This is a genomic window from Exiguobacterium sp. s150 (genome assembly GCF_018618435.1).
GTDB lineage: Bacteria > Bacillota > Bacilli > Exiguobacteriales > Exiguobacteriaceae > Exiguobacterium > Exiguobacterium alkaliphilum.
Map to the genome: position 1 here is coordinate 170655 of NZ_JACSMC010000002.1, position 57527 is coordinate 228181.

The 57527-nt window shown below is 52.6% G+C and carries 57 protein-coding genes, 1 pseudogene and 2 riboswitches (2 of these 60 cut by a window edge); of the genes and pseudogenes, 42 read left to right on the forward strand and 16 right to left on the reverse strand.

All coding sequences use genetic code 11. The annotated features are described in order from the left end of the window. From brnQ to KNP76_RS02485, 8 genes are all read left to right on the forward strand, one after another. On the forward strand, positions 1-604 hold the final stretch of the coding sequence (brnQ, locus tag KNP76_RS02450; protein WP_214842465.1) for a branched-chain amino acid transport system II carrier protein. Its footprint begins 716 nt before the window's first position; the window shows 604 of its 1320 coding nt (coding positions 717-1320); its start codon lies beyond the left edge, outside the window; it ends in the stop codon at positions 602-604. Between the two features lie 108 nt (positions 605-712). Beyond that, entirely contained in the window at positions 713-1894 is a 1182-nt protein-coding gene (locus KNP76_RS02455) for an MFS transporter (protein ID WP_214842467.1), read from the forward strand. An 18-nt stretch (positions 1895-1912) separates the two neighbouring features. Next, positions 1913-2758 (forward strand): DUF72 domain-containing protein, encoded by an 846-nt coding sequence (locus KNP76_RS02460; protein ID WP_214842469.1) that lies wholly within the window; start codon positions 1913-1915, stop codon positions 2756-2758. 15 nt (positions 2759-2773) lie between these two features. Then, positions 2774-4111: a bifunctional metallophosphatase/5'-nucleotidase gene (locus tag KNP76_RS02465; RefSeq protein ID WP_214842471.1), complete on the forward strand. Its 1338-nt coding sequence runs from the start codon at positions 2774-2776 to the stop codon at positions 4109-4111. A 49-nt stretch (positions 4112-4160) separates the two neighbouring features. Continuing rightward, positions 4161-4535, forward strand: coding sequence for a YutD family protein (locus KNP76_RS02470; protein ID WP_214842473.1), 375 nt, complete (start codon positions 4161-4163; stop codon positions 4533-4535). Positions 4536-4691: 156 nt separating this feature from the next. Continuing rightward, the gene (locus KNP76_RS02475) at positions 4692-4997 is read left to right on the forward strand and encodes a hypothetical protein (protein ID WP_214842475.1); all 306 of its coding nucleotides are present in this window, start codon (positions 4692-4694) and stop codon (positions 4995-4997) included. Positions 4998-5099: 102 nt separating this feature from the next. Further along, positions 5100-5777 (forward strand): DUF975 family protein, encoded by a 678-nt coding sequence (locus KNP76_RS02480; protein WP_214842483.1) that lies wholly within the window; start codon positions 5100-5102, stop codon positions 5775-5777. A gap of 229 nt (positions 5778-6006) precedes the next feature. After that, entirely contained in the window at positions 6007-7212 is a 1206-nt protein-coding gene (locus KNP76_RS02485; RefSeq protein WP_214842485.1) for a YibE/F family protein, read from the forward strand. A 169-nt stretch (positions 7213-7381) separates the two neighbouring features. Here the strand turns inward: KNP76_RS02485 and glpX are convergent, their stop codons facing one another. Then, positions 7382-8362, reverse strand: coding sequence for a class II fructose-bisphosphatase (gene glpX, locus KNP76_RS02490; protein WP_034817260.1), 981 nt, complete (start codon positions 8360-8362; stop codon positions 7382-7384). Positions 8363-8520: 158 nt separating this feature from the next. On the opposite strand from glpX, the gene KNP76_RS02495 reads away from it, so the two are divergent. Next, positions 8521-8964: a DUF86 domain-containing protein gene (locus tag KNP76_RS02495; RefSeq protein ID WP_034817262.1), complete on the forward strand. Its 444-nt coding sequence runs from the start codon at positions 8521-8523 to the stop codon at positions 8962-8964. A gap of 4 nt (positions 8965-8968) precedes the next feature. Further along, the gene (locus tag KNP76_RS02500) at positions 8969-9748 is read left to right on the forward strand and encodes a TIGR01457 family HAD-type hydrolase (RefSeq protein WP_214842493.1); all 780 of its coding nucleotides are present in this window, start codon (positions 8969-8971) and stop codon (positions 9746-9748) included. Positions 9749-9767: 19 nt separating this feature from the next. On the opposite strand, the gene KNP76_RS02505 is transcribed toward KNP76_RS02500, so the two are convergent. Beyond that, positions 9768-10025, reverse strand: coding sequence for a NifU family protein (locus KNP76_RS02505; protein ID WP_232819607.1), 258 nt, complete (start codon positions 10023-10025; stop codon positions 9768-9770). A gap of 102 nt (positions 10026-10127) precedes the next feature. Here KNP76_RS02505 and KNP76_RS02510 point away from each other — a divergent pair, with 102 nt between their 5' ends. After that, positions 10128-10409 (forward strand): DUF1462 family protein, encoded by a 282-nt coding sequence (locus tag KNP76_RS02510; protein WP_034817266.1) that lies wholly within the window; start codon positions 10128-10130, stop codon positions 10407-10409. Between the two features lie 256 nt (positions 10410-10665). Further along, positions 10666-11802, forward strand: a complete 1137-nt coding sequence (locus KNP76_RS02515) for an RNA-guided endonuclease TnpB family protein (RefSeq protein WP_211780801.1) — start codon at positions 10666-10668, stop codon at positions 11800-11802. Positions 11803-11876: 74 nt separating this feature from the next. On the opposite strand, the gene KNP76_RS02520 is transcribed toward KNP76_RS02515, so the two are convergent. Both KNP76_RS02520 and KNP76_RS02525 read right to left on the reverse strand, forming a co-directional pair. Further along, on the reverse strand, positions 11877-13313 hold the full coding sequence (locus KNP76_RS02520; protein ID WP_211780802.1) for a S8 family serine peptidase: 1437 nt from the start codon (positions 13311-13313) through the stop codon (positions 11877-11879). 271 nt (positions 13314-13584) lie between these two features. Continuing rightward, positions 13585-14640, reverse strand: a complete 1056-nt coding sequence (locus KNP76_RS02525) for an NAD(P)/FAD-dependent oxidoreductase (protein ID WP_214842495.1) — start codon at positions 14638-14640, stop codon at positions 13585-13587. A gap of 98 nt (positions 14641-14738) precedes the next feature. Between KNP76_RS02525 and KNP76_RS02530 the strand changes: the two genes are divergently transcribed. From KNP76_RS02530 to KNP76_RS02540, 3 genes are all read left to right on the forward strand, one after another. Next, positions 14739-14975 (forward strand): YuzB family protein, encoded by a 237-nt coding sequence (locus KNP76_RS02530; RefSeq protein WP_214842546.1) that lies wholly within the window; start codon positions 14739-14741, stop codon positions 14973-14975. Positions 14976-15177: 202 nt separating this feature from the next. Further along, positions 15178-16389 (forward strand): NupC/NupG family nucleoside CNT transporter, encoded by a 1212-nt coding sequence (locus KNP76_RS02535; protein ID WP_214842496.1) that lies wholly within the window; start codon positions 15178-15180, stop codon positions 16387-16389. A gap of 63 nt (positions 16390-16452) precedes the next feature. After that, positions 16453-16998 (forward strand): 2'-5' RNA ligase family protein, encoded by a 546-nt coding sequence (locus tag KNP76_RS02540; protein ID WP_214842498.1) that lies wholly within the window; start codon positions 16453-16455, stop codon positions 16996-16998. A gap of 211 nt (positions 16999-17209) precedes the next feature. On the opposite strand, the pseudogene KNP76_RS16015 reads toward KNP76_RS02540, so the two are convergent. Next, positions 17210-17320 (reverse strand): annotated as a pseudogene (locus KNP76_RS16015) (nucleotidyltransferase family protein); the annotation flags it as partial. Positions 17321-17449: 129 nt separating this feature from the next. Then, entirely contained in the window at positions 17450-18037 is a 588-nt protein-coding gene (locus tag KNP76_RS02550) for an ECF transporter S component (protein ID WP_211780804.1), read from the reverse strand. A gap of 161 nt (positions 18038-18198) precedes the next feature. Continuing rightward, positions 18199-18340, reverse strand: a riboswitch (FMN riboswitch). Between the two features lie 97 nt (positions 18341-18437). On the opposite strand from KNP76_RS02550, the gene KNP76_RS02555 reads away from it, so the two are divergent. Both KNP76_RS02555 and KNP76_RS02560 read left to right on the forward strand, forming a co-directional pair. Continuing rightward, positions 18438-18794 carry a HesB/IscA family protein gene (locus tag KNP76_RS02555; RefSeq protein WP_034804156.1) on the forward strand — a complete coding sequence of 119 codons (357 nt, stop codon included), beginning with the start codon at positions 18438-18440 and terminating at the stop codon, positions 18792-18794. Positions 18795-18902: 108 nt separating this feature from the next. After that, positions 18903-19757 (forward strand): NAD-dependent epimerase/dehydratase family protein, encoded by an 855-nt coding sequence (locus KNP76_RS02560; protein ID WP_034804158.1) that lies wholly within the window; start codon positions 18903-18905, stop codon positions 19755-19757. Between the two features lie 39 nt (positions 19758-19796). On the opposite strand, the gene KNP76_RS02565 is transcribed toward KNP76_RS02560, so the two are convergent. Next, positions 19797-20774 (reverse strand): NAD(P)/FAD-dependent oxidoreductase, encoded by a 978-nt coding sequence (locus KNP76_RS02565; RefSeq protein ID WP_211780806.1) that lies wholly within the window; start codon positions 20772-20774, stop codon positions 19797-19799. 267 nt (positions 20775-21041) lie between these two features. Between KNP76_RS02565 and KNP76_RS02570 the strand changes: the two genes are divergently transcribed. From KNP76_RS02570 to ptsG (KNP76_RS02590), 5 genes are all read left to right on the forward strand, one after another. After that, the gene (locus KNP76_RS02570) at positions 21042-22253 is read left to right on the forward strand and encodes an NAD(P)/FAD-dependent oxidoreductase (RefSeq protein WP_034817278.1); all 1212 of its coding nucleotides are present in this window, start codon (positions 21042-21044) and stop codon (positions 22251-22253) included. A gap of 118 nt (positions 22254-22371) precedes the next feature. Continuing rightward, a complete protein-coding gene (locus KNP76_RS02575) occupies positions 22372-22689 on the forward strand; it encodes a YuiB family protein (protein ID WP_034805322.1) in 318 nt (105 codons plus the stop codon). A gap of 105 nt (positions 22690-22794) precedes the next feature. Next, positions 22795-23640 (forward strand): glucose PTS transporter transcription antiterminator GlcT, encoded by an 846-nt coding sequence (gene glcT / locus KNP76_RS02580; protein WP_214842500.1) that lies wholly within the window; start codon positions 22795-22797, stop codon positions 23638-23640. A gap of 215 nt (positions 23641-23855) precedes the next feature. After that, the gene (ptsG, locus tag KNP76_RS02585) at positions 23856-25382 is read left to right on the forward strand and encodes a glucose-specific PTS transporter subunit IIBC (RefSeq protein ID WP_214842502.1); all 1527 of its coding nucleotides are present in this window, start codon (positions 23856-23858) and stop codon (positions 25380-25382) included. A 112-nt stretch (positions 25383-25494) separates the two neighbouring features. Continuing rightward, positions 25495-27525, forward strand: coding sequence for a glucose-specific PTS transporter subunit IIBC (gene ptsG, locus KNP76_RS02590; RefSeq protein ID WP_214842504.1), 2031 nt, complete (start codon positions 25495-25497; stop codon positions 27523-27525). A 46-nt stretch (positions 27526-27571) separates the two neighbouring features. Here ptsG (KNP76_RS02590) and ptsP read toward each other — a convergent pair whose 3' ends face one another. Beyond that, entirely contained in the window at positions 27572-29290 is a 1719-nt protein-coding gene (gene ptsP, locus KNP76_RS02595) for a phosphoenolpyruvate--protein phosphotransferase (RefSeq protein ID WP_034814656.1), read from the reverse strand. Positions 29291-29620: 330 nt separating this feature from the next. Here ptsP and KNP76_RS02600 point away from each other — a divergent pair, with 330 nt between their 5' ends. Together KNP76_RS02600 and KNP76_RS02605 are read left to right on the forward strand one after the other, a co-directional pair. Next, positions 29621-31060 carry a leucyl aminopeptidase gene (locus KNP76_RS02600; RefSeq protein WP_034814658.1) on the forward strand — a complete coding sequence of 480 codons (1440 nt, stop codon included), beginning with the start codon at positions 29621-29623 and terminating at the stop codon, positions 31058-31060. 135 nt (positions 31061-31195) lie between these two features. Continuing rightward, complete coding sequence (locus KNP76_RS02605) at positions 31196-31855, forward strand: DUF429 domain-containing protein (RefSeq protein WP_034809149.1); 660 nt, start codon at positions 31196-31198, stop codon at positions 31853-31855. Positions 31856-31859: 4 nt separating this feature from the next. On the opposite strand, the gene ytvI is transcribed toward KNP76_RS02605, so the two are convergent. Then, entirely contained in the window at positions 31860-32990 is a 1131-nt protein-coding gene (ytvI, locus tag KNP76_RS02610) for a sporulation integral membrane protein YtvI (protein WP_034814659.1), read from the reverse strand. 84 nt (positions 32991-33074) lie between these two features. Between ytvI and KNP76_RS02615 the strand changes: the two genes are divergently transcribed. Together KNP76_RS02615 and KNP76_RS02620 are read left to right on the forward strand one after the other, a co-directional pair. After that, on the forward strand, positions 33075-33851 hold the full coding sequence (locus tag KNP76_RS02615) for a MazG nucleotide pyrophosphohydrolase domain-containing protein (RefSeq protein WP_034809153.1): 777 nt from the start codon (positions 33075-33077) through the stop codon (positions 33849-33851). 133 nt (positions 33852-33984) lie between these two features. Further along, positions 33985-35892 carry an N-acetylmuramoyl-L-alanine amidase family protein gene (locus tag KNP76_RS02620; RefSeq protein WP_251137303.1) on the forward strand — a complete coding sequence of 636 codons (1908 nt, stop codon included), beginning with the start codon at positions 33985-33987 and terminating at the stop codon, positions 35890-35892. A 102-nt stretch (positions 35893-35994) separates the two neighbouring features. Here KNP76_RS02620 and KNP76_RS02625 read toward each other — a convergent pair whose 3' ends face one another. Genes KNP76_RS02625 through KNP76_RS02635 form a run of 3 tightly spaced genes read right to left on the reverse strand, consistent with a single transcriptional unit; the run spans position 35995 to position 39798 of the window. Next, a complete protein-coding gene (locus KNP76_RS02625) occupies positions 35995-37035 on the reverse strand; it encodes a ribonucleotide-diphosphate reductase subunit beta (RefSeq protein WP_214842508.1) in 1041 nt (346 codons plus the stop codon). Beyond that, complete coding sequence (locus tag KNP76_RS02630) at positions 36992-37498, reverse strand: flavodoxin domain-containing protein (RefSeq protein ID WP_214842510.1); 507 nt, start codon at positions 37496-37498, stop codon at positions 36992-36994. Before KNP76_RS02630 ends, KNP76_RS02625 begins: the two co-directional genes overlap by 44 nt. A gap of 23 nt (positions 37499-37521) precedes the next feature. Beyond that, a complete protein-coding gene (locus KNP76_RS02635) occupies positions 37522-39798 on the reverse strand; it encodes a ribonucleoside-diphosphate reductase subunit alpha (RefSeq protein WP_214842512.1) in 2277 nt (758 codons plus the stop codon). A gap of 500 nt (positions 39799-40298) precedes the next feature. Here KNP76_RS02635 and KNP76_RS02640 point away from each other — a divergent pair, with 500 nt between their 5' ends. The 12 genes from KNP76_RS02640 to KNP76_RS02695 all read left to right on the forward strand — a co-directional run bounded on the left by KNP76_RS02640 (position 40299) and on the right by KNP76_RS02695 (position 50257). Continuing rightward, positions 40299-40532 (forward strand): DUF1871 family protein, encoded by a 234-nt coding sequence (locus tag KNP76_RS02640; RefSeq protein ID WP_034814667.1) that lies wholly within the window; start codon positions 40299-40301, stop codon positions 40530-40532. Positions 40533-40544: 12 nt separating this feature from the next. After that, complete coding sequence (locus KNP76_RS02645; protein WP_034809163.1) at positions 40545-40793, forward strand: NifU N-terminal domain-containing protein; 249 nt, start codon at positions 40545-40547, stop codon at positions 40791-40793. Continuing rightward, positions 40790-41590, forward strand: a complete 801-nt coding sequence (locus KNP76_RS02650) for a glycosyltransferase family 2 protein (RefSeq protein WP_214842514.1) — start codon at positions 40790-40792, stop codon at positions 41588-41590. Before KNP76_RS02645 ends, KNP76_RS02650 begins: the two co-directional genes overlap by 4 nt. Before the next feature lie 4 nt (positions 41591-41594). After that, positions 41595-42089, forward strand: coding sequence for an Lrp/AsnC family transcriptional regulator (locus KNP76_RS02655; RefSeq protein ID WP_034809167.1), 495 nt, complete (start codon positions 41595-41597; stop codon positions 42087-42089). Then, complete coding sequence (locus tag KNP76_RS02660; protein ID WP_214842516.1) at positions 42086-43270, forward strand: aminotransferase; 1185 nt, start codon at positions 42086-42088, stop codon at positions 43268-43270. The genes KNP76_RS02655 and KNP76_RS02660 overlap by 4 nt, the downstream gene beginning before the upstream one ends. Before the next feature lie 58 nt (positions 43271-43328). Next, the gene (locus KNP76_RS02665; protein WP_214842518.1) at positions 43329-44579 is read left to right on the forward strand and encodes a lysine N(6)-hydroxylase/L-ornithine N(5)-oxygenase family protein; all 1251 of its coding nucleotides are present in this window, start codon (positions 43329-43331) and stop codon (positions 44577-44579) included. Positions 44580-44773: 194 nt separating this feature from the next. Further along, the gene (gene yugI / locus KNP76_RS02670; protein ID WP_024371302.1) at positions 44774-45166 is read left to right on the forward strand and encodes a S1 domain-containing post-transcriptional regulator GSP13; all 393 of its coding nucleotides are present in this window, start codon (positions 44774-44776) and stop codon (positions 45164-45166) included. A 90-nt stretch (positions 45167-45256) separates the two neighbouring features. Further along, positions 45257-46255 (forward strand): Gfo/Idh/MocA family protein, encoded by a 999-nt coding sequence (locus KNP76_RS02675; protein ID WP_214842520.1) that lies wholly within the window; start codon positions 45257-45259, stop codon positions 46253-46255. Between the two features lie 68 nt (positions 46256-46323). Further along, on the forward strand, positions 46324-47487 hold the full coding sequence (locus KNP76_RS02680; protein ID WP_214842527.1) for an iron-containing alcohol dehydrogenase: 1164 nt from the start codon (positions 46324-46326) through the stop codon (positions 47485-47487). A gap of 106 nt (positions 47488-47593) precedes the next feature. Beyond that, positions 47594-48946, forward strand: a complete 1353-nt coding sequence (locus KNP76_RS02685; RefSeq protein ID WP_034814677.1) for a glucose-6-phosphate isomerase — start codon at positions 47594-47596, stop codon at positions 48944-48946. A gap of 98 nt (positions 48947-49044) precedes the next feature. Further along, on the forward strand, positions 49045-49518 hold the full coding sequence (gene ytkD / locus KNP76_RS02690; protein ID WP_034814679.1) for an RNA deprotection pyrophosphohydrolase: 474 nt from the start codon (positions 49045-49047) through the stop codon (positions 49516-49518). Continuing rightward, complete coding sequence (locus KNP76_RS02695; protein ID WP_034814681.1) at positions 49499-50257, forward strand: alpha/beta hydrolase family protein; 759 nt, start codon at positions 49499-49501, stop codon at positions 50255-50257. Before ytkD ends, KNP76_RS02695 begins: the two co-directional genes overlap by 20 nt. A gap of 30 nt (positions 50258-50287) precedes the next feature. On the opposite strand, the gene pckA is transcribed toward KNP76_RS02695, so the two are convergent. Then, entirely contained in the window at positions 50288-51859 is a 1572-nt protein-coding gene (pckA, locus tag KNP76_RS02700) for a phosphoenolpyruvate carboxykinase (ATP) (protein ID WP_214842529.1), read from the reverse strand. Between the two features lie 316 nt (positions 51860-52175). Further along, a riboswitch (SAM riboswitch) is annotated at positions 52176-52292 on the forward strand. Positions 52293-52422: 130 nt separating this feature from the next. Between pckA and metK the strand changes: the two genes are divergently transcribed. Continuing rightward, a complete protein-coding gene (gene metK / locus KNP76_RS02705) occupies positions 52423-53631 on the forward strand; it encodes a methionine adenosyltransferase (RefSeq protein WP_214842531.1) in 1209 nt (402 codons plus the stop codon). Between the two features lie 39 nt (positions 53632-53670). On the opposite strand, the gene KNP76_RS02710 is transcribed toward metK, so the two are convergent. After that, positions 53671-54168, reverse strand: a complete 498-nt coding sequence (locus KNP76_RS02710; RefSeq protein ID WP_214842533.1) for a hypothetical protein — start codon at positions 54166-54168, stop codon at positions 53671-53673. Between the two features lie 164 nt (positions 54169-54332). On the opposite strand from KNP76_RS02710, the gene KNP76_RS02715 reads away from it, so the two are divergent. After that, positions 54333-54800 (forward strand): GNAT family N-acetyltransferase, encoded by a 468-nt coding sequence (locus KNP76_RS02715; RefSeq protein WP_034809183.1) that lies wholly within the window; start codon positions 54333-54335, stop codon positions 54798-54800. An 88-nt stretch (positions 54801-54888) separates the two neighbouring features. Beyond that, positions 54889-55605: an alpha/beta fold hydrolase gene (locus KNP76_RS02720; RefSeq protein ID WP_034809184.1), complete on the forward strand. Its 717-nt coding sequence runs from the start codon at positions 54889-54891 to the stop codon at positions 55603-55605. A 25-nt stretch (positions 55606-55630) separates the two neighbouring features. Here the strand turns inward: KNP76_RS02720 and mnmM are convergent, their stop codons facing one another. Continuing rightward, a complete protein-coding gene (gene mnmM / locus KNP76_RS02725; RefSeq protein ID WP_211780822.1) occupies positions 55631-56200 on the reverse strand; it encodes a tRNA 5-(aminomethyl)-2-thiouridylate-methyltransferase MnmM in 570 nt (189 codons plus the stop codon). After that, a complete protein-coding gene (gene mnmL, locus KNP76_RS02730) occupies positions 56154-57137 on the reverse strand; it encodes a tRNA modification radical SAM protein MnmL/YtqA (protein WP_051690240.1) in 984 nt (327 codons plus the stop codon). Before mnmL ends, mnmM begins: the two co-directional genes overlap by 47 nt. A 170-nt stretch (positions 57138-57307) precedes the next feature. Between mnmL and KNP76_RS02735 the strand changes: the two genes are divergently transcribed. Next, positions 57308-57527 carry the beginning of an MDR family MFS transporter gene (locus KNP76_RS02735; protein WP_367661364.1) on the forward strand. Its footprint extends 971 nt past the window's final position, so only the first 220 of its 1191 coding nucleotides appear in the window; the start codon lies at positions 57308-57310; its stop codon lies off the right edge, out of view.

Genomic DNA, 57527 nt, shown 5'->3' on the forward strand with positions numbered 1-57527 from the left:
GCTCGTCTATATCTCGCTCGGCTCAATCGGTGCGAATATGGCAGGCGTCACAGGGGCGACAGACGGTGCGACATTGCTTCAAACGTTTGCTGGCTCTTCATTCGGTCAAGTTGGGATGCTCGCTCTTGGAGCAACCGTGTTCCTCGCTTGTTTGACGACAGCAGTTGGCCTGATCACAGAGTTCTCTCGTTTCATCAGCACGACGTTTAAGTCGCTTAAGTACTATCAAGTCGTGATCGCAACGACACTATTCGGCTACTTGATTTCTCTCGTCGGACTCAATACGTTGATTCAAATCGCCGTACCACTTCTCATTCTTTTATATCCAGTTATGATTGCACTCGTCCTCGTCTCAATCACAGAACGACTTCAACGCAACCCTCATGTTGCAATGAAAGCGACCGTATACACGGCGCTCGTGCTCTCGCTTTTCGAGACGGCGCATGGTTTACAGCCGTCAGCTGTGACGGCTTGGATCACGAACTTGCCAATGGCTGAGATCGGGCTCGCCTGGGCAGTTCCGACGTTAATCGTCTACGTAATCACGTTGTTTCTTCCGAAACGACAATCGCGTGAGCGACTCGTCCAATCACGCATCTCATAATTGAGTCGAACCCATCCTCTGGTCAAGGATGGGTTTTTGCTGTCTTATCGTTTGCTCATTCCAATCCTGAACAAGTAAAATGAATAGGTGAAAAGGAAGTGACAAACGTTGACTAAAAAACAAAATAAACAATTGGCGATTCTCATGCTCAACATGTTCATCGCCGTCGCAGGTTTCGGAATCATCATTCCGATTATCCCTGACTATTTGAAGATGATCGGCGAAGGCGGGACGGCTGCCGGGCTGATGATTTCCGTCTTTGCCGGTGCGCAGCTGCTCATGTCGCCGGTAGCCGGGAAGTGGGCCGATGTGTACGGCCGGCGTCCGATGATTATCGCCGGATTGATCGGCTTCACGATTTCGATGGGTGTCTTTTACTTATCTGATAACTTGACCGTCTTACTTATTTCTCGGGCAATCGGGGGTGTCGGGGCAGCACTTCTCATCCCGGCCATCTTTGCCTACGTCGCGGATATCACAACGCTCAAGCAACGGGCGAAAGGGAACAGTTATATTTCCGCGGCAATGTCGCTCGGGATTGTCATCGGACCAGGAATCGGCGGCTTCTTTGCCGAGTTCGGATTGAAAGCGCCGCTGCTCTTGTCGGCAATCGTCTCATTCGTCGCCGTCATCTCGTCCATCATTCTTTTGAAAGAACCGGATCGAGAAATCGTACCAGTCACGTCCGACACCGAATCGCTGCCGCGCCAGCTGATCTCTTCAACGAGGAAACCTTATTTCTTCGTCCTCGTCATCAACTTGGTCATGGCGTTCGGGCTCATGGCCTATGAATCCGTGCTCGGCTTGTTCGTGAGCGAGACGTTCAGCGCGACACCGCAACAGATTGCGGTCATGATCACGGGGACGGGTATCGTCAGCGTCATCGTGCAACTGTTCGCCGTCGATCGGCTCGTGTCATTGTTCGGGGAAATCAAAGTCGTCCTCATCTTCATCATGCTCGCGGCGCTCGGCTTCTTGTTCTCGCTGTTTGCGGGGTCATATGCCATTTTCTTCGCCGTCACGCTGATCATCTTCTTGTCGACGTCCATCCTTCGTCCAGTGCTCAACACGCTCGTATCGAAAATGGCCGACAAAGAACAAGGGTTCGCGATGGGGATGAATAACGCCTATATGAGTATCGGAAACATCGTCGGCCCGACGCTCGCTGGCATTGCATTTGATATTGATATGCGCTATCCGTTCATTATGGGTCTCACCTTACTCTTAATCACGTTCGGGGGGACGCTGAACTGGACCAAACGGAAACGGGTCGCTACGTTCGAACAGTAAACGGAGGAGGGATGAACGATGATTTATATCGGTGTGACCGGGTGGGGAGACCATGATCTCCTCTATACGACCCCGGAAGAACGAAAACATAAACTGTCGACTTATGCCGGGCATTTTCCAACCGTAGAAGTGGATTCCTCGTTCTATGCGATTCAACCGGTCAAAAATTATGAGAAATGGAATCATGAGACACCGGACACGTTTCAGTTCGTCGTCAAAGTTTCCAGGGAAATGAGCGGACATGACCGAGAACCGAAATTGCCGCTCACCGAAATCTTCGAACGGTACCGGACTTCGGTCGAACCTTTGAAACAGGCCGGGAAGTTACGAGCAGTACTCGTTCAGCTCCCACCGTGGTTCGATGTTTCGAAACCGCATCTCGACTATTTGCGGACGATTCGCGCAGAGCTCGCCGACTATGAGGTCGCTATCGAGTTTCGCAACCCGACTTGGTTCTCTGAGGCGTTCCGGGACCGGACGCTCGCCTTCTTGACCGAGCAACGGTTCATCAATACGATTTGTGACGAACCGCAGACAAAAGAGAGCAGTATCCCGTTCGTCCCGGTCGTGACCCATCCATCGGTCGCTGTCGTCCGTTTGCATGGACGAAACACTGCGGGTTGGCTCCGAAAACCGGGAATGACGAGCCAGGAATGGCGTCACGTCCGATGTTTGTACCGCTATAGTGAAGAAGAGTTGCAACAGTTGGCAGAAGCGCTTAAAAAAGTCGACGAAGATGCAGAGGAAGTGTACGTGTACTTCAACAACAACTCGGCCGGCGACGCTGTACCGAACGCGAAGCGCTTGATTGAGATTCTCGGTACCGAGTATGAACTTGCGCCGAGCCAAATCAGTTTGTTTTAAAAGAAAGGAGCGGCCATGGATACGATTTCGATTTTTCATTACAACGATTTACATTCAACCTTTCATGCGTGGCCACAACTCGTTTCGTTTTTAAATGAACGCAGACAGGCGGACACGCTCGTCTTTGACCTTGGCGACCATGCCGACCGGACGAACCCGGCAACGGAAGTGACGAAAGGACACGCCAACGTTCGCCTACTCAACGAAATCGAACCGACAGCGGTGACGATCGGCAATAACGAAGGCATCACGTTCCCGCACGATTGGCTCGACGCCTTGTATGAGGATGCGACGTTCCCGGTACTTCTTTCGAACGTATACCATCAAGACGGGACACGTCCGGATTGGGTGACGGAAACCCTCGTCTTAGAACGGGCCGGTATGCGAATCGGCCTGTTCGGGGTGACGGCGCCATATGAGGAGCTATATCCCGAACTCGGCTGGCAAGTCGAGTCGCCGCACGAGGCGACCGCCCGCTCGCTCGAGTTGCTCGCGGACTGCGATATCATCGTCGCGTTGAGCCATCTCGGTTTCTATGCCGATGAACGGCTCGCCACGGCGTTCCCGCAACTCGACGTCATTTTAGGGGCGCATACGCACCACGTGCTCGATGACGGTGTCGTGAAGAACGGCGTCTTAATCGCCCAGGCCGGGAAATTTGGCAAGTACGTCGGGGAAGTGACATTGACGGTTGACTCGGGGCGCGTCATAGCGAAGCGGGCTACCCTACACGATCTATCCGACCGCCCGTTCGATGGACCGACAGAGCAGACGCTACGACAGGAATACATAGAAGCGCAACGATTATTGGACGTGACCGTCGCCGTGACGCCAGGTTATGCGTCGGATTGGTTTGGTCCATCTCCAATCGCCGAGCTGTTGGCGGACGGGCTGACGGAATGGTGTGATGCCGAGGCTGGCGTCATCCCGTCCGGTGTATTGCTCGACCGGTTACCGCCGGGCGATGTGACGCTCGATATGCTACATCGGATTTGTCCGCACCCGATCAACCCGTGTGTGCTGACGCTCGACGGGACGACGCTCATCCGCTTTTTAGAGGACGTACATGAAGAGGCGTTCACTTCCATGCACGTCCGTGGTCTCGGATTTCGCGGGACCGTGCTCGGGCTGCCGACGCTCCATAACATTGAGTCGACGGGCGGACGGTGGACGATTTCCGGTAAACTGATTGAAGCGGCGCGCACGTATCGCATCGCAACGGTCGACATGTTCACGTTCGGACCGCTCCTGCCGTATTTGGCCGAGCAACGAAAGCGTTACTTCATGCCGGAACTGTTACGGGACGTGTTGCATGAGACGATTAAGCGTCACCACGTCCTGCGAAAAGGGTGAGGCGGCAATGGAGCGCGCATGATATGATAAGAATGTGGAGGTGTGAGTCATGATTAGAGTAAATCGCCACGGCTATACCGTCATCGAAGAGAAGCGAGACGGATTTGACGAGGAGGCGTTCATCGCGCGTTATAGCGATGTGCTCGATAAATACGATTATATCGTCGGGGATTGGGGACATGGTCAACTTCGATTGAAAGGTTTTTATGAGGCCAAATCGAAGTTTGCCACGTACGATAATCGAATCGACCATATGATGGATTACGTGTATGAGTACTGTAACTTCGGTTGTCCGGTCTTCGTCTTAAAAAAAGAGACGGAGATTGACGAGTCGGAAGACGGTCCTGTCTTTGGAGGGACGAAACAACCGCTCAAATTGAAGCGGAAATTCAAGAAGGCAGAAGAAGATGCTTCTGAAACATGACGCGCTGATGACATCAGCGCTTTTTTTATTACAACCTTTTCCAAAATGTTTCGTTTACGTGAAAAGACGCTGTGATAGGTTTAGACACCTGAAGATTGTGATACCTTATTTGTAAGATGTTGTTTAGCGTTTTGAAGGTTCGGAAGAGGTGAGTGGATGGAACACGCACAAATGACGACCGTCGGCGATCGTGACGACGTCCATAAACGGATTCACAATTTAGGGTTAGGGCTGTTGACGATGTTGTTTTTCGGACTTGGAAGCATCATGACCTTTTATTTTACCGCCGCGGTTTTATTATTTGAAGTAACGCACGTCTTGTTCATCCGTCGCTTCGAATATCGACATGCATTTTTAAGAACGCGTTTGTTTAAAGCAACCTCACTTGCTGCGGTTGCAATCGGAGTGCTCTTATTGATTTTATCGATGTCACAGTTTTTCTTAGGCAATGTGATGTACTGAAAGGGAGAAGGGAAAACCTTTTTCCCTTTTTTCGTATTTTCGTGAAACTTTTTCATTTGTTTCACGTACACTAAGGAAAGACTATAATAAAGGATGGATGATATGACAGCTCAATGGAAAAAACACGCACGTGACATGTTGGCAGGGAAATGGTGGCTTCTTGCTGGAATCTTGATTGTGTTTACGGCGCTGAACGCCATTCCACAATTCGTTTCGCCCCCGGTCGACCCGGATACGGTGCCGACGACGAATGAGACGATTCTCACGTTTGTCTCGCTCGTCTTATCGCTATTGATTGCGCCGCTTTCAATCGGCTGGTCGTGGATTGCGCAAGACGTATCACGCGGGAATAAGCCCGTCATCTCAACATTGTTCGCACCGTTTCGTAACAGTTACGTGAAACACGTTCTCGCACCGATCTTGATGGGAATCTTCATTTTCCTTTGGTCCTTGTTACTAGTGGTTCCAGGGATCATCAAATCGTTCTCTTACTCGCTCACGTATTACTTGTTGCGTGATCAGCCGGAACTGTCTGCGCTCGAAGCAATCACAGAGTCGCGCCGTTTGATGGATGGACACAAGATGGAAGCGTTCAAACTCGTCTTGTCGTTCATCGGTTGGTTCTTCGTCGGTATTTTGACGCTCGGAATCGGATTCTTGTTCATCTATCCGTACTTCTCGACGGCGTACGCAACGTTCTACGAGTCGATTCAACAAGAGCAACACCCGGAATCACAATTCATGACGGACCATTCGACGGATGGCCCGACTGGATTCTAAATCGTTTGATGAAAGCGACTGACCCTCGAATCGAGGGACGGTCGTTTTTTGTAATGGTGAATCCTCGTATACCATTCGTATCCGTTAACGTGGCATCAATAGACAACCGATCCTTTTATATTACAGTTCAATATAAAAATGAAGACATGAGATGAATCAACATACTCCTTTGCTATAATATATTTTCATTGTTGTCATATTGATTGCACAAAAAGGAGAAAGAAATAACATGTTTAGATTCGTCACCCTCATGATTTTTGCCCTTCTACTGATTCCGTCTTCTGTCTTCGCAAGCTACACGCCACCACCGATGAACCCAGGCGAAGAGGAAATGATGTATGAGATGCCAGATACCGTCAATACAACTGCCCGCGTCCTTGAAGTCGTTGAAGAGAGGACAGAAATAGAGGAAATAACACAAGAGGAACGAGAGTTTCAGCTATTAAATGTCGAGATCTTATCTGGTGAGTACAAAGGCCAGGAAATCGAGATTGAAGGCTTCAATTATGTCGACACGTATTTTGCGAACAGCAATTTTTGGTTTAAGGAAGGGGACCGCATTACCGTCGGACTTCAAATCGAAAATGGTGAAATCACGCGCGCTTACCCAATCGGTTACACGAGGGATGTGCCGACCTACCTTCTAGGTGGGTTATTCATCGCGCTGTTACTCCTCTTTGGGAAAATGAAAGGTCTTAAGTCGGTCATTACGTTAGGGCTGACCGTCTTTATTCTCTTCAAGTTTATGATTCCATATTTGTTAGAAGGGTATAATCCGGTAATGCTAGTTCTTGTTACCGGCGCCATCGTCACGACGCTAGCGTTCGTGATCGTAAGTGGTATTTCCCGGAAAACGCTTGCTGCGATTACCGGAACGGTCGGCGGATTAGGTGCGGCAGCTTTGATTTCTTTTCTATTCATGAGTCTGATGAAACTGTCCGGTTTTCATGGGGAGGAAGAAATCATGCTCGGCATGTTTGATTCAGAAAACGCGATTGATTTATCCGGCCTCTTGCTCGCTGGGATCATCATCGGGGCGCTCGGTGCCGTCATGGATGTCGCGATTTCGATTGCCTCATCGCTTGAGGAAATCAAACGAAACAATCAACACGCGACGTATAAAGACCTGTTCAAGTCCGGAATGAACGTAGGCGGGGACATCATGGGTACGATGGCGAACACGTTGATTCTCGCTTATGTCGGGGCCTCCTTGCCGATTCTCTTACTGATGAATGCGTATGAATATCCTTTCGGTCAATTAATCCATATGGAACTGTATAGTGTGGAAATCCTGAGGACGCTTGCTGGGAGTATCGGTCTCGTGCTCGCCATTCCGATCACGGCGCTCGTCTCGGCGTTCTTGCTTAGTAAAGGAGAAATCCAGACAGCGCAAGATTCAACGACTCGGATTGGTGACCGAGATACAGGCTCATAACGAATATCGTAAACGATTCATCAATCTGATCATATCAGGTGGCCCCGGTCTTGCTTTGGGGCCATCTTTTTTGTGAGGTGATTGCCAGCGAAACGCGTTCGACCAGAAAAAAACCTGTACGGCGTCCCTTTAAAAAGGGAGAGGCCATACAGGTTTCAAAGCAGATTGATCAGACGTTCACTGGTTGCTTCTGCAAATAGGGTTTGAGTGAGAGCGTATGCTCGGCGACGACTTTACGAATCGTCTTCGTCTTCGAGCGCATGACGAGCGACGTCGTCTCGACGATGTCGTCCGTCAAGAACTTGACGCCGTCGAGCAGTTCACCGGTCGTGACACCGGTTGCGGCGAAGATGCAATCATCGCTCTTGACAAGGTCATCGAGTGTGAGCAATTGGAGCGGGTCTTCAATCCCCATCGAGATGACGCGTGCCGTCTCTTCTTCGTTCATCGGGTGCAGGCGAGCTTGCATATCGCCACCGAGCGCTTTGACGGCCGCTGCCGTGATGACGCCTTCCGGTGCGCCGCCCGTCGAGATGAAAATATCGATCGGGTTCGATTTGACGGCTGCAGCGATTCCAGCCGATACGTCACCATCTTCGAACAATTTGACGCGGGCGCCCATCTGAATGGCCGCTTGTCGCAAATGCTCATGACGGTCCCGGTCCTGCATGATGACCGTCACTTCCTCAATTCGTTTTCCGTTATACAAGGCGGCCTTCTCGATGATCGATTCGAGCGGTTCGTCGAGCGAGACTTTCCCTTTCAAGTTCGGTCCGACGACGAGTTTGTCCATATACATATCTGGCGCGTGGAGGAGGGCGCCTTTATCAGCGACGGCGATGACGACCATCGCGTCTCCGAGGCCTTTGGCGACAATCGACGTCCCTTCGAGCGGATCGACAGCGATGTCGACTTCAGGACCGAACGTCGTCCCGAGACGCTCGCCGATGTAGAGCATTGGCGCCTCGTCGAGTTCACCTTCGCCGATGACGACCGTCGCATCCATGTTGACTGTGCCGAGCACTTCTCGCATCGCCGACGTCGCGGCGTCGTCCGCTTCGTTCTTCTGACCGCGACCGATCCATTTTGATGAGGCGAGTGCTGCTGCTTCTGTTGCCCGTACGATTTCTAACGCTAATTCTCGTTCCATAGTGTTGTACCCTCCACGTGATATCTATTTAATGTGACATACTAATTAAAGTGTTTATCCGTGAATTAGTGTATCACAATAAAAGAAATGATGTAAATAGGGGAGTTTCTTTTCTCGTTCTTCAAAAAAGATTATGATAAGGGACAGGGGGGATTCGAATGTATTTTGTGAATAGAGAAAAAATCAATGCGACATTGGCCCATATGGAAGCGATGCTCGACCGAATCGATGGACTCGTCGGGGACGCGTTCACGGTCGAACTGGCAAAGGAACGGCTCGCCGTCCACTTGATGGAAGGCGTCATTGACGTCGGGAACTCGATGATTGACGGGTTCATCATGCGTGATCCGGGGAGTTACGAGGACATCGTCGACATCTTGCTCGACGAGCGAGTGCTCGATGCGACGACCGCGGAGGCGACCAAATCGTTGGTGGCGTTACGCGCCTACTACGTCCGCGAGTTCGTCACGTCCGACAGCGCGAGGTTTGATGACTGGGTCGCATCCTCACTTGAGGACTTCCGAGCGTTCCCGGAACAGGTCCGACGCTATCTTGAAGTCGAGCTCGGGCCGGTGTCGGCATTTCTACCAGAAAGCGAGTGATTGGATGGAGACGATTAAAGGCTATTTATTTGATTTAGACGGGACGATGTATGCGGGGACGGCCCCGATTCAAGCAGCCGTCGATTTCGTGAACCGACTTGAGGCGACGGGGTTCCCGTACTTGTTCGTGACGAACAACGCCTCGATGACGCCGGCCCAAGTCGCGGACAAGCTCGTCAAGATGGGCGTCCATGTGACCCCGGCGCACGTGTTGACGAGTGCGATGGCGACGGCACGTTATATCGAGAAGATGACGCCGGGGGCGACGGTTTACATGATTGGCGAAGACGGGCTCCGCATCGCGCTTGAAGAGCGCGGTTTCGTAATAACGGATGAACCGAAAGCGGATTACGTCGTGATCGGGTTAGATCGTCACATCACGTATGAGAAGCTGGCCAAAGGGGCGCTCGCGATTCGAAGCGGGGCGCGCTTCATCTCAACGAACGGAGACATCGCGATCCCGACCGAACGCGGCTTCTTACCGGGGAACGGGGCGCTCACGTCCGTGCTCGCGGTCACGACAGAGAAAGAGCCGTTCTTCATCGGCAAGCCGGAACCGGTCATGGTCGATATCGCCTTGGAGATGATCGGGCTCTCGAAAGAACACGTCGTCATGGTCGGCGACAACTACCATACGGACATCTTGTTCGGCATTAACGGCGGGATTCGGACGCTTCACGTCAACTCAGGCGTCCACGGACCGGCGTTCATCCGGGAACAAGAAAAACTCCCGACCTACATGGTCGAGAGTTTAGATAAGTGGATGCACGAAAAAAAGGGATGACACACGTCTCCCTTTTTGTTTAGAATACTTGTTCGACTTCGACAATGCCAGGCACTTCTTCGATGAGCGCGCGCTCAATGCCGGCTTTCAATGTGATGGTCGAAGACGGGCAGCTGCCGCAAGCACCCATTAAACGGAGTTTGACAATGCCTTCTTCTACATCGACGAGTTCGACGTCACCGCCGTCGCGAAGCAAGAACGGGCGTAATTTATCGAGTACTTCTTGGACTTGATCGAACATTTCCATGGTATCTACCCCTTTCTGGTTCCCTTTCATTCTAGCAAGTTTGAGATTGTTTCTCAATCATTAACGCTGAGCGTTTCCATCCCTGCATCGGGAACGCGTTTTGTATAATAAGAAACAAGAGGGGGAATCGCCATGAAAATCACAGTATATGGGACTGAAGTCCAGTGCGCGAGTTGCGTCGGGGCACCGAGTTCGATTGAAACGTACGAATGGTTGCAAAGCGCACTCGGCCGCAAGTATCCAGAGCACCATTTCGAGTTCGAATATATCGATTTCGAGACGGTCGAGGATGAGTTTTCTGAGGCACTCAAACAAGATGAGTGGTTTTATCCGCTCGTGCTCTTGAATGGGGAAGTCGTGGACGAAGGGGTCGTCCAGTTGCGGAAAGTGTATGCCGCCATCGATCAAGCGTAAAAAGAGTCGGACGTGTCCAATGGACGCGGCCGACTCTTTTTTTAACTAAAATAGGCGATTCATCTCCCACCTCTAAGCGGCTCAGGGCGAAGCCCAGCGAAGGTGGGAGATGAATCGCCTGTCCCCGACGCCTTCGGCCACCGCTGTGACGGAACGACGAACAAAAGTTCGTGACTCCGTCAGATTTCATCGCCCCCTCCGCGGGTATCGGAATGGGACGAGACTCATCCTGACACCCGGCAAAGGAGGGGCGGATATGCTGAAAGGCTACAAATACCGGCTCCACCCGACCGCGGCACAGGCCGAGTTCCTAATCAAGACGATCGGCTGTGCCCGCTTCATCTACAACAAACTGCTCGAGGACCGCATCACCATCCACGAGGAGGCGAAGGCGGGCGGCGGGCCGAGGCGGAAACCGCCGACGCCGGCCTCCTACAAGCCGCTGTTCCCGTTCCTGTGCGAGGCGGACAGCCTCGCGCTCGCGAACGCGAAGCTGCACCTCGACGCGGCGTTCGCGAGGTTCCTCGCCGGGACGGCCGGCTTCCCGGTGTTCAAGTCGAGACGGAGGTCGCGCGCCTCCTACACGACGAACAACCAGCACGGCACGATCCGCATCGAGGGGGACCGCGTACGGCTCCCGAAGGTCGGGTTCGTCCGCTTCACACAGCACCGCGGCTTCGACGGCGAGATCCGGTCGGCGACCGTGTCGATGACGAGGACGGGCAGGTTCTTCGTGTCGCTCCTCGTCGAGCAGGCCGACGAGCCGTGGGTCCCGGCCGAGCACATCATCGGGGTCGACCTCGGGCTGGAGCACTTCGCCACCATGACGAACGACGACCTCGTCACGGAGAAGGTCCCGAACCCGCGCAACCTGCGAAAGGCCGAGGCGCGGCTCAAACAAGCGCAGCGCGCCCTCGCCCGCAAGAAGCCGGGAAGCAACAACCGCGAGAAGGCCCGGCTCCTCCTCGCGAAGAGACACGAACAGGTCAAGAACCGACGGCACGACTTCCTCCACAAGCTGTCAAGGCGCATCGTCGACGAGAACCAAGTCGTCGTGGTCGAGACACTCCGAGCGAGGGAGATGATGCAAGACCGCCGTCTGGCGAAGTCGATCGGGGACGCCGGATGGGGCGAGTTCGTCCGCCAACTCTCTTACAAATGCAGGTTCTACGGACGGACGCTGATCAAGGCCGACCCATGGTTCGCCTCGACCCAGATCTGTTCGGCCTGTGGCGAGAACGGCGGCAAGAAGGGGTTGGACATCCGCGAGTGGACGTGTGCCGCGTGCGGCGCGCACCACGACCGCGACGTCAACGCGAGCCGCAACCTGTTGTGCCTCGCCGAGGAAATCATGTCTTCAGGGCAGGGACTGCCCGACGAGCTTGGCCCATAACCGTGGCTAGTCAAAGCACGGTCTTCCCAAGAAGCTCCCACTTCAATTTGCGAAGCGAATAAGTGGTGAGTAGTTCACCGGAGCTGGAATGACGTCGTCGCCGAACCGGCCGTGTAGCCTGAGAGCGTCGCGTCTGATTTCACTTGATACGTGCCTTTTTGTGAAGAAGACGTCGTCGAGAGCGTGAACGTGATCGAACCGTTCGCTGCCGTCTTGCCTGTCCCTGTCAACGTCGCGCCGTTCGGTTGTGTGACCGTCACGCGGACGTCCGCGTTGGCGACAGCTTGACCGTTCGCATCACGAACCGTCGATGAGATCGAGACTTGTTCACCGGCAGTGTACGTTGCTTTTGACGTTGTGACCGTCGTTGCGAGCGCTTGAACTGGTTGCGATGTGCCGCCAGAAGCTGGAGCTTGAACGAGCCCGTTACCGAACCACGTGTCGCGACCAGTCGGACCGAGATCGATGACGTCTTGCGACAAGCGTGTGCGGAGTTGCGATGCTGAGAGTGATGGATACGCTTGTTTCATGAGCGCCAAGTTACCCGCGACGTAAGGTGTCGCCATCGATGTACCGCTCAATGGACCGTAGCCGCCATTGTAAAGCGTCGAGTTGATGTTCACACCTGGAGCTGCGACTTCGACCGTGCTACCTGTCGCTGAGAACGAGGCGCGGTTGTTGTTGATATCCGTCGCTGCGACCGCGATGGCTGAGCTGTAACGAGCCGGGTAGTTGACGAGGTCGCCTGTTCCGTCGGCGCGTCCGTTGTTCCCGGCAGCAGCAACGACGAGGATGCCGGCGTTATTGGCGCGGTCGACGACTTGTTGAAGTGTTGACGAGTGACTCGTCGTACCTAAGCTCAAGTTGATGATGTCCATTTGATTCGAGATCGACCAGTCGATTCCGGCGATGATACTCGATAAGCTACCGCTACCGTTTGCTTCAAGTGCTTTGACGGCATAGATGCTCGCTTCGTGGGCGATTCCGACCGTTCCGATGCTGTTGTTGCGAGCGGCGATAATTCCGGCAACGTGAGTCCCGTGACCGTTGTCGTCGGCGTATGAGCTTGTCACGCTACTGAACGAGGCACCGCCCGAGATCGTTAAGTCAGGGTGTGCCGAGATGCCGGTATCGACGACGGAGATTTTGACGCCTTTTCCGGTGAATCCACTTTGCCAAGCGGCCGGCGCTTTTAGCTTTGGAATGCCCCAGTCTTGTGTCTGGTTTTCGATTTGAACCGTTTGGTCGACTTCGACGTGGGCGATGTTCGGGTTGTTCTTCAAGCCATTAAGTGCAGCTTTTGGCACTTCGAGCGCCGCGGCCGGAATGTTCGCGTATTGCTGACGAACTTCGAGTCCAGGAATCGAGAGCGGGTTCTTCTTGGCCGAATCCTTGAATACGACGATGACACGTTCTTTCCCGTTGTCGCTAGACGCATCCGCGACTTGTGGAGCAGATGACAAGACGAGAAGCGAGGCGAGGACGGTACTGCAAAGTTTTTTCTTCTTCAATGTGGTTCCCCCTTTAGGTTATGTAGGCGTTATTGACGCGTCCGCCGGTCCGATGAGGCGACGAGCGACGGATGTTGTTTGCCGTGTCCATAATGTAACAAGGATTTCCATTGGGATGTAGATGTCAATTGTATCAATATTCTGAATATTAAAAATGTGGAAACGGGGACATCGGTTCAGGACTTTTGTCACGCCCATGCGGATTCGCAAAACGTTCCGGACGTGAAAAGACGCGACCTCCATAAAGGAAGTCGCGACTTCAACTGAACCGTTATTTAATGACTTTATGCTTCCAGAGAATGCCTGACTTGAGTAACCGCGCCACTTTCCCAGTGAGCGATTGTTTGCCCATGAAGACGCCGAAGCCGGCTTTCTTTCCGAGCGAACCGAGCGTCCCACGGAGTTTGATCGCTGGCAAGTCGGGATATGCCACGCCTTTCCATTTGCAGAGCAACACTTGGACGATTTGCTCGGCCTGTGCCTCTGCCAATTGACCGGAAGGGGCGTAAGGCAGGCTCGCGTTATCCCCGACGATGAAGACGTCCGGCGCTTCCGGGACGTGATGATGCGGCGTCAACTTGACACGGCCACCGCCGTCGAGCTCCCATCCTTGATTGCGGACGACGGCGACCGGTTGAATACCGGCCGTCCAGACAATCAGGTCTGAGGCGAAGAGGTCGTCGTGATTCCATAGCCCGTCCGCATCGACACGCGTGATGTTGGCGTTGTTGATCACGTCGACGCCGTGGTCTTCGAACCAGGTTTGGACGTACATCGAGACGCGATTCGATAAGAACGACAAGACGGAAGGACCGCGGTCGAAGAGACGGACGGTCAAATCCGGACGGCTTTCCCGGAGCTCACTGGCGAGTTCGACGCCCGACAGTCCGGCCCCGACGATCGAGACGACAGAACCGGGCGACAGTCCGTTGATGGCCTGTTGCGTCTTCCGTGATTCTTCGAGCGTTTGGATGCTATACGTGAATTCGGCTGCACCGGGCACGTTATGGTATTTGTCCTCACAGCCAAGCCCGATGACGAGGTCGTCATACGGAACTTTTTCCCCGCTTGCAAGGAGTACCATTTTGTCATTCGTGTCGATGTCCGTCACTTGGCCGTATATGTAGTCGATTCCTTCCGGGAAGTCGACTCGGATGTCACGATCTGACACCGTTCCCGCGGCCAAAGCATAATACTCTGTTTTTAATCCATGATAAGGCAGGCGATCGACGAGTGTGATCGAGATGTCATTCAGCTGATGGCTGAGCACACGTTCGATGACACGCATTCCCCCGTAACCGCCCCCTAAGACGACTAATTTGCGCATAAAAATCCCCCTTTGTTACTCTTTAACTGTATCATGTTATAATCTGCCGTAGAAGAACCATTTTCCTGATTCTATAGGAAAGAAAGACGGTGAAAGCAATGATGAATCCAATCATCGAGTTCTGTGCCTCGAACTTAGCGATGGGCTCTCAAATCGCCCGCGCCAAGCTCGAAAGCGACCCTGACCTCGACGTCGTCGAGTACGGTTGTACCGGCTATTGCGGCGTCTGTGCGCTCGAGTTGTTTTGTCTCGTCGATGGAGAAGTCGTGACGGGAGAGACGCCCGAAGAACTCGTGACGAACGTATATGAAAAAATCGAAGAGATGGCATGGTAAAAAGTTTGGAGTTTCTTCAGACTTTTTTTCTTTTTGACCCGTTGCTTTTTTAAAAACGGTCTGTTATATTCAAAGAGGTTCGAATGTAGGTTGTCTGACGTTTAACATCAAAAAAAGAAAGCGTTTCAAACGGTAGGACACATCTCTTTTCGGGTATGACACAAATAATAGCTTTTCTTAATATGAAAGGAGCACAACACCAATGAAAATCATGAGTGTGGTTGGTATTCTGGCACTAATTGGAATCGCTTACATCTTTTCAACCAACCGTAAAGCCATCAAGTGGCGCACAGTCTTAGCGGCGTTCGCGATTCAGTTCTTGTTCGCCTTCCTGGTCCTTTACACTTCAGCAGGGCGGGCCGTCTTACTTTGGATCTCGGAAGGGGTTCAAAACGTGTTGAATACGGCGAACGCAGGGATTAGCTTCGTCTTCGGTACGGCTGTAGGCGGGGACAACTTCGTCTTCGCATTCCAAGTCTTGACGATTATCGTCTTCATGTCTTCGCTTATCGCACTTCTTTATTATATCGGCGTCATGCAGTGGGTCATCCGGATCCTCGGGACGGCGCTCGCGAAAGCGCTCGGCACGTCACGTAAAGAGTCGCTCTCGGCGACGGCGAACATCTTCGTCGGTCAAACGGAGGCACCGCTCGTCATCAAACCGTATCTTCCTTCGATGACACAGTCAGAGCTCTTCGCAGTCATGGTCGGTGGTCTCGCCTCGGTTGCCGGTTCGGTACTTGCTGGATACGCCAAACTTGGTGTCCCGCTTTCATACTTGCTCGCAGCGAGCTTCATGGCTGCTCCAGCAGGTCTCATGTTCGCGAAAATCATCGTTCCTGAGACGGATGAGCCAGATGACAACATCGAAATCGCGGAAGATGAAGAGAACAAAGCAGCGAACTTCGTCGATGCGGCCGCACGCGGTGCCTCGGACGGTCTCTTCCTCGCCTTGAACGTCGGTGCGATGCTTCTTGCCTTCGTTTCATTGATTGCACTCGTCAACTTGATTCTCGGTGGAATCGGTGGCTTGTTCGGATTCGGTGACCTTACGGTTCAATTGATTCTTGGTTATGTGTTTGCTCCACTCGCATTCGTCATCGGTGTTCCTTGGGCAGATGCGGTTCAGTTCGGTAGCTTCCTTGGACAAAAACTTGTCTTGAACGAGTTCGTTGCCTTCTCTGAGTTCGCACCAATCATTGGCACAGGTGAGCTTTCAGCTCGTACAGAAGCCATGACGGCGTTCGCACTCTGTGGATTCGCCAATATCTCGTCGCTCGCGATCCTTCTCGGTGGTCTTGGTGGTATGGCGCCAAACCGTCGCGGTGACATCGCACGGATGGGTGTCCTTGCGATCCTCGCAGGTACGCTTGCAAACTTGATGTCAGCGACACTCGCTGGACTCCTTCTCTAATCAAACACGGTATACTCAGAGTGATCACTTCGGTGGTCACTCTTTTTTGGGGAGGAATGACATATGTATGGAATGATAGCGCTTTTTGATGAACAAACGGAGAAACGAATTCAAGAGGTATGGGAAGGCTTGAAACAAGAAGGAATTACTTCTTATGCATATGAAGTCTCGAATCGACAACCTCATATAACATTAGCTAGTTACAGTAGTTTGAATGTTGAGGCGTATATCGAACTGATGGACAGCTACTATCAATCGAAGGAGATTGTAAATCTAACATTTAGTACGTTGGGTACGTTCATTCAATCAAGTGCACTTTTTCTTTCACCTACAATCTCATCCGGATTGAGGAGCCTCCACTTAGAGCATCATCGTATATTTGGGGAGTTTAATGATAACGCTGAGTCCTTATATTTACCGGACTCATGGATTCCGCACTGTACACTGGCAAACAGATTGTCTAAAGAAAAGATGAAAAATGCTTTTGAATATTGTACTGATATTGTAAAACCTATAGCTGGAAAAATTGTAGAGGTGGCATTAATTGAATTAGTAACACCGGTTCACGTTCGAGTATTACATAGAGTGAAATTATCCGCACAAAAGTAACAAAGCTAAGTTACTTTTGTGCATTCTTCTGTCAGGTTTGTCATATGTGACTAGGACCGATAGAAGGAATTGACCAGGAAACGGTGGGGGTTTATCGTTCCTGACGAGGTATATCCACTTCATGGAGTCTCGGCCAAGTGGCTTGCCAATTCTTTTTATTGATCCGGGCTCGATAAATATGATGGTGTGAAGAGTCGTTCGCAAAGGCCGGGGTCGGTACTTCGTAGCCGTGCGCGTCATCCCATATTTTTGCCCGCACGTATCCGGCACAAATCCACCAATCGGGTAAACCGAGCGAAGCGACGATTGTCAACAGACGCATCAGTTCCACATCAGTCTCTAAAAAATGGGTCACATCTTCAGTCGTGTTCAATCCATCTCCTCCTATTCTCTCATTAGCATAGCGTACCTATACAAAAAGCACCTAGACCGGGGTCTAGGTGCTTGTCAGTTACGCTTGAAGTTGCATGCGCTGGCGTTCGATCCACGGCTTCAATTTAATGAAGAGCGGGACGAACAATGCTGTAATCAACAACGCTTTAATGAGGTTGAACGGCAAGATTCCATAAAGGACGAGGTTCGTCTTCACAGCCGGATCGGCCATCTCAGCCATCCCGAAGAAGAACGCGTATGCCGGTAAGATGAGTAAATAGTTCAAGATTGCCAAGCTGAGCGCCATCGTGATCGTTCCGGCAAGAAGACCTGAAGCGAGCGCTTTGTTCGTTTTACGTTTATGGTAGAACCAAGCGACCGGATACATGAAGGCGACACCTGCGAAGAAGTTTGCAAGTTCACCGACCGGAACGCCGCCGCCGTTAAAGACATAATAAAGGACGTTTTTTAGAGCGACGACCACGACGCCTGCGAGTGGCGAGAAGACGATCCCGGCGACGAGCGCTGGGATGTCACTGAAGTCCACTTTTAGGAACGGTGGTAGGAAAGGCAGCGGGAAGTTAAAGAGCATCAGTACGAATGAGATCGCCCCGAGCATCGATAACGTCACCAGTGTAGTCAATCGTTTGTTGCGCGTTGTTTTCATCAAAATCTCTCCTTTTGTCGCTCCTTGATGAATGGCACCCGTCGCATAGAAAAACCCGATTGCATCATAACAATCGGGAGAGTTTACGCGCATACGAAATAGATGTTTCCCGTCGCGGAAAAGACCACGTCAAAGAAAACATCCGAATATCGGTCGGATGCCGCCATCTTCTCCCATCCAGACTATACTGTCGGCTTTCGAATCTCACGAAATCAGCAAGCAACGCCTTGCTCGCTCACGGGCTGAGAAGAACTTGTCTTCAATACCGCCGGTCGGGAATTTCACCCTGCCCCGAAGATGGAACGATTTAATTTTTTTTGTTACAGTTTAGTTATACAAGATAATCCACAAAATCTCAAGCGAGTTGACTTGAGGTTAAGATAATGAAGGAGGAGTTCAGATGATTCATTTGACAGAATCAGCGGCGCTTCAGGTCATCGATATGATGAAACAGACCGAACGCCCCGATGGACAGTATTTACGGATCAAAGTACAAGGCGGTGGGTGTACCGGTCTGTCATACGGGATGGGATTCGACGAGGAAAAGACGGACAAGGACGTCCAGTTCGACCATCACGGCGTCCGCGTCATCGTCGCCGAAGCCGACCACGGTGTCGTCGATGGCCTCGAGATCGACTACAAGCAGTCGATGCTCGGTGGCGGGTTCACGATCAAAAACCCGAACGCCATCGCGACGTGCGGTTGCGGTTCGAGTTTCCGGACGGCGACGAACGCCGGGACACCAGGAGATTGCTGAACGGGGAGGTTGCAGACATACGTCTGCGACCTTTTTTTGTTCGTAGGTTATTCCAAGGAAATGAACGGGAATATTGGAGACAGAAGGATGAAAAAGGGGGCAGGGAGGATGAGAAAAGTACTGATTTTCGGTGGATCGCGCTATTTTGGTAAACGGCTGGCGCTTCGATTGGCAGAGGCGGGAGACGACGTGACGATTGTGACGCGAGGGCAACTGCAAGTGCCGGAGGCGGAAGGCATCCGCTCCATCAAAGGAGACCGTCAATCGGTGGCGACGATGAAAGACTTGTCACGGGAACGTTACGACCTTGTGTACGACAACATCTGTTTCACGCCCTATCAGGCGAAAATCGCAGCCGATGCGTTCATGGACCAAGTCGGGAAGTACGTGCTCACGTCGACGATGTCCGTGTACGCACCCGGCGCCGAGCTGAAGGAGAGTGACTTCAACCCGCTCCATTACGACTATCATCTCGATGCCGAGCACGATTACGGTCAAGGGAAGCGGGAGGCAGAATCGTACTTCTTCAACCGGGCCTCATTCCCGGTCGCGACCGTCCGGCTCCCGATTGTGCTCGGTCCTGACGACTATACGGACCGCCTCAAGTTTTACGTCGATGCGATTCGCCGGGAAGAGCCGATCGTCCTCCATCGTCCGGAGGCGAAGATGGGCTTCATCTCAAGTTTTGAAGCGGCCGCTTTCTTGGAATGGGTCGGCCGGGCGAACGTGACCGGGCCGTTCAATGCGGCGAGCGAGGGGATCATCTCGATGGGGGCGCTCATGGAGCGAATCGGTCAGCATCTCGACAAGCCGGTTCATATCATCAAAGACGGGGAATCTTCGCCTTACGACACGGACGTCGACTATTACATGTCGATTGCCGAGGCGAAAAAGGCGGGCTTTGTTTTCACGAAACTTGATGATTGGATCGACCGGGTCATCATCCAAACGATTCGCAAATGAAAAAACGGCCTCTCATCAATCGATGAGGGGCCGAATCACTTATTTCCCGGCAAATACCGAGGTCGAATGTTGTGGGTGACGCGCCGTCGGATCGACGAGCTGCTTCACTTGGTTGATGGCAATCGGGGCTTCACCGAAGCCTGTCGCGATCAGTTTGACTTTTCCTTCGTATGTGGCGATGTCTCCGCAGGCGAAGATGCCGGCGACCGTCGTCTCCATACGTGAGTCGACACGAATCGTGTTCTTCTCGAACTCCATACCCCAGTTCTTGATTGGGCCGAGTGACGAGACGAAGCCGTAGTTACAAATCAAGTCGTCGACTTCGATGAACTTCGACGCACCGTCTTTGTCCGTCAATTCGACCGACTCGATGTGCGTCTCTCCTGAGAGTGACTCGATGTTGTACGGCGTCCAGACGTTGATTGTCGAGGCTTTCATCTGCTCGACCGTATGTTCGTGGGCGCGGAAACGGTCACGACGGTGGACGATGTGCACTTCTTTGGCGATGCCTTCAAGCATGAGCGCCCAGTCGACAGCCGAGTCGCCGCCGCCGGCGATCATGACGCGGCGATCGCGGAACTTCTCCATGTTGTCGACGAAGTAATGTAAGTTCGCATAGTCTTCGCATCCATCGAGACCGAGCGGACGTGCGGCGAATGCCCCGTTCCCGGCTGTGATGATAATCGCTTTCGTATGGTACTCATCTTTGTTCGTCGTGATGTGGAACGTGCCGTCTTCAAGGCGTTCGACCGTTTCCACCGTCTCGCCGAGGCGATAGTCCTGTTCGAACTGATCGGCTTGAGCTTTCAGTTGGTCAATCAAATCTTGGGCTTTCACTTTTGGGAAGCCGGCGATGTCGTATATATATTTTTCTGGATAGAGCGTTGATAATTGGCCGCCGAGTTGTGGCAAGCTCTCAATCAACGTCGCATCGAGTTGGCGCATACCTGCATAAAATGCAGTGAACAACCCGACTGGGCCGCCACCGATGATGATCACATCTTTCGTCGATTTCATCGAATTCCTCCTCAAAACGTATACATTTATTATAATGACAATCGTCAATTAAATCCATTCTGTACAAACATGCAACAGATTCAAAAAAAATTCAAGAAGATAAGCTTTTCCATTGAGAAATCGAAACAAAGAGCGTACAATGGCATAGAAGCAATTGTGAACATTGGTTGAACAAGGTTTAGGCTTTATTGTGAACATCTATGTGAAAAAACACACAACATGATTGTTCAAGAAAACAAATCTAAGAAACATAAGGTGGAAATGAACATGAAACGACCTAACATTGTTATTCTCGGCGCAGGTTTTGGTGGATTGATCACAGCGGTCAACCTCCAGAAGACACTTTCAGCTGGAGATGCGAACATCACGCTCATCAACAAACATGATTACCACTACCAAACGACATGGCTCCATGAGCCGGCGGCAGGGACGATGAAACCTGAGCAAGCTCGTATTTACATCAACGACGTCGTCAACCCGTCACGCGTGAAATTTGTCAAAGGGATCGTCGATCGCGTCGATACTACGACTAAGCAAGTGTTGCTCACAGACGGCTCGACAGTCGAATTTGATTACGTCGTGTTCGCACTCGGCGGTGTTCCGGAAACGTTTGGTATCCCGGGCCTCAAAGAGAACGCGATGACGATCAGCTCGCTCAACAGCGTGCGTAAAATCAAAAACCATATCGAGTACTCGTTCTCAGAATATAAATCAAACAACTCGGCAGATCGTTCATACGTGACAATCGTCGTCGGTGGTGCAGGCTTCACAGGAATCGAGTTCCTCGGTGAGCTCGTAAACCGAATCCCTGAACTTTGCAAACAGTATGACGTCCCACGCGAAGCGGTCCGCATCGTCAACATCGAGGCAGCTCCGACTGTCCTTCCTGGATTCGATCCAGACCTCACGACATACGCCCAGAAATGGCTCGAGCGCAACGGTGTCGAGATGAAGCTCGGTAACGGAATCAAAGGCGTTGAGCCGGGCGTTGTCACGTTCGGACCACTCCAAGGTGACACGACAGAGACGATTCACGCGAACACGATCATTTGGACAGGTGGCGTCAGCGGTAGCCCGATTATCGAGAAGTCTGGCTTTGAAGCGGTGCGTAACCGTGTCATGGTCGAGGCGGACAACCGTGCCCCTGGCCACGACAACGTCTTCATCATCGGTGACTGCTCGGCCGTCATGGACCCGGTATCGAACCGTCCATACCCGCCGACAGCTCAAATCGCGACACAACAAGCACACAACGTCGCGAAAAACATCGCCGCGCTCATCAACGGGAAATCGACTTCGAAATTCACGTACGAGAGCAAGGGAACTGTGGCGTCACTTGGTCACAACGATGGAATCGGGATCGTCATGGGTAAAAAAATCTTCGGTCGCAACGCTTCATTCATGAAGAAAGTGATTGACAACAAACACTTCCTCGAATTGAAGAAGTATGGACTCGTCCTTAAAAAAGGGAAGTTCTAAGCAATATGCTCCAGCCCGTTCCTCGGAACGGGCTTTTTTATTCACCGTTACCTCAATCTTTTTTGACCTGTTTGAGCGGTTTTCGGTATAATAGACGATGGGAAAAGGGGGCAATCATATGCATATCATCCAGGCTGTTATCGGCGCCATTTTATATTTGGTCATCTTCTTCAGCATCGGCTTCATCTTGAATATGTTACTGAAAAAGACGTGGACGCTCGTCTTCATCTATCCGATTTTCGTCATCTTGATGATTGATAACGTCAAGCTCTCTAGCTATGTCACGGAAACGTCGACCGCGCTCGCAAGCGTCTATGAACGATTGCTCGGGCTGCAGTTTCTTGACATCTTTATGCTCGGTTTCGGGTTGCTCGGTGCGATTTTAGCCGGGGTGACGATTCGATTCTTGCGCAAGAGCGGTTACTCGATGTTTTAAAGACGACAGAAATGTTCGTCTTTTTTGTTTTCCGCCTACTTTTTTAGGGGATGAACCGATATACTAAGTACGAAACGATTTTAGTGAGTAAGGGATGCGATACGAATGACATTACCGATGTATACGATCAAAAAAGTGTTGAATAATAGCGTTGTCATTTGTCAACATGATACGGATCCGGAAGTCATTCTACTCGGGAAGGGGATTGGCTTTGGCAAAAAGGCGGGCGATCTCGTCGACCCGGCCAGTGTCCCGGAGAAAGTGTATCAATTGACCGATAAAGAAGAACAGTCGCAATATCGTGAGCTCGTCAAGCATGTCGATGAAGACTTCATCGCCTTCATGCAAGAGATCGTCGGCTTCATCGAGACGAGTACGGGCAAAAAAGTCGATCAACATATCCATATCGGTTTGACCGACCACTTGTTCTTTACGATGAAGCGAATCGAGCAAGGGATGGAAGTGACGAATCCGTTCCTCCTCGAGACCGAATCGCTCTATCCGAACGAGTATTCACTCGCCGAACGGATCGTTGACATGATTCACGAGCGGCTCGATGTGTTGTTGCCCGATGCCGAGATTGGCTTTATCGCGCTCCATATCCACTCGGCGACGACGTTCAAAAATGTCTTAGAAGTGAACCGGCACAACCAAATCATCGGTCAAATCGTCCAAACGATTGAGAGTCGGTTGAACGTCAAAATGGACCGGACTTCACTCGATTATAAGCGCTTACTTCGGCACTTGCGGTACGCCGTTGAGCGGGTTGCGACGGGTGAGCTCGTCGAGGCTCCACAAAAAATAGAAAAGGTGTTGCGTGAAGAATATCCGCTATGCTATAGTACTGCTTGGGAGCTGATGGGCATCATGGAACGCGAGTTAAAGTGTCCTGTCCCGCGAGGTGAAGCGACATATTTGACGATGCATCTCCAGCGACTTACAAGTAGATAACTGATACCACGTATCTTACGTGTTACTGATTCGATCAGGCATGAGTAAGGAGTGGAACGGCTTACGATTTCTCCAATGGGAGAGGTCTACGTTCTGTCCCTTATTCATGCCTGTTTCTGTTTTTATAAACGTTTATTATGAAAACGTTTAGATACGTCGGTTGTCTGACATCTACGTCGTCCATTCGTATGACAAAACAAGAAGGAGGATTTATCATGTTTAAGCAGATTTTTGGTGTTCTTCAAAAAGTCGGTAAAGCACTTATGCTTCCTGTTGCGATCTTACCGGCAGCCGGTCTTCTCCTTGCATTCGGTAACGCGATGCAAAACCCGGCCCTTACATCACGCGCTGGTTGGTTAACGAACGAAGGCGTCGTGAAATTCGCTCAGCTCATGGAGCAAGCGGGTGGCATTATCTTCGCGAACTTGGCACTCTTGTTCGCTGTCGGTGTCGCCATCGGGTTAGCAGGGGACGGCGTTGCCGGACTCGCAGCCATCGTCGGATTCCTCATCATGAACCAAGTCATGGGAATCTGGCTCGAGCTCACGCCTGACGTCATCGCACAAGGTGACCCGGCATACGCGACCGTGCTCGGTATCCCGACACTCCAAACAGGGGTGTTCGGCGGGATTATCATGGGTCTGATTGCCGCCTGGGCGTACAACAAGTATTACAACATCGAATTGCCGCAATTCCTTGGCTTCTTCGCTGGTAAGCGTTTCGTCCCAATCGTCACGGCTGTTGCCGCGGTCGTCGCTGGTTTCGTCATGCTTCTCATCTGGCCACCGGTACAAACTGGATTGAACGCGTTCTCAACTTTCATGTTGACTGAAAACCGCACGTTCGCGGCGTTCGTCTTCGGTTTGATTGAACGCTCATTGATCCCGTTCGGTCTCCACCACATCTTCTACTCACCGTTCTGGTTCGAGTTCGGTCAATACACAGATGCGGCGGGTAACATCGTCCGTGGTGACCAAGCGATCTTCTTCGCACAGATTCGTGATGGCGCTGAGTTGACAGCCGGTACGTTCATGACTGGTAAATACCCGTTCATGATGTTCGGTCTTCCGGCTGCAGCACTCGCGATGTACCATGAAGCACGTCCAGAACGTAAAGCAGTCGTCGGTGGTCTCTTGGCTTCGGCAGCACTCACATCGTTCTTGACTGGTATCACTGAGCCGATCGAGTTCTCATTCTTGTTCGTCGCACCAGTCTTGTTCGCTGTACACGCCGTCTTCGCTGGCCTTTCATTCATGGTCATGCACATCTTAGACGTCAAAATCGGGATGACGTTCTCGGGCGGTTTGATTGACTACCTTCTCTTCGGTGTACTTCCTAACCGTACAGACTGGTGGCTCGTCATTCCAGTCGGTCTCGTATTTGCCGTCATTTACTACTTCGGATTCCGTTTCGTCATCCGTAAGTTCAACCTTAAAACACCGGGCCGTGAAGATGAAGTCGTTGAGCAATCAACTGCTACAGGTTCGGAACTTGCACAAGATATCCTCGTTGGGTTCGGTGGTTCACAAAACATTAAACACTTAGACGCTTGTATCACACGTCTTCGCGTCGAAGTGAAAGATAAGAACCAAGTGAACAAAGAAGAGTTGAAACGTCTTGGGGCAGCTGGTGTCCTTGAAGTCGGAAACAACATTCAAGCCATCTTCGGACCACGCTCGGATGCATTGAAATCAGAAATGCAAGCCGTTATCGCGTCAGGTAACGAAAAGAAAGCCAACTAATTCTAGTGGAAAGCCAATCCTTCAGGGGTTGGCTTTTTTTGTGTCCGGAAACGGTTTCAGGCATATGTCAGATGGGGAAAAGTAAGTATTCTGACAAAAGGAGGGAACCAAGATGTGGAAGAAAGTGTTTGGTGTCTTGCAACGGATCGGGAAGGCACTCATGCTTCCGGTTGCGATCTTACCAGCAGCCGGTCTTTTACTCGCGTTCGGTACCGCATTCCAAAACCCTGATCTTGTCGCGCTCTTACCTTTCTTGGCAAACGATTCACTCGTCCTCGTCTGGCAGGTCATGACCGATGCCGGGGATATCGTGTTTGCCAATCTCGGCTTGCTATTCGCCGTCGGTGTCGCCATCGGGCTAGCCAACGGGGACGGGGTTGCCGGGTTAGCAGCTATCGTCGGGTATTTGATTATGAACAAAGTTATTAGCACGTGGAACGGGATCACTGCAGAAATCGTCCAAGGGGACCCACAGTATGCGACCGTGCTCGGGATTCCGACGCTCCAGATGGGGGTGTTCGGGGGGATTATCGCCGGTCTCGTCGCCGCATTTGCCTACAACAAATACTTTAACATCAAGTTGCCAGAGTTTTTAGGGTTCTTTGCCGGCAAACGGTTCGTCCCGATCGCCACTGCGGCGTTCAGTTTGATTATCGGGATCGCACTCGCCTATGTCTGGCCGCCGATCGGGGTCGCGATTAACACGTTCTCGCGTACGATCATCGAAGCGAACGTGGCCGTCTCGGCTTTCGTTTTCGGTCTGGTCGAGCGTTCGTTGATTCCGTTCGGGCTTCACCACATCTGGTACTCTCCGTTTTGGTTCCAGTTCGGTGAATATACGAACCAAGCTGGTGACCTCGTCCAAGGGGACCAGCGCATCTTCTTCGCGCAGCTTCGTGACGGGGTCGAGTTCACAGCCGGGACGTATATGACCGGGAAATTCCCGTTCATGATGTTCGGGTTGCCAGCTGCCTGTCTCGCGATGTATCATACCGTACCGAAAGAACGTCGGAAAAACGTCGAAGGCCTCTACTTCTCGGCAGCGCTCACGTCGTTCCTTACAGGGATCACTGAGCCGGTCGAGTTCTCGTTCGTCTTCGTCGCACCGCTCTTGTTTGCGATTCACGCCGTCTTCGCCGGTCTCTCCTTCATGACGATGCACTTGCTCAACGTCAAGATCGGGATGACCTTCTCCGGTGGATTGATTGACTATCTATTGTTCGGGGTGTTACCGAACCGGACCGCATGGTGGCTCGTCATCCCGGTCGGTCTCGTATTCGCCGTCATTTATTACTTCGGATTCCGTTTCGCGATTCAAAAATTCGACTTGAAGATTCCGGGTCGTGAAGCCGTGGTCGAAGGGAAAGAAGGACGTGCCGTCGTCGGGGACGACTTGCCGTACGAAGTGCTCGTCGGACTAGGTGGGCCAGAGAACATCAAGCACCTTGACGCTTGCATCACGCGCCTACGTGTCACGGTCAACGACGTCAAGCAAGTCGATAAAGATTTGCTGAAAGACCTCGGCGCAGCGGGCGTGCTCGAAGTCGGGGATAATATCCAAGCGATCTTCGGACCGAAGTCGGACACGCTCAAGTCACAGATTGCTGCGATCATCGAAGGCGGCGAATATAAGCCGAAAGAAAAAGCGGTCATCACACCGGAAGCTGCCGAACAGGCGGACCATCGCTTCCTCGCACCGATGTCCGGTGTCATCCTCTCGCTCGATGACGTGCCGGACCAAGTGTTCTCGGGCCGCATGATGGGTGAAGGTTTCGCCATCGAGCCGAGCGCGGGCCAAGTCGTGTCACCGGTCACCGGTCAAATCACGACGTTCTTCCCGACGAAACATGCAATCGGGTTGCTCGCGGACGATGGACGCGAGATTCTCATCCACGTCGGTCTCGATACGGTCAATTTGAAAGGGGAAGGTTTCACCTCGAAAGTGAAAGAAGGCGACCGGGTCGAGGCGGGAGACGTGTTGCTTGACGTCGACCTCAACCTCATTCGCGACCGGGTGCCATCGCTCATCACGCCGATTATTTGGACGAACGGGGATGGCAAACGCGTCATCGTACCGTTCGGGGAAACCGTCGTCGCCGGTGAGGCGCTCGATTTCAGAACGGATGACAAAGGAGCAGAATAAATAACAAAAGATGGCTCTCGCACACTCGCGAGAGCCATCTGTTTGATTACGCTTTAATGTCGAACTTTTCGCTTAAGAAGTTCACGACTTCTTCTGCTGTGTCCATGTTGAGTACTTCGTTGACGATCGCTTCTGTTTCTGACTTCGTCAAACGCTTCACGAGGCTACGTGCACGCAAGACGCTCGAAGCCGACATCGAGAACTCGTCAAGTCCAAGTCCGAGAAGGATTGGAATCGCGAGCTCTTCCCCTGCCATCTCGCCACACATGCCGACCCATTTGCCTGCTTTGTGTGCTTCTGTGATGACGTTGTGGAGAAGGTTCAAGATGGCCGGGTTGAACGGCTGATACAAGTACGAGACCTTCTCGTTCATGCGGTCCGCTGCCATCGTGTATTGAATCAAGTCGTTCGTACCGACCGAGAAGAAGTCGACTTCTTTCGCGAACTGCTTCGCCATGACGGCAGTTGACGGAATCTCGACCATCATCCCTGTCTCATAGTTACCGACAGCGATGCCTTCTGCTTTCAATTTCGCTTCTTCTTCGAGAAGGAGGGCTTTCGCCGCACGGAACTCTTCGAGTGTCGCGATCATCGGGAACATGATGGCGAGGTCGCCGTGAGCCGACGCCCGGAGAAGGGCGCGGAGCTGAGTGCGGAACAAGTCCGTCTCTTCGAGGCAAAGGCGAATCGCGCGATAGCCGAGGAACGGGTTCATTTCTTTCGGCAAGTCGAGGTAAGACAATTCTTTGTCGCCGCCGATATCGAGTGTACGGATGACAACTTGTTTGCCTTCCATACCTTCGAGCACTGATTTGTAGGCGTTGTACTGTTCTTCTTCTGTCGGGAACGTCTCAGAGTCCATATAAAGGAACTCGGTACGGTAGAGGCCGATTGCGTCTGCTCCGTTTTTGAGTACGCCTTCAAGGTCGTTCGGTGTCCCAATGTTGGCCGCAAGTTTCACTTTATGACCGTCCGCCGTGACCGACTCTTCGTTGACGAGTTGCTTCAATTCTTCTTTGTATGCTTCGAACGACTCACGTTTTGCAACGTATTCGTTGAGGAGCTCTTCTGAAGGATTGACGAACACGTCGCCTTCTGTGCCATCGATGACGACGACATCGCCATTTTTGATTTCTTCAAGTGCCACTTTCGTTCCGACGACGGCCGGGATTTCGAGTGAGCGTGACATGATTGCCGAGTGAGATGTACGTCCGCCAATGTTCGTTGCGAACCCTTTGACGTACTTACGGTTAAGTTGTGCTGTGTCAGATGGCGTCAAGTCTTCTGCGATGATGATGACTTCTTCAGAGATTGAAGCCGGTGTCATGAATGTCACGCCGAGGATGTGGGCCATGACGCGTTTTGTGACGTCACGTACGTCTGCTGCCCGCTCACGCATGTACTCGTTGTCCATTGATTCAAAGATCATGATCATCGTCTGCGCGACTTCGTCGAGCGCTTTCGCAGCGTTCATGTGTTCGCTTTCAATTTTCTCGTTCACTTGGGAAACGATTTCCGGATCTTCCACGATGAGCAAGTGTGCCGAGAAAATCTCTGCCTTGTCTTCGCCGAGCTCACGGAGTGTGATTTCGCGAATTTCTTCAAGTTCGACTTTCGATTGCGCGATTGCCGCATCGAAGCGAGCCTTTTCAGCTGCTACATCCTCGATTTTGTTCGTTGGGATGTCGAATGAAGGTGTTTCCATGACGAATGCTTTTGCGACTGCGATTCCTGCAGATGCGCCAATACCTTTAATGTGTGACATAAGCGTAGTCCCTCTCTTCAAAGAAATAGTGTGCTTCCGACGTTACCTCGTTAGTTCTTACCCGAAATGAAAAAGGAATTAACGAAAATGCGGAAGATTAGAGTAGCAACGGTCTGCGACTAGGGGAAGCCTCGACCGAACAAAATGGCCTCACCTCAACTGTGAGGGATGCCGGATTGCGTACTTACCTATCCTATCATAAAATAAATCGTCGTCACAACGAGGAGATAGCGCTTGAATTCGAAGATTTCTTGACTCTTGCGCATACCGTTTCATTATTTCAGAGAAGTTCGTTATGCTAACTATATATAAAGAAGGGAAGTGGCACATATGTATCAAGTGAAAGAGCTAGATTGGAACGGGTCGTACGAGACGATCGTGGTCGGAATCGGGGCGGCCGATACGATTGAGGAAGGACTCGACACGCTTTATAACGGGCGCGTCAAGTCGCTCATCCAAACCGCTGACATCTCGACGAAGACAGGGGAAGTCTCAATCGTCCCGACGTTCGAAGGTTCAGTGAAGCGCGTCGTCTTCGTCGGCCTCGGACAACGAAACGACATCACGACGGAACAGATGCGCAAATGGTTCGGCAAAGTCGCCAAGGAAGTCAAGACACGAGGATTCGCGGACGTCGCCATCGCCCTCGAGACGTTCGGTGCTTCCGGTGAGCTTTTCGCTGAGGCGTATGAGTTGGCCACGTATGAGCATCCTACATACAAATCGGACCCGAAATCGGCCGTGGCTGACGTGACGATCACCCTTTGTGGTGACGTCGACGAGGCCGCGGTCCAAAGAGGCGCGGCAAGAGGCCGTGGTGTGAACATCGCCCGTTCGTTGACGATGATGCCGGCGAACATTTTGACGGCCGAAGCACTCGCTGACTATGCGGTCGAATTGGCGGAGCGGAACGGATTCAAGCATCGTATCCTCGACAAGGAAGAGATGGAGGGGCTCGGGATGGGGGCGCTCCTCGCCGTCAACCAAGGGTCGACGTTGCCGCCGAAGCTGATCGTTCTCGAATATAACGGCGCAGGGGAAGACGCGCCGATTGCGATCGTCGGGAAAGGCGTCACGTTTGATACGGGCGGTTACTCGATTAAACCAAAAGACGGAATCGTCGGCATGAAAGGCGACATGGGCGGTGCGGCGACGGTGCTCGGCTTGTTCGAGACGCTTGCGACGACGAAACCTGCCGTCAACGTGCTCGGTGTCATCCCGGCGACAGACAACATGATTTCAGGTGATGCGTTCAAGCCGGATGATGTCATCACGGCGATGAACGGGAAGACGATTGAAGTGTTGAACACGGACGCGGAAGGACGCCTCGTCCTCGCGGATGCGGTGACGTTCGCGAAGACGTATGAGCCACAAGCAATCATTGACGTGGCGACGCTCACGGGCGGTGTCCTCGTCGCACTTGGTACGGAAGTGACGGGCTGTTTGACGAATGATGATTCGCTCTATGGTGCGCTCGAGACGGCGAGCCGGGAAACGAACGAGCTCGTCTGGCAGATGCCGTACTTTGACGTGTTCATCAACCAAGTGCGGAAGTCGGAAGTGGCCGACTTGAACAACTCGCCAGGCCGTTACGGGCATATGATTTTCGGTGGCGCGTTCGTTGGTGAGTTCGTCGGCGACACGCCGTGGCTTCACCTCGATATCGCCGGCACGAGCGATCGTGCTACGGCGAACGAACTCGGTCCAAAAGGACCGACGGGCGTCATGGTCCGCACACTTTCTACTTTACTCGACGGGTGGAATCGGTGAAACTAGGATTGGGATTGGTTGGCCTTGCCGCTCTGACCGGATTCGGTTACACGGCTTGGCCATCCCAATGGTTGTTAGGGATCACCGTGTTTTGTGCGGTGTTCGGGATATTGGTTTTCATGCAGGAGGTACGCCGTGGTAGGAGTAGGAATTGATGGGGCACGCGGGAGCTGGGTACGCATCACGTACGATAGCATCTCGCTTTGTCTGACCATCTCAGAGCAGTTAGAAGATTTGTTGATCGATGGGGCCGTCCATTTCGTCGACATGCCGAAAACGTTAGGTACGGTCGCACAACCGGATCGAGCGTGCGATGCGTATATGCGATCAGAGTTGACGAAGCGGAAGTCGTCCATCTTCACCCCGCCGATTCAAGAGGTGTTAGGAGAAGCGACGTACGACGCGGCGAACACGATGAGCCGCGAGCTCGTCGGAAAAGGAATCAGCAAGCAGGCGTGGAACCTCACGCCGCGCATCCGTGAGTTCCAAAAGCTCGACCGTGACGACGTGTACGAGTCGCATCCGGAAGTATGCTTTGCCGTGATGACCGGGCAAGAGGCGCAGTTTAGTAAGAAGACGGCGGAAGGCGAAGCGGAGCGGATTGAAATGCTTCGCCGTTACTCGAACAGTTCCCCGTGGAAGTGGAAGATGTCGAACGTGCAGGTCGACGACATTATCGACGCCTGTATCCTCGCCGTCGCTGCTTACGAGGCCGGTACGACAGGTATTACGACGGTGCCAGACCAAACTGAAGGCGCGCCTTACGTGGCGGTCCCGACAAAGAAAGAGCGATGATGCGTCATCGCTCTTTTGGTATGGGCGCGGGGCCGATGATGAAGCGCCAAATGTAGTGAAACACTTGGGCGTTGTACAACGCCTTGAGCAAGACGGCGAACACGGGTCCCAAGATGAAGCCGAGGACGCCGAACAGTTTCAACCCGACGAAAATCGAGACGAGCGCCGCGAGCGGATTCAATCCGATATGCGAACCGACGATTTTCGGTTCGGCCAAGTTGCGCTGCACGATGACGATCAAATAGAGAACGAGCACGCCGATGGCGACGAACCAGTCACCCGTGATGGCGGCATAGGCCGCCCACGGAATCAAGAGCGTGCCGACCCCGAGATACGGCAACAGGTCGAAGAAGGCGGCGAGGAGCGCGAACGAGAGTGGGTTGTCGACACGAAGGATGAACATGCCGATGAGGACGATGACGAACGTGATGGAAATGAGCGTCACTTGGGCCCGGGCGTAGCCGAACAAGGCGGAGCGCAAGTTGAACATGACGGCCTCGAACTCTTTGAACCCTTTGCGTTCATTCAACCGTTCGATTTGGCGCATGTAAGACGGCCAATCTTTCGTGATGAAAAACCAGGCGAGCACGATGACGATGAAAAGCAACAAGACGAGCGGTAAAGCGCTCAGTAATCCTTGGAGCATACTTGCGATACCGCGAGACAAGACCCCGATTGCCGCACCGAGCTGGACGCCGAGTTCCGTGATTCCACCTTCGATTGAAGTCGTCTGGCTCGGGTTGAGCTGTTCGAGGCTGTCGTATGCGTCATTGACGAGCGGGGCGATGCGTTCGTTGAACACACGCTGAGCAAAGGTCGTGAACGTCTCGATTTGACCAGGAAGTTTTTCCGCAGCGATCGTGGCGTAGCGAATCAATTGCGAAATGACGATCATGATCATCCCGGTCACAATTCCGATGACGATGAATAGCGAAGCGAGTGTCCCGAGGGCGCGCGGTAGATTCACCTTTCGTTCGAACCAATTGACGAGCGGCACGGTCAACAAGGACAACAAGAAGGCAAGAACGAAAGGATAGGTGTACTGAAATAGGATGCCGAGTACCCAAATGACGGCGAAGGTACCAAGTATGACGAGAATAAGCCGAACAAGTTGCCAAAGTTTTGCGGATGACATGAGGCGTTACCCCTTTCCGTACAATTCGATTGAGCATAGTATACCATGGGGCCGGTTAATAGAGCAGAAGGATAGGTGAAGGAAATGAGAGAAATTCAACAACAAGTCGATCAGATGATCATTCATTTAGGTGGCTATTGGCGACCGCTGTCGGGCCTGGCTCGATTATTAGAAGAGGTGGGGGAAGTCGGTGCGGCTCTTTATGAAGACGATCGTACGGCGCTCGTCGAAGAGCTTTTAGACGTATTCGTCATCTCGACGTGTTTGGCCAACCAGTATGCGATCGCACTCGAGGCGCCAACGAGTCACGATTGTGACGTTCCGGTCCATGTGACGTATTACGCACTCGTTCGCGAATCTGGGGAAGTCGCCCGCATCTTAAACGCCTACGAGGGCGACAAGAAGTTGAAAGCGACGGCGACACCGGGGGCGCTCCAAATGCATCTTCAAGGCGTACAACAGGCGGTCTTCTCGATTGCGGGAACAATCGGACTCGACGTAAATGCTTCCATCGGGGCGCTCGTCGAAGCAAAATCGTCCCGGGACTTTGGTCGATTCGATCACACCCCGGATCCGATTACGGAAAATTCTGTCCGTACGTACCCGCGACGAGTCGAAGGGCGATATTGGGGTGGAATTGAGGCTAAAGAAAACGAAACGTTCGACCGATATATTGAACGAGAATATAATTTACGTCGCTTTTTAAAGATTGCTTCTGTCGAGGGACTCGACGGGTTCGTCCTTTGTCCGCCAATATCAGGGTGGAACTTGTCGACGATTAAACAGGAGCTTTCGAATGTAAAGGTGACGGAAGAAAAATATGGAAATGGGAATTACATCATCATTCGACAAAGTAACTAAAAACTATTCCCCTTTTTATCAAAAATATTCATCTTTTTTTCAAATACTTACTTTTTTTTTAAAAGCATTATGCTAATATGAAGTTGTTGTTAGTAGTAAGTAGCGCGAGAGGAAAGGAATATTTTGAATGAAAATGAAGCTATTAAAGGTTGCCCTCATTCTTTCGCTTCTCTTGTTCGGCGCCCAACTGCCAACGGTTGAGGCCTCGACTTTAGATGGCGAGACGACTGTCAACTTGAACGTCCGCTCGACAGCGAGCACAACGGGAACGCTCATTACGACGTTGCCGAAAGGTACGAAAGTGAAATATGGTACTCATAACCAATCATGGCATAAAGTGTATCTAAACAATCGTACATACTATGCCTCGGCGCAGTACATCAAACCGTTAGCGCCGGCTCCAATCACGACACAAGCGGCATCATCGACAGGTGTGACGACGGAGAACTTGAACATCCGTGTCACGTCCCACCGCGATGCGCAAATCGTGACGACGCTCAGAAAAGGGACGGAAGTCCAGTATGCCGCCCATAACACGTCTTGGGTGAAGGTCTTCTTAAATGGCAAGACGTATTACGCGGCGAAAGCGTATATCGCCCCGAAAGTCGTCACCGCGACGCCACAAAAACAGACGGGCTACACGAACCGGACGATCGAGTTGTTCAACCGAACGTTGCAGACGTCTCCGGTCGTCAAAACGATTCCGGCTAACCGTACCGTCACGTTCAGCATCCACAACTCGAGCTGGTCGGTCATCTACGAAGGGACGAGCACGTTCTATACACCGACCCGCGGCATCACGGCCGGAACACTTCAACCTTCGGTGACGAAAGAGAACGGGTATGCGAACCGTGAGATGAAGTTGTTCGAGACGCGCAATCAAGCTTCAAAAGTCATGAAGGTGCTTCCAATCAACTCACCGGTCGTATCGAGTAAATACAACTCGAGCTGGTCGGTCGTCTATGACGGGAACGCCACGTACTACACACCGACGGCATGGATCACACCTGGTCCGGCACCGGTTCAACCACCCACGACGACGACGCCTGAACCGGCAAAAGTGCAAGGTTATGCAAACCGCAATGCCAACTTGTTCGGTCAGACGCATCAGAGCTCACCGGTACAACTCGTCTTGCCGCACTATACGGCTGTGACGTATAGTGCCCACAACTCGAGCTGGTCGGTCGTCTATATCGGGACGAAGACATACTTCACGCCGACGTCTTGGTTGACTGCCGGTAAAGCCCCGGCCGCACCAGCTCCGGCACCGCAAGGAAAAGTGTATACGAACACGCCAGGTGACGCGTTGAACGTACGTTCAGCTGCCACAGTAAACTCGACGGTTCTCGGGAAGTTAGCACATGGAACAGAAGTTGAACATTACGGTTTGACGAGCGGATTCTATAAGATTAAATACAACGGCCGTGACGGGTTCATCTCGGCAGGATTCACGATGGCGACGAAGCCATCTGTCTCAAAAGGACCAGTTATCGTGATTGATCCGGGGCACGGTGGGAAAGACCCAGGTGCGTTGAACGGATCGCTTTACGAAAAGACAGTCGTTCTCGATGTGTCAAAACGTATCGAATCGTACCTCAGTTCAAAATATAACTACCAAGTACGTTTGACCCGTTCGACTGATATTTATTACACGCCACAACAACGTCCGACAATCGCACGAGATCTTCGCGGTGAATTATTCGTTAGCATTCATGCGAATTCATCAACAGATAAGACAGCGAATGGAATTGAAACGTTTTACTCAGGTTCGACATCTCAAAGTGCTCGTAGCCGTGTATTGGCAACGAACATTCAAAACAATCTTGTTTCGAGTATGTCAGGAACCGGCATGCGGAACCGTGGTGTGAAGACGGCTAACTTTGCTGTTATTAACCATAGCTTGATGCCATCAGCACTCGTTGAGCTCGGATTCATCACGTCACCGACGGATGTCGTCCACCTTCGCAGTGAAGCGTCACGCCAACGGATGGCGCAAGGGATTGCGGAAGGCATTGCCCAATACGTAAGAACTTATTATTGATCCGTTTCTGCTCGCGCAGGACAGCGAACCCTCGACGAATCAGTCGAGGGTTTTTCGGTACACCAAAACAGGAGCTCCTTCGTGAGAAGGAGCTCCTGTTTGTTAGAGGTCGTCGAAGCCGTTGGCGTCGGTGACTTTCGCGTAAGAGCGTGATTTTTGTTCAAAGAAATCGGATTTCGTCGCATTGAGTGAGTCGTCTGAATAAGCGCGAATCCAAGGCATAACGTCTTCGTTGAACCCTTCGTACAAGTCGTTCAATCCAATTACCCGGAGTCGCTTGTTAGCGAGGTACTTCACATAGTCGCGCATCTCGCTCACGTCAAGTCCATCGAGGTCGCGGAGCACGTACTCACACCACTCAATCTCTAAGTCGACCGCTTCTTTCATCGTGTCGTAGACGAATTCGCTGAAGCTGCCGTCTGAGTCAATTTGTGGGTTTTCCGTCAAGACGGCACGGAGCAACTGGCTGACGAAGTAAGAATGTTGCATCTCGTCACGCTGGATGTAACTGATCATCGTCGACGTGCCGACCATCTTCTGGTGGCGGGCCAAGTTGTAGAAGTAGGCGAAGCCAGAATAGAAGTTGATTCCTTCAAGGATAATCGAGGCGACGAGCGATTTCGCGAACGTTTCGGCCGTCTGTTCTTCGCGGAACTCTTCGTACAAGTCCAAGATGAATTGATTACGTTTCATGACCATCTCGTCGTCTTTGGCGATATCGAAGATTCGATTTTGTTCGCTGAGCGGAACGAGGCTTGAGAGGACGTAGCTGTACGATTGGTTGTGGACGACTTCTTGTTGGGCGATGACGGCGAGCACGGCGTGCACCGACGAGTCTGACGAGAACATCGAAGACTCAAGGATGTAGCGCGTCTGCACCGAATCGAGAATCGATAGCAAGCCGATGATGCGTTTGAACGCATCCTGCTCGCGTTCGCTCAACTGCGGCCATTGTTGCATGTCTTTTGACATCGAAATCTCATCTGGAATCCAGAAGTTTGAGAGCAGTTGCTTATAAATTGTATAAAATTGCGGATAGGCGATGTCATTCCAGTTGACGATAGAACTTGTCTCGCCCCCGATAATCGCTGTCGCCCGGTTAGGATGTTTGGGCGACAGTAGTTTGATCTTTTGAATGGTCATTGGCATATACTCCTTCTTCGGCGTTTCGTGCCAACCGTTCGGCCCAGTGTCGGACGTTGTACGGTTGGTTGCGCGGTGATTGTTCAATTTTAAGCAGTTCACCGGCGAGGGGAATCCCGTATTTAGACAGGTGGTACGCCATCTCATCGACGGCCCGGCAGAAGTGGACGAACATTTTGTCCCCGGTACCGAAGACGGCCGCTTGGCGAATCGGCACGTTCAGTTCTTTTAAGATGAGACGGAACGTGTCTTTCATCTCATCTGGCAACACGCCGTCGGCCCACGTGTACGAACCGAAATAGACGAGGTCGTACGATGCGAGGGCAGCCGCCTCGCGATGTCCGATTCGGTCCGACTCGAACAGGGCGACATGGTCGCCTCGTTCGATATGGGCCGTCTCAACGAGTGACGCGACTTCTTCCGTATTTCCGCTCATTGAACTGTAGACGATTGCGACGTTCATGGTCGGTCCCACCTTTCTTTATATTACGAAGCGCATGATTCACACTCATCGACTTCGACGGTCGTTGAGCGCGTATAGTAAATCGATTTCATGCCGAGCGACCACGCCTCAAGGTGCATCGTGAGGAGCTCTGTCGCTTTGACATCGTTCTTGACGTACAAGTTGAAGCTGATCGCTTGGTCGATATGACGCTGACGCGCCGCGTTTTGGCGGATGCTCCATAACTGGTCGACTTCGAACGCTGATTTATAGAACCAGTTCGTCTCCGGGTTGAGATCGGGTACTGTGACCGGAATCTTGTAGTTTTTCTTCTCTTCTGAATACACTTTTTTATAGACCGGATCGATCGATGCCGTACTTCCTGCGATGATGGCAGTCGACGAGTTCGGCGCGACGGCCATCATGTAGGCGTTCCGGACACCGTTTTGATGGACTTCTGCGGCGAGTCCGTCCCAGTCGAGGTCGTCGTGTGAACGATAGTTACGGCGTTTGAAGTACTCACCGGTATGCCATTCCGAACCTTCAAACACACCGAACGCACCTTTCTCTTTCGCAAGTTCCATCGAAGCTTGAATCGTGAGGTAAGCGATTTTCTCGTACAGTTTTTCTGCATATTGCACCGCATCGACCGACTCCCAACGAATTCCTTCAAGGGCGAGCAAGTGGTGCCAGCCGAACGTTCCAAGACCGACGGCACGATATTTTTGGTTCGTGATCATCGCTTGCGGCACTTCAATCGTGTTCAAGTCGATGACGTTGTCGAGCATACGCATTTGAATCGGGATGAGTCGCTCGAGCACGTCTGACTTGACGGCACGGGCGAGCGCGATCGAGCTCAAGTTACAGACGACAAAATCACCTGGCGTCTTCGTGATGACGATTTTCCCGTCTTCCGTATACTCTTCGTCGATGACGGTCGGGGACATGTTTTGCGCGATCTCTGAACAGAGGTTCGAACTGTAAATCATGCCGGCATGTTTGTTCGGGTTGGCGCGGTTCACCGCGTCCCGGAAGAACATGTACGGCGTTCCTGTTTCGAGTTGCGAGCGCATGTAACGCTTGACGAGGTCGATCGCCGGTACGGTCACGCGGGTGAGTTCTGGCGTGTTCACACATGCCATATATTTTTCCGTGAACGAACCACCGTTCTCTGTCTCGTCATAGAAATCTTCGAGGCTGAAGCCCATGACCGTACGAATCTCGTGCGGGTCGAACAAGTGCCAGTCACCTCGGGCTTCGACCGTACGCATGAACAAGTCTGGCAGACAGACGCCCGTGAACAAGTCGTGCGTCCGGAGACGCTCATCGCCGTTATTCAATTTCGCATCGAGGAACTCGAAGATATCTTTGTGCCAAATGTCTAAATAGACCGCAATCGAACCTTGGCGCATGCCGAGTTGGTCGACCGAGACGGCCGTGTTGTTCAATTGTTTCATCCAAGGGAGTGCCCCGCTCGAGACGCCTTTGAACCCTTTAATGTCGCTGCCGCGTGAGCGAATCTTGCCGAGATAGACACCGATTCCACCGCCGCCTTTCGAAAGGGTGGCCACGTCTGTGTTCGAGTCATAAATGCCACGAAGTGAGTCGTCGACCGTGTCGATGAAGCATGAGCTGAGCTGACCATATGATTTCCCGGCATTCGAGAGCGTCGGTGTGGCCACGGTCATATACAAGTTCGAAAGGGCCCAATATGCCTCTTCGACAAGTTTCACGCGCTGTGCCGGCGCTTCTTTTTGCATGAGCGTCATCGCGATGACCATGAACCGTTCTTGTGGAAGCTCGAACAAGTTTTTGACGTGATCGCGTCCGAGGTAACGGTCAGACAATGTGCGTAAGCCGATATACGTGAACAGGCGGTCGCGCGACGGGTCGATTAACGTCTCCAAATAGTCGATATCTTCTTTTGAGTACGTGTCGATGAGGGCGGATGTGAAGATGCCCTTGTTCGTCAGCGTCTCAATCATCGGATAGAGCGCACCGTAACGCGTCGAGGCATCGTAGCCACGATTCCGTGCAGCTTCTAAGTAGAGGCGGTTCAAGTACATCTCTGTCGCGACGAACGTCCAATCCGGTTCTTCGGCCTGCAACATATCAAGGGCGTGCATCGTCAAGAGTTCATATACTATATCTTGTGTCAGCGTTTTAGACTCGAGCGCCCGAATCGCTCGTTCTTCATATCGTTCCACACTCAGTTGTGGGTAGCGTTGTTTGATGGATTGAATCAGTTTCGAGACGTCTTCAAGCGTTGGCGCGTGGGCCAACATCGTCTCGTGTTGGATAGGGGATGTCAAAACGATCACTCCTTCGTCAGATGTAGATGTTATCAAGATATAGTGGAACGTGTCCGATTTAACGTCAATAGCCATTACGCGTAGTAAAGTACCGTTAACTATATATTGACGTTTTTTTGTCTTTTTAATCATAAATCACCTATATTTAGTTTTGCAATCCTTGACATTCGATGAACTGCAGTGTGATGGATTACTTTCACCCGAAAACGGCGCTGTCATCCGATTTGAGATGAGATTTGAGATAGAAAAAAGTTTGGTATCGAAGCGAGGTCGTATAGCTTGTGTTTTATGTAAGCGGTCAATTCCAAAAAAACGTCGACATCATCCGGTCCAAAGTGACAATTTTCACACGATATCTTAAGTGGCGAGTTATGTGAGTCACCACTATATATGGTAGTGCTCGTCTTTGAAAAACAGGGGAATCCGGGGCCGAGGTAGCGTCGAGGACGAAAGTGCGGTAGATTGAGGAAGTAAGGTTTGAAAAACGGAATAAAAGAAGGGTTTAACAAATGAGAGCAGAAGACTTATTATTAGCATGGGACCCACTCGGTTACGGAGTCGGGTCGTATGGACCTGAGTTCGATGATATCGCCGTGGCGCTGACCGAAGTCGGGACAGAGGAAGAACTGTCTACGCGGATCCGTCATATTTTGACGGATGCGTTCGATGAATGTCCGACCGAGTCCGACACGCGGGCCATGGCGAGACGACTACTCGCGTCTTCACAATCTTGTCAACTATAAGGGGGAACTTACATGTTACGCATCGATCCAACACCGAATCCAAACGCAATGAAAATCACACTTCCGGAAAACGTCTTCGGAGCGAAAAGCCAGAGCGTGAAAGCTGGAGAAGCGACGGACCAGCCGCTCCTCGCGAAACTCGTTCAAATCGAAGGTGTCGAGAGCGTCTTCGCTTACGGCGACTTCGTCACCGTGTCAAAAGAGAACGGCGTCAGCTGGGAAACAATTTTGCCGCACGTCGAGACAGCTTACCGCGGATGAGTCCGCTCGTCACAATCGTCATTCCGGTCCATTCGCGTGAAGCGGAATTGACGGAACTGTTAGACAGCCTCGTTGTCCAGACGTATCAGCAGTTTGAAGTCGTTGTGATCAATAATGACGGGCCGCCAAAACAACATCTTTTGGCGCCTTTTTTGAATCGATTGACGATTCGCTACATCGAGCTCGGTGAGAACCATCACGTCAAGGCACGCAATCGCGGCGTGCGTGAGGCGGCCGGGGAGTATATCTTGCTGCTCGACGATGATGATTTGCTGATGCCGACCCATATCGAGCTAGCGCTCGAGGACATTCGTTCGGCCGACCTCGTCTTCACGGACGCCGAACTGTTTCGCTTCGAGTGGCAAGACGGTCATCGTGTCGTCACGGACTGGGAAGCGTTCGCTTACGACCTCGACTTGGTCCGGTTGCGGCAAGATTCGACGTACATTCCGTCGGGCACGCTCTACCGGAAACGGCTGCACGATGCGATTGGACCGTTTGACGAGGATGTCTATAATTATTGGGACTGGGATTTCATATTACGCGTCAGCGAACAGGGGACGATCACGCATCCGGCACGGGCGACCGTGCTCTATGCCTTCAACGGTACCGACAACTTATCGGCGAAACAAGACGAGACGCGGCGGCGATATTTTGACCGTTTTTGCGAGAAGCACGGTCTCGTCAACATGGAGATGAAAAACTTTCATATCGTCCAAGCCGAACGGCGTGATTATGTGAGACAGACAGAGAGAACGTTCACGGGAGCGTTCCCCGGTAGAACGGAAGGAGAATGACAGAATGTATACAACAAAAGAGTTAGAACTGCTCGAGCTACTCGAGGAAAAAGGATACATGGAAACGAAAGTCCTCGCGGATATGCTTTCGACCGACGAAGCGACTGTCGACGCGATGCTTGAGAAGTTCAAGCAAGACGGGATTTTGCTCGGCTTTCGCGCGATGGTCAACTGGCAAAAAATCAATCGGCATGACGTGACGGCGTTCATCGACGTCAAAGTGACGCCGAAACGCGGTCGTGGGTTCGATGAAGTCGCCGAACGGATTTACCGCTTCCCTGAAGTGACGGCGCTCTACTTGATGTCAGGGGCGTACGACCTTCAAGTCGTCATCCGGGCTAATTCGCTCCAAGACGTGGCGTCGTTCGTATCGGATAAACTGTCGCCGCTCGATTCGGTCGTTTCGACGACGACCCACTTCAAACTGAAGACGTATAAACATGATGGCATCTTGTTCACCCCACAAGTCGAAGACAAGCGGTTGAACATCACGCCATGAAGTCACTCTCGAATCAAGTCGTCTCGATGAAGCCGTCGGGCATCCGCCGTTTCTTTGACTTGGCACAGACGATGGAGAACGTCGTCTCTCTCGGGGTGGGAGAGCCGGACTTCATCACGCCGTGGAACGTGCGCGAAGCGAGCTATGCGGCGCTTGAACAAGGTTATACGGCGTATAGTGCCAATGCCGGACTTCTCGAGTTGCGGCAAGAGATCTCGCATTATATGAAGCAACGGTTCGACGTCGCGTACGACCCGGCGACCGAGCTCATCGTCACGACAGGCGCCTCACAAGCGCTCGATATCGCATTTCGGGCCCTCTTAAACCCGGGCGACGAAGTCATCGTTGTCGAGCCGGCGTTCGTCTCCTACGGCCCGCTCATCGAGATGGCGGGAGGGACGGTCGTGCCGGTGGCGTGTCGTCCTGAATCCGGGTTCCGCTTGAGCCGGGAAGACGTCGAGGCCGCCATCACCGAGCGGACGAAAGCGATGCTCCTCTGTTTCCCATCGAATCCGACAGGGGCGACGATGACAGGGGAAGAGCTCGCGGACATCGCCGAACTCGCGACGAAGCACGACCTCTGGGTCGTCAGTGACGAGATTTATGCCGAGCTGTCGTATGATGAACCGTTCACGAGCTTTGCGACGTTACATGATATGCGTGAGCGCACGATCGTCGTCAACGGGTTCTCGAAAGCGTTCGCGATGACCGGTTGGCGCCTCGGTTTCACGTGTGCCCCGGAGGTCGTGACGCGCGAGATGCTCAAAGTCCATCAGTACGGCATGATGTGTGCACCGACGCTCGTTCAGTTCGGCGGTCTTGAAGCGCTCCGGAGCCGAGAACAACACGTGCCGAAGATGGTGAAGAGCTATCGCCAACGCCGCAACTATTTCATCCAAGCGCTGAACGACGCCGGCCTGCCGACACATGTGCCGGGAGGCGCGTTCTATGCGTTCCCGTCGATTCGCTATACCGGTTTATCGAGCGAGGAGTTCGCCGAGCGGCTCTTGCTCGAAGAGCGTGTTGCGGTCGTCCCAGGCAACGCCTTCGGTGCGAGCGGAGAAGGGTTCGTCCGCGCGAGTTACGCGACATCGATTGAACAACTGCAAGAAGCGATTCGTCGCATCGATCGGTTCATGAGCCAGTTCGAAGTGACGGTGACGACAGACTCTCAGCAATGAGGGTCTGTTGACGTTTTAGCGGTATAGTGAGCGGGAAAGAATAGGCGAGGTGAAACATATGGAACAAGTAGATTTTGTCGCCATCGGTTGTGGACCGTACAATTTAGGGTTGATGGCGTTAGCGGAGAAGACGACGTTACGAGGCGTTTGTTTTGAACAACGACCTGAGATGATGTGGCATGAAGGGATGCTCATCGACGGAATGACGATGCAAACGCATTATTTGCAAGACCTCGTCACGGTCGCCGACCCGACGAACGAGGCAAGTTTTTTAAATTATTTGAGTGAGACAGGGCGACTGCAAACGTTCATCACGCAAGAACGGAACACGATTCCCCGGACGGAATATAATCGTTACCTCAGGTGGGTGGCCGAAAGCTTGTCGACCGTCAAGTTCGGGCACCGGGTGTCGGATGTGACGGCCGACGGGGAAGGGTATGTCGTGACCGTGGAGTCAGCCGGAGAGACGATCCAGCTTCGCGCTACACACGTCGTGCTCGGTACGGGCATGACGCCGCTCGTTCCAGACGGATTCGAACAAGTCATCCATACGAGCGAATATATGACATATCGAGATGTGTTAAAGGACAAGTATCGTGTCGCCGTCGTCGGTAGCGGACAAAGTGCGGCGGAAGTGTTCCTCGACTTGCTCGGCCACGCGACAAATGAGCAACGGGTCGACTGGATTACACGGTCGGACCATTTCGAGTCGCTCGAGGCGGGGAAGTTAGGTGATGAGATTTTTAGTGTGGACTACGTTCGGTACTTCCACGCTCTATCGTACACGTCACGTCAAGCGTTGCTCAAGTCGTTCGAACGGTTCCGTCACGGGGTGAACCCAGAGACGATGACAGCAATTTATGAGACGTTGTATCATCGGACGGCAGAAGGAGAGTCGACCGAGCAACAGGCGGCGTTACTCACGCAAGTTGAAGTCGAAACGATCACGTACGACTGGCTGATGCATCGGTTGACGGGTAAACACGTGTATACTGGGGAAGCGATTGAACGGACGTACGACCTCGTCGTCGTCGCGACAGGATACCGACCGTTGCTTCCGTCTTGGATTGACCGATTGCCGATCGTCTGGGAAGCCGAGAAGGAATGGCGAGTCAATGAGACGTATGAGATTCAGATGGAAGGTCGATTCGGTGGGAAGTTGTTCACGCACACGAACATCGAACACTCACACGGTCCTGCGGCGACCAACCTCGGCATGGCCGTGTATCGAAACGCGATCATATTGAATGAGATGGCGGGAGAAACCCTGTATGAAGTGAGTGTCCAGAAGCCGTTTACAACGTTTTGAACAAAAAAAGGGCTAGGCCAAAGCCTAGCGGAATCAGGGGGGAATACTTGAAGTCTTGCTTGATTTGTATTTACCCCGCCTTTAGACTTTGAAACGTCGAAATCTTTCCGAATAATCTTTTTTACTAATTTCTACACTTTATCGAAAAAAGTATGTTATAGTAAGTTGATGAATTTAGCATAGGAGTGTTTGTAATGGCAAAATACGAAAAAGATCAAGTTTTAAAAGGTAAAGTAACAGGAATCCAACCTTTCGGTGCGTTCGTCGCACTCGACGACGAGACACAAGGTCTTGTCCACATCTCTGAAATCTCACACGACTACGTGAAAGACGTGAACGAGTACGTTCAAGTCGGTCAAGAAGTTGAAGTGAAAATTCTTGAAGTTGATGAAGCTTCTAAGAAAATCAAGCTTTCGATGAAAGCGACTCAAGAAGCTCCAAAACGCGAAAAGTCGGCTAAACCGGCTCGTCGTGGTGGCCAACGCCGCAACGAAGCTTCTAACTTCAAGCAAGAAGAAGCACCAGGCTTCACAGTCCTTAAGGACAAGCTCGAAGACTGGATCAAAAACACGAACTTCAAGAAGTAAGTGATTGAGGCGACCTAGCGATAGGTCGTCTTTTTTTGTACAGGAAAACAAGTCGCTTGTCCCGAACAGTACAAAAAAGGAGTGAACGCGATGAACATTGGAATAATCGGAACAGGTGGGATTGCCACGACGGCACACATCCCGCAATACATCGCCGCCGGCGCGAACGTCGTCGCCGTCATGAACCGCACGCGCGCGCGAGGAGAGGCGGCGGCACGGCAATTCGGAATCGAGCGTGTCTATGAGACGGTCGAAGAGATGCTTCAAAATGAATCGCTCGATGCGGTCAGCGTCTGCACGCCGAACGCGCTCCATAAAGACCAAGTCCTCGCGGCGCTCGCAGCGGGATGCCACGTACTTTGTGAAAAGCCGCCGGGCATTTCGGCACGTGAAGCGAGCGAGATGCGGGAGGCCGCCGAACGTGCGAAGCGGACGCTACATTATGGCTTCCATTATCGACATCGAGCGGATACGGCACTGTTGAAGCGAATGATTGAAGCCGGTGAACTCGGTCAGATTTATGCGGCGACCGCCATCGCCCTTCGGCGTCGCGGCATCCCGGGTTGGGGTGTGTTCACGGATAAAGAGCTCCAAGGCGGTGGGGCGCTCCTCGACCATGGCGTCCATATGCTTGATTTAGCGCTTTATTTGATGGGGTACCCGAAGCCGGTCGACGTGATGGGTCACATCGGGCAATATCTTGGCATGCGTCCGGGCGTCGGATTGATGGGAACGTGGGACGCCGAAACATTTTCTGTCGAAGACACGGCTCGGGCGATGGTGAAGTTCGAAAACGGGGCCTCTCTCATGTTCGACGGCAGCTTCATGGCGAACGTCGGACCGCGTGACACGATGCGTGTCGAATTGCGCGGGACGGAAGGTGGCGCGACACTGTTTCCGCTCCATCTCCATACTGAAGCGCACGGTGCGTTGTTCGATCAGACACCGGCGCATTTGGAGCATGTCGACCCGTATGCGGTGCAAATCCAAGCGTTCCTCGAGGCGTGCCGACGCGAGCCGACCTACGAACAGGCCGATCAAGCGGTCATCTTACATTCCATTATCGATCGTATCTACGAACAGGCATGATGCTTTTCATTCAGGAAAAACAGGGTATATAGTGTAGGTGTTACATATTTTCTTGAGGAGGCTGACTTATGCACAACTTTGAATACAAAAACCCGACGAAACTTATCTTCGGGACGCATCAGATTGAAAAACTTGCTGACGAGCTTCGATTGCTCGACGCGAAGAAAGTGATGCTCGTCTATGGAGGCGGGAGCATCAAGAAGAACGGGACGTACGAGGAAGTCGTCGCGGAATTGAACAATGCGTCGATCGACTTCGTCGATTTCGCTGGTGTCGAGCCGAACCCGCGCATCGAGACGGTACGCCGTGCCGTCAAACAGGCGCGTGAAGAAAACATCGACGCGTTGCTCGCCGTCGGTGGCGGGTCGGTCATCGACTGTACGAAACTCATCTCGGCGGCCATCCCGTACGAAGGCGATGCGTGGGATATCGTCCTTCGCGACCACATCCCGACCGAGGCGGTCCCGTTTGGTACCGTGCTCACGCTCGCTGCGACAGGTTCAGAGATGAACTCGGGCTCGGTCATCACGAACTGGGAGACGCAAGAGAAATACGGCTGGGGCCACCCGCTCGTCTATCCGACGTTCTCAATCCTCGACCCGCGCTATACAGTGTCGGTCCCGAAAGACCAGACGATTTACGGTATCGTCGACATGATGAGCCACTGCTTCGAGCAATACTTCCATCCGAATCACGCCCCGGTCCAAGAGCGCATGACGGAAGGCGTATTGAAGGCGGTTGTCGAGTCGGCACCAAAGCTTGTCGACGACTTAGAAAATGTCGAATTACGTGCCATCATCTTGTTCGCCGGGACGATCGCCTTGAACGGCGTCTTGCAGATGGGCGCATCAGGGGACTGGGCATCACACAACATCGAACACGCGGTGTCGGCCGTCCATGACATCCCGCACGCAGGCGGACTCGCCATCTTGTTCCCACGTTGGATGGAGCACGTCCTTGACGCGGACAATGCAGCGCGCTTCGCACGACTCGGCACGGAAGTGTTCGACGTCGAACCGGCAGGAGACGACCTCGAGACGGCGAAACGGACGATTGAGGCGATCCGGGCGTTCTTTGACAAGCTCGGTGCCCCGAACTCGCTTCGCGATTACGACATCGATGCGTCGTCGTTCGACGCAATCCTCGATTCTGCGATGAAACGCGGCGCATTCGGTCGTTTCCGTACGCTCGAGCGGGAAGATGTGGCAGCCATTCTTGAGTTGAGCAAATAAGGCGATTTGATGCCTATTTCGCAATAATGATTGAACGAATCCAACGTTTCCGTTTATGATGGGTCATGTATGGCTCTTAAATGAGCGATTTAAAGGAGGAAATGACATGTCAACTGTACGTTTCGATTATTCAAACGCCCTCTCTTTCGTCGGGGAACACGAAATCGATCAAATGCAAGAAACGGTGAAAGCACTCCACTCGGTCATCCACGACCGGAGCGGGGCAGGCAGTGATTTTCTAGGATGGGTCGACCTTCCGACGAACTTCGATACCGATGAGTTCGCCCGCATCAAAGCGGCAGCGGAGCGTATCCGTGACAACTCGGACGTCCTCGTCGTCGTCGGGATCGGCGGTTCGTATCTCGGTGCGCGTGCGGCCATCGAGATGCTCCAGCACTCATTCTTCAACGTCTTGTCGAAGGAAGAGCGTCAAGCGCCACAAGTGTTCTTCGCCGGACATAACATCTCGTCAACTTACATGACAGAATTGCTTCACGTCTTAAAAGACAAAGAAGTGTCGGTCAACGTCATCTCGAAATCGGGGACGACGACAGAACCGGCCATCGCGTTCCGTGTCCTTAAACAGTTCATGGAAGACAAGTATGGACAAGACGGTGCCCGTGAGCGCATTTACGCGACGACGGACCGTGCCCGCGGTGCTTTGAAGACGCTCGCGGATGCGGAAGGGTATGAGACGTTCGTCATCCCGGATGACGTCGGCGGACGTTTCTCGGTCCTCACACCGGTCGGCCTCTTGCCGATCGCTGCGGCCGGCATCGACATCGACGCGTTGATGGAAGGTGCACGTGACGCGCAAGAAGCGTATAGCTCACCTGAACTTTCAGAGAACGAGGCGTACCAATACGCGGTCGTCCGTAACGCCATGTACGCGAAAGGGAAATCGATTGAGCTTCTCGTCAACTACGAGCCGGCACTCCATTACGTCTCGGAATGGTGGAAGCAGCTTTACGGCGAGTCGGAAGGAAAAGACAACAAAGGGATTTTCCCGGCGGCGGTCGACTTCTCGACAGACCTTCACTCGATGGGACAATACATCCAGGAAGGGCGTCGTGATTTGTTCGAGACGGTCATCCGTGTCACAAACGTGCGCCATGCGATGAACGTGCCAGAGGATGCACAAGACCTTGACGGCTTGAACTTCCTCGCCGGTGAGACGATTCAATTCGTCAACGACAAAGCGGCAGAAGGAACGCTTCTCGCCCACACGGACGGCAACGTGCCGAACCTCGTCGTCGAATTGCCGGAGATGACGCCATACCACCTCGGCTTCTTGTTCTACTTCTTCGAGAAGGCGTGCGCGATGAGCGGCTACATCCTCGGGGTGAACCCGTTCAACCAGCCGGGCGTCGAAGCATACAAAGCGAACATGTTCGCGCTTCTTGGAAAACCTGGCTACGAGGAACAAAAGGCAGAGCTCGAAAAGCGTTTGAACCAATGATTTTACGTCGGTCCACTTCGGTGGGCCGATTTTTTTGTTTGAAACTAGGGTGAGACAAGGTAAAGTGAGAGTAGACACGGGAAAGAAAGGGATGGACTATGTTGACATTCACGGACTACTATCATAATCAAGTCGAGTTGAGCTTCACCCATTATCCGTTCTCAGATACACCGCTCCACGTCTGGGTCGTCGCCCGTTACGGGGACAAATGGGTGTTGACGAAACATAAGCAGCGCGGTCTCGAGTTCCCCGGGGGCAAAGTCGAACCGGGCGAACACGAGGATGATGCGGCGATACGCGAAGTATTCGAAGAGACGGGGGGCATCGTCAAATCGCTCCATTACCTCGGCCAATATCGGGTGCTCGGACGAGGTGACACGGTCATAAAGAACATATACTTTGCCGTCATCGACCGTTTCGAGGACCATCCGGCCGTGGAGGAGACAGACGGTGCCGTACTCCTTGACGAACTGCCGAAAAACCTGCTCCGCAACAATCAATACAGTTTCATGATGAAAGATCGCGTCTTGCCTGAGACGATGAAGGTGCTGCATGCAAAAAACATGGTTTGACCGGATTGAGCCCCTCGCTCCCTACGCGGGCTATCGCATTCATCGCGGGTGGTACGAGACGCGTGACGGGGAAGACGTCGTCGCGTATACGATCACGCCGAAACGCCCGAACGGCCATGTTCTGTTTTACTTGAGAGGCGGGACGGGCCGCATCGGGGACGTCCGCTTGCCACGCTTGATGCAATTCGCGGCGCGTGGCTTTCACGTCGTCGCCCCGGTGTATCGGGGCAATCACGGCGGGACCGGCAAAGAAGATTTCGGGGGCGACGATTTAGAGGACGTCTTGTCGCTCTATGACCGGGTGCAGCAGACGAATCCACGGATTCATGCACTCGGCTTCTCACGGGGCGGGATGATGGCGCTATCGCTCGCTTCCGTCCGTCCGCTCGTCTCCGTCACATCATGGGCCGGTGTGACGAATTTGAAATGGACGTATGAGGAGCAACAGACGATGCGCAAAATGCTTCGACGGATGACGGGCGGGGACCCGGAGACGGCGAGTGCGGCGTATATTGAGCGGTCGCCGCTCTATAAAGACTGGGACGCGCCGACGCTGTTGATTCATGGGACGGACGATGAGCAAGTCCGGCTCCGCCATGCGACGGCTGTCGCCGAAAAGCTCGGCGCACAGGCCGAGCTTTGGGTCGTCCCGTTCGCGCACCAATTGCCGTTTTGGGACAAGTGGGAGACGACGGAGCGGGCGATGGATTGGATGCTGAAGCAAACGAAACAGGGCTAGTGCCACATGTGCACTAGCCCTTTCTTTAATTTAGAAGACGATCGGTCCGGCCGCGATGACCGACTCGTTCGCTTTCGTGAACCGTTTGAAGTTATCTTGGAACTTGATCGCGAGCGCGCGCGCCTCGGCGTCGTACTTCGCTGAATCTTTCCATGTGTCACGCGGGTTGAGGACGTCGCGTGGCACACCTTTGATGTCGACTGGGATGTCGACATTGAAGATGTCGTGGCGGATCGTCTCGACGTCACGGAGTTCTCCGTTGACGGCCGCGTTCACCATCGCGCGCGTGTAAGCGAGCTTCATCCGCGACCCTTCGCCGTATACGCCGCCCGTCCAGCCTGTGTTGACGAGATAGACGTCGACGTCGTGCTTCTCGATCAACGTGCCGAGCATATCAGCGTAGCGTTCTGGTGCGAGTGGCAAGAACGGAGACCCGAAGCAAGTCGAGAACGTCGCTTGCGGCTCGGTCACACCGCGCTCCGTACCAGCCAGTTTCGACGTGTAACCAGACAAGAAGTGATACATCGCCTGCTCTTTCGTCAATTTGCTGATTGGCGGTAATACACCGTACGCGTCAGCCGTCAAGAACACGATCGTGTTCGGATGTCCGGCGCGTGATGGGAGCATGGCGTTATCAATGAAATCGATCGGATAGGCGGCTCGCGTGTTTTCCGTCAAGGAAATGTTTTTGTAATCAGGTGAACGGTCATCATTCAAGACGACGTTCTCGATTAAAGATCCGAAACGGATCGCGTCATAGATTTGCGGCTCGTTCTCACGCGACAAGTTGATCGTCTTCGCATAGCAGCCACCTTCAATGTTAAACACGCCGTCTGGAGACCAGCCGTGCTCATCATCACCAATCAAGTGACGTTCTGGGTCGGCCGATAACGTCGTCTTCCCGGTTCCCGATAGCCCGAAGAAGAGTGCGGTCTCGTTGGCGTCGTTGACGTTTGCCGAACAGTGCATCGAGAGGACGTGTTGCTCCGGGAGCAGGAAGTTCATGACAGAGAAGATTGATTTCTTGATTTCACCACCGTACTCTGTTCCCCCGATCAGAATCGTACGTTTGGCGAATGAGACGAGAATGAACGTCTCGGAGTTCGTGCCGTCGACAGCCGGATTTGCCTTATAGCTCGGTGCATAGATGACCGTGAACGGGTCGAACGCACCTTTTGTCGGCCATTCACGAAGGAACAGTTGCTTCGCGAACAAGCTGTGCCATGCATATTCTGTGATGGCGCGAACCGGAAGCGTGTAATGCTCATCCGCACCTGCTGACGCTTCAAGATAGTAGAGCTTTTGTTTTTGCTCAAGATGGGTGAGCACCTTATCGAGCAACGCTGTGAACTTCTCTTCGGCGATCGGTTGGTTGACCGGTCCCCAGTCGACTAAGTGATTGCTGACTTCATCTTGCACGACGAATTTGTCTTTTGGTGACCGGCCTGTGAATTTGCCTGTACTGACAGATAAAGCCCCGTCTTTCGTCAGCACACCTTCCCCGTTTTGAATGGCTTCTTCCACCAATTCTGGAACCGTCAAGTTCCGTTTCACGTCGGCACCGTTAATTAATTCTTCGATTTTCAGGAGCGTTGTCGCCATCCCGAATCCCACCTTTCCCCTAAATAGATGTGGATGAAATCCGCATACTTCCGCAGTTAATTAGTATGACGTTTTTATTATATGTGACACACTAATTAAAAACAAGCGTTTCTTCACTTTGACAAGTAAGCGCTTTCTTACATTGTCATTCTAACATATTCTGTACCAGGTCATAGAACAAAATCGGAAACCGTCATAAAAATGTTTGTTATTTCACAAACATAACTATTTGCCCGTTCGTGAAAAGTTTTACGAATTCGGTCGATACGCTTGACAGAACGGTACGTCATTTATATGATGGTGTTCGTAACGGATACTCTTATTCTGAGCGGTGGAGGGAACAAGGCCCTACGAAGCCCAGCAACCGTCCGAATGTAATGTTGTCGGAAAAGGTGCTATCCTGAAGCGAAGCGTAAGCTTCGAACGATAAGAGGGTAAGGAAGAACGATTCAACCTTTCCCATTGAACGTGGCGAAAGGTTTTTTTCATTACCGTCCCAAAGCAACGCGTAAGGGGAACGAGTACCGTCCACACATCACCCTTATTATAGGAGGTTTTTTGAAATGTCAAACTTGAACCGTCGACTTTTCACTTCGGAGTCCGTCACTGAAGGACACCCGGATAAAATTTGTGACCAAATCTCAGACTCGATTTTGGACGCGATTTTAGCAGAAGATCCAAACGCCCGCGTTGCGGCTGAGACGTCTGTCACGACAGGTCTCGTGCTCGTAGCTGGTGAAATCACGACATCGACATACGTCGATATCCCGAAAGTCGTCCGTGAAACGGTCCGTGAGATCGGTTATACACGCGCGAAATACGGCTTTGATGCCGAGACATGTGCTGTCTTGACGTCAATCGACGAGCAGTCAGTCGATATCGCCCAAGGTGTTGACCAAGCGCTCGAAGCACGTGAAGGTCAAATGACTGAAGAAGAACTCGATGCAATCGGTGCAGGGGACCAAGGTCTCATGTTCGGTTATGCAACGAAAGAAACGCCTGAACTCATGCCGCTTCCAATCTCGCTCGCACACAAATTGTCACGTCGTTTGGCGGAAGTCCGCAAAAACGGCACGCTCCCTTACCTCCGTCCGGACGGGAAGACGCAAGTGACGGTCGAGTACGACGAAGCGAACAACCCGGTTCGTATCGACACAATCGTTATCTCGACACAACACGCTGAAGACATCACGCTCGAGCAAATTCAAGCAGATCTTAAAGCACATGTCATCGACGCGGTCATCCCGACTGAACTAATCGATGCGGAGACGAAATACTTCATCAACCCGACTGGCCGTTTCGTTATCGGTGGACCACAAGGTGATGCAGGTCTCACAGGACGTAAGATTATCGTCGACACGTACGGTGGATACGCACGTCACGGTGGCGGCGCGTTTTCTGGTAAAGATCCTACGAAAGTTGACCGCTCTGCAGCATACGCGGCTCGTTACGTGGCGAAGAACATCGTCGCAGCTGGCCTCGCGGACAAAGCAGAAGTTCAACTTGCATACGCAATCGGTGTCGCACACCCGGTATCGATCGCGGTCGATACGTTCGGCACTGGTAAATTGAGCGAGACCGAGATCGTAGAACTCATCCGTGAGAACTTCGACCTCCGCCCGGCCGGCATCATCAAGATGCTCGACCTTCGCCGCCCGATTTACAAGCAGACAGCAGCATACGGCCACTTCGGTCGCACGGACGTGGAACTCCCATGGGAGCAAACGGACAAAGCAGCAGTACTAGAAGAAGGCGCGAAACGCTTCGCGTAATCAAAGAAAAACGACCTTTCACGCGAAAGGTCGTTTTTGTTATGCCTGTGGCTTATGGTCAGTCGACTCGTGTCCTTGTCCTAACGCGGTATCTTTCGCCTCGACGACTTTCTCGCCGATCGATTGTAAATCCGATTTCGCCTCTTGGGCCGTCTCGACGACTTTATTGACGTCTTGTTTGACCGTGTCGGCTTCGCCGGCCACTTTTTCGTAGACGTTTTGGACGTCTGTCGCGACTTCTTGGATGATGCCTGAGGCCGCCTTCACTTGATCGATGACTTGTGAGGCCTTACCGGCCGGATCTTCTTTCACCGTCTCGACGAGTCCGCCGACAGAAGCTTTCGCACTCGAGAATGACTGTTTCGTGTTCTCTCGGTTTGATGAGCTGAGGAGGGCGAGGAGCCCGCCGACGAGGGCACCGAGCAACATGCCGGTGACGACGTTGATTTTTGGACCGTTCGACGACTCATGGTCGAATTGACGGTTCGGGTTGTTCGCTTGTGTAGCATGCGAGTCGTGTTGCAATGGTGGTTGCATAAAAACACTCCTTTTCTGTAAGTTGGCATTGGTACCTTTATACCCGTGTCAAATTGGAACATAACCCGTTCGCTCATTTCGTCATGAAAAAGTAATGAAGGGGCAGGATATTTTTGGCGGGATGGGGAATGATAGTACTAGATTGGCCAAAAGGGGGAGCTGTCATGAAGATGAGGGAAGCCGTGCCGGAAGATGCCGCTCTAATTCGAGAAATCGCGCTCGCGACGACCGACGCGGACAACGCGCGTGCGCGCGTGATGGAACGGGCGTATCAGCTCGAGGAAATCGTGCGCGCCATCAGTTCGAGTGAAGAAGCGAAAGAACAGTTGTTCATCGTCGGTGAGACGGACGGCGACGTCATCGGGTTTTATCATGCGATTGACCGGGGCGATACGTGGGAAGTGCTTCGTCTTTACCTCCATCCGGCCCATCACCGTCAAGGGTTAGGGGCAGAGCTGTTGACACACCTTGCAGGACGAAAACGCCAACCGGTCGAACTGTACGTTGAGAGTTCGAACGAGCAGGCGCTCGCCTTCTTGAACCATCAATCGTTCGTCGAATTGAACCGGATTCAAGAAGAAGTGTACGATGAGCCGATGGAGCTCGTTCACTTGCGATACGACCCACGCTAAGACTCCAGACGGATTTTGATTGAAACATCAGTCTAGGCTGATGTTTTTTGTTAGAATAAAACAGACATACTAATAATGAGGTGACAGCATGACATACGAAGAACCATCACGAAAAGGGGTCATCGTGATTGTATACCCGCTCCAGTTCACGTCTCGTGTCAGCGAGGCGTTCCTCGATCGGTTGCGGACGGACTACGAAGTGCTCGTCGTTGCCGGGCCGACGCTCGGCTTGACGGCTGAAGACCATAAACTGCTTATTAAGAACACGCTCCGTGAAGCCGGACAGTACAAATTGCCGATTCACGTCGTCGCCTTCAGCCTTGGTGCGCTGTTGACGAACCGACTGTTACAGGAGTATGATGTCCCGCTCGGCAGTTTGACGTACATCTCCCCGCTCTTTGACTGGCATTCGTCCCGTCAAATCGGCGGATTGAAACAAGTCGTCGCTTCCGCCGTCGATCGCTTCCGCCCCGATTTGCCGCTCGGTATGATGACGTTCACCGGGGGCGGCGAAGAGTCATCCCGGTTCGGCGAGATCACGTACGCCCAGTACCGGGAGATTGAAGAAGAGATCGTCGAGCATCAGGAAGAGAAAAAACATTTGCCGCGTTTACCGCTCGCCTGTTTTTACGCGCCGGACGACCGTTTCGCCGATGTGAAGCTGACGCTGAACGTCTGCCGAAAAATCGGAGGCGACCAAGTTTACATCCGTCGTCTCGAAGGTTTCCCACACTTCGGCTATGAACGACTGAACACGAAGTTCGCCGAGACGCTGTTGACGTTTTACGAATTGATTCAAGAATAAAGGCGACTCGTCCGAGTCGCCTTTATCATGCCCGTTTTTCGATTGCGATGATGAACGGGGGATGATTTACTTGATTGATGAAGCCGTATCGCAGGACACCGGCTTGTTTTTGGTCGAGCGACTCGACGTAAGCGAGCACCTCGTCCCGTTCGATTTTACCGCTGTCATGCCCATGGTAGATGACGACGACGATGACACCGCCGATCGCCATGACGTCCTGTAACTGGCGCAGCGCGTCAATCGTCGTCTCGCCTATCGTCGTGACCGTCTTGTCGCTACCCGGTAAGTATCCGAGGTTGAACACGGCCGCGGTGATCGGACGGGTCTCGTCTGCGACGACGGTTTGGACGGTGTGGTGGCTGTCGTGGATGACGCTGACCCGTTCGGACATGCCGGCTTCCTCGAGTCGCTGTCGTGTCGCCACGACCGCTTCTTCTTGGACGTCGAACGCATAGACGTGCCCGTCACCGACGAGCTCGGCTAAAAATAATGTATCGTGCCCGTTACCGGCCGTCATATCGATGGCGACCGTGCCGGGGACCACATGTTCACGTAACAGATGTTTCGCGAACGGCAACACTCTCATTAATCCCATATCTCTCATCCTTCTTTTTTCCTTGGAAGGAATCACGGCGTTCCAATTCGGCATGAATGGCGTTCAAGACGGCCATCTTCTGCCGGCTCCACATCGGCCCAATCAATAAGTCGGGCGGACCGTCACCCGTCAACCGGTGGACGATCACGTCTTCCGGTAACAGTTCGAGCTGGTCGCAGACGAGCGAGACGTACGTCGTCTCATCCATCAAATCGAGGAGCCCTAATTCATATTGCCTTGCGAGCGGCGTCCGTTTCAAGACGTGGAGCAAATGGATCTTGATTCCTTGTATGTCCATTTTAGCAACTTCTCGCGCCGTGTCGAGCATCATCTGTGGCGTCTCGCCCGGTAGTCCGTTGATGATATGGACGCACACCCGGATATTGTGGCGGCGAAGTTTCGCCAGTCCGTCACAGAACGTCGCATAATCGTGGCCGCGGTTGATCTTTTTGCCGGTCTTGTCGTGGATTGTCTGCAGACCGAGTTCGACCCAAAGCGACGTCCGCTCGTTCAGTTCGGCGAGGTAGGCGACGACTTCGTCCGGGAGGCAGTCGGGCCGTGTCGCAATCGATAGTCCGACGACACCTTCTTCTTCGAGCGCTGACTCGAACAGTTCACGTAGACGTGTGACCGGGGCGTACGTATTACTGAACGCTTGGAAATAGGCGATATACCGTGCTTCTTTCCATTTACGGTGCAACCGGGCCTTCCCTTCAGCGAACTGGACCGAAATTGGGTCACACGCATTCCCGGCAAAGTCGCCGCTCCCATCATCGGAACAGAACGTACATCCTCCTTTTGAAACGAGGCCGTCCCGGTTCGGACAAGTGAACCCACCGTCGAGCGGGACTTTGAACACCTTTCCGCCATACTCCCGGCGATACGCTTCGTTCAACTTATTGTATCTGGCTTCACCAAATGGGTTAATCATCTTCATCCTCTCCTTCTTTGCTCATGTTATCACATACTGTTTGATGCAAAACTTCAGAATGAGTACTTTTTCTTGACAGTTATGGACCGTTCCGTTAGCTTGGAGAAGGACTAATTTTGGATTCGGCCGTCGTGCCGAATTTTTATCGTTTAGGCGATGGGAAAGGAGGAGTTGGCGTGAACAAGAAAATGCCGATCTCAATATGGATTTTGGTCATCGCGATGGCGCTCAATACGACGGCGGCGTCTTTTTTATGGCCGTTCAACACGTTATATATTAATGGATATTTAGGAGAATCGATGACGCTCGCCGGTATCGCCCTCCTCGTCAACTCCGCCCTCGCCATCGTCGGGAACTATATCGGCGGGACGTTGTTCGACCGACTCGGTGGCAAGA

Excerpts from the sequence above, each read along its gene's own strand:
- KNP76_RS02505 (WP_232819607.1), bottom strand. The coding sequence starts at position 10,025 with ATGAAAGGGAACCAGAAAGGGGTAGATACCATGGAAATGTTCGATCAA.
- KNP76_RS02620 (WP_251137303.1), top strand. The coding sequence starts at position 33,985 with ATGAAGCTATTAAAGGTTGCCCTCATTCTTTCGCTTCTCTTGTTCGGC.
- KNP76_RS02615 (WP_034809153.1), top strand. The coding sequence starts at position 33,075 with ATGAGAGAAATTCAACAACAAGTCGATCAGATGATCATTCATTTAGGT.
- KNP76_RS02665 (WP_214842518.1), top strand. The coding sequence starts at position 43,329 with ATGGAACAAGTAGATTTTGTCGCCATCGGTTGTGGACCGTACAATTTA.
- KNP76_RS02570 (WP_034817278.1), top strand. The coding sequence starts at position 21,042 with ATGAAACGACCTAACATTGTTATTCTCGGCGCAGGTTTTGGTGGATTG.
- KNP76_RS02560 (WP_034804158.1), top strand. The coding sequence starts at position 18,903 with ATGAGAAAAGTACTGATTTTCGGTGGATCGCGCTATTTTGGTAAACGG.
- KNP76_RS02685 (WP_034814677.1), top strand. The coding sequence starts at position 47,594 with ATGTCAACTGTACGTTTCGATTATTCAAACGCCCTCTCTTTCGTCGGG.
- yugI (WP_024371302.1), top strand. The coding sequence starts at position 44,774 with ATGGCAAAATACGAAAAAGATCAAGTTTTAAAAGGTAAAGTAACAGGA.
- ytvI (WP_034814659.1), bottom strand. The coding sequence starts at position 32,990 with ATGTCATCCGCAAAACTTTGGCAACTTGTTCGGCTTATTCTCGTCATA.
- glcT (WP_214842500.1), top strand. The coding sequence starts at position 22,795 with ATGACATTACCGATGTATACGATCAAAAAAGTGTTGAATAATAGCGTT.
- KNP76_RS02500 (WP_214842493.1), top strand. The coding sequence starts at position 8,969 with ATGGAGACGATTAAAGGCTATTTATTTGATTTAGACGGGACGATGTAT.
- KNP76_RS02510 (WP_034817266.1), top strand. The coding sequence starts at position 10,128 with ATGAAAATCACAGTATATGGGACTGAAGTCCAGTGCGCGAGTTGCGTC.
- KNP76_RS02600 (WP_034814658.1), top strand. The coding sequence starts at position 29,621 with ATGTATCAAGTGAAAGAGCTAGATTGGAACGGGTCGTACGAGACGATC.
- KNP76_RS02475 (WP_214842475.1), top strand. The coding sequence starts at position 4,692 with ATGGAACACGCACAAATGACGACCGTCGGCGATCGTGACGACGTCCAT.
- KNP76_RS02535 (WP_214842496.1), top strand. The coding sequence starts at position 15,178 with ATGAAAATCATGAGTGTGGTTGGTATTCTGGCACTAATTGGAATCGCT.
- KNP76_RS02540 (WP_214842498.1), top strand. The coding sequence starts at position 16,453 with ATGTATGGAATGATAGCGCTTTTTGATGAACAAACGGAGAAACGAATT.
- KNP76_RS02675 (WP_214842520.1), top strand. The coding sequence starts at position 45,257 with ATGAACATTGGAATAATCGGAACAGGTGGGATTGCCACGACGGCACAC.
- KNP76_RS02485 (WP_214842485.1), top strand. The coding sequence starts at position 6,007 with ATGTTTAGATTCGTCACCCTCATGATTTTTGCCCTTCTACTGATTCCG.
- KNP76_RS02645 (WP_034809163.1), top strand. The coding sequence starts at position 40,545 with ATGTTACGCATCGATCCAACACCGAATCCAAACGCAATGAAAATCACA.
- KNP76_RS02480 (WP_214842483.1), top strand. The coding sequence starts at position 5,100 with ATGACAGCTCAATGGAAAAAACACGCACGTGACATGTTGGCAGGGAAA.
- KNP76_RS02720 (WP_034809184.1), top strand. The coding sequence starts at position 54,889 with ATGACATACGAAGAACCATCACGAAAAGGGGTCATCGTGATTGTATAC.
- ptsP (WP_034814656.1), bottom strand. The coding sequence starts at position 29,290 with ATGTCACACATTAAAGGTATTGGCGCATCTGCAGGAATCGCAGTCGCA.
- KNP76_RS02555 (WP_034804156.1), top strand. The coding sequence starts at position 18,438 with ATGATTCATTTGACAGAATCAGCGGCGCTTCAGGTCATCGATATGATG.
- KNP76_RS02715 (WP_034809183.1), top strand. The coding sequence starts at position 54,333 with ATGAAGATGAGGGAAGCCGTGCCGGAAGATGCCGCTCTAATTCGAGAA.
- ptsG (WP_214842502.1), top strand. The coding sequence starts at position 23,856 with ATGTTTAAGCAGATTTTTGGTGTTCTTCAAAAAGTCGGTAAAGCACTT.
- pckA (WP_214842529.1), bottom strand. The coding sequence starts at position 51,859 with ATGGCGACAACGCTCCTGAAAATCGAAGAATTAATTAACGGTGCCGAC.
- glpX (WP_034817260.1), bottom strand. The coding sequence starts at position 8,362 with ATGGAACGAGAATTAGCGTTAGAAATCGTACGGGCAACAGAAGCAGCA.
- KNP76_RS02465 (WP_214842471.1), top strand. The coding sequence starts at position 2,774 with ATGGATACGATTTCGATTTTTCATTACAACGATTTACATTCAACCTTT.
- KNP76_RS02525 (WP_214842495.1), bottom strand. The coding sequence starts at position 14,640 with ATGCGCAAATTAGTCGTCTTAGGGGGCGGTTACGGGGGAATGCGTGTC.
- KNP76_RS02695 (WP_034814681.1), top strand. The coding sequence starts at position 49,499 with ATGCAAAAAACATGGTTTGACCGGATTGAGCCCCTCGCTCCCTACGCG.
- KNP76_RS02655 (WP_034809167.1), top strand. The coding sequence starts at position 41,595 with ATGTATACAACAAAAGAGTTAGAACTGCTCGAGCTACTCGAGGAAAAA.
- KNP76_RS02710 (WP_214842533.1), bottom strand. The coding sequence starts at position 54,168 with ATGCAACCACCATTGCAACACGACTCGCATGCTACACAAGCGAACAAC.
- ytkD (WP_034814679.1), top strand. The coding sequence starts at position 49,045 with ATGTTGACATTCACGGACTACTATCATAATCAAGTCGAGTTGAGCTTC.
- KNP76_RS02680 (WP_214842527.1), top strand. The coding sequence starts at position 46,324 with ATGCACAACTTTGAATACAAAAACCCGACGAAACTTATCTTCGGGACG.
- KNP76_RS02625 (WP_214842508.1), bottom strand. The coding sequence starts at position 37,035 with ATGACCATTCAAAAGATCAAACTACTGTCGCCCAAACATCCTAACCGG.
- KNP76_RS02640 (WP_034814667.1), top strand. The coding sequence starts at position 40,299 with ATGAGAGCAGAAGACTTATTATTAGCATGGGACCCACTCGGTTACGGA.
- KNP76_RS02565 (WP_211780806.1), bottom strand. The coding sequence starts at position 20,774 with ATGAAATCGACGAAAGATGTGATCATCATCGGTGGCGGCCCAGTCGGG.
- mnmL (WP_051690240.1), bottom strand. The coding sequence starts at position 57,137 with ATGAAGATGATTAACCCATTTGGTGAAGCCAGATACAATAAGTTGAAC.
- KNP76_RS02470 (WP_214842473.1), top strand. The coding sequence starts at position 4,161 with ATGATTAGAGTAAATCGCCACGGCTATACCGTCATCGAAGAGAAGCGA.
- metK (WP_214842531.1), top strand. The coding sequence starts at position 52,423 with ATGTCAAACTTGAACCGTCGACTTTTCACTTCGGAGTCCGTCACTGAA.
- KNP76_RS02515 (WP_211780801.1), top strand. The coding sequence starts at position 10,666 with ATGCTGAAAGGCTACAAATACCGGCTCCACCCGACCGCGGCACAGGCC.
- ptsG (WP_214842504.1), top strand. The coding sequence starts at position 25,495 with ATGTGGAAGAAAGTGTTTGGTGTCTTGCAACGGATCGGGAAGGCACTC.
- KNP76_RS02650 (WP_214842514.1), top strand. The coding sequence starts at position 40,790 with ATGAGTCCGCTCGTCACAATCGTCATTCCGGTCCATTCGCGTGAAGCG.
- KNP76_RS02630 (WP_214842510.1), bottom strand. The coding sequence starts at position 37,498 with ATGAACGTCGCAATCGTCTACAGTTCAATGAGCGGAAATACGGAAGAA.
- KNP76_RS02530 (WP_214842546.1), top strand. The coding sequence starts at position 14,739 with ATGATGAATCCAATCATCGAGTTCTGTGCCTCGAACTTAGCGATGGGC.
- mnmM (WP_211780822.1), bottom strand. The coding sequence starts at position 56,200 with ATGGGATTAATGAGAGTGTTGCCGTTCGCGAAACATCTGTTACGTGAA.
- KNP76_RS02550 (WP_211780804.1), bottom strand. The coding sequence starts at position 18,037 with ATGAAAACAACGCGCAACAAACGATTGACTACACTGGTGACGTTATCG.
- KNP76_RS02460 (WP_214842469.1), top strand. The coding sequence starts at position 1,913 with ATGATTTATATCGGTGTGACCGGGTGGGGAGACCATGATCTCCTCTAT.
- KNP76_RS02660 (WP_214842516.1), top strand. The coding sequence starts at position 42,086 with ATGAAGTCACTCTCGAATCAAGTCGTCTCGATGAAGCCGTCGGGCATC.
- KNP76_RS02495 (WP_034817262.1), top strand. The coding sequence starts at position 8,521 with ATGTATTTTGTGAATAGAGAAAAAATCAATGCGACATTGGCCCATATG.
- KNP76_RS02575 (WP_034805322.1), top strand. The coding sequence starts at position 22,372 with ATGCATATCATCCAGGCTGTTATCGGCGCCATTTTATATTTGGTCATC.